This is a genomic window from Micromonospora sp. NPDC005194, assembly GCF_040608335.1.
Lineage (GTDB): Bacteria > Actinomycetota > Actinomycetes > Mycobacteriales > Micromonosporaceae > Micromonospora.
In genome coordinates, this window is record NZ_JBEXIA010000007.1 from 167,171 (window position 1) to 220,747 (window position 53,577).

Below are 53,577 nucleotides of genomic sequence, written 5' to 3' on the forward strand. Positions count from 1 at the left end.
GGTGCGCAGCGACACCACCAGGTGGTTCGCGAACGCGTCGACCGCCTCCAGGCGGGTGCCGGGGGTGTGCTCGATCAGCGGCACCCAGTCGCCCGGGGCGTCCGCCGAGGTGAACGCCAGCGCGAAGTCCTCCGCGCCGTCGTTGTGCAGGATCAGGAAGCGGTGGCCGTGGTGCTCCACGGCGTACTCGACGCCCTGCCGGCGGGGCGCGATCACGGCCGGCGCCCCGGTGGGGTTGCCGGCCGGGATCACCAGCACCTCGCTGGTGATCTTGCTGTGGATGTCGACGAGGATGAACTTCTCCGACCGGGTCAGCTCGACGCCCACCCAGAACCGCTCGTCGTCCTCCTGGTGGACCACCACGTCGTCGGCGGCCGCGGCGCCGACGGTGTGCCGCCAGACCCGGTTCGGCCGCCAGGCGTCGTCGACCGTCACGTAGAACAGCACCGACGCGTCGGCCGACCAGGCGGTGCCGTAGAACGTGTCGGGCACCTCGTCCGGCAGCAGCTCGCCGGTGCTCAGGTCCTTGACGCGCAGGGTGAACCGTTCGTCACCCGAGAAGTCGGTCGAGTACGCCAGCCAGCGCCCGTCCGGGCTGACGTCGAACGCGCCCAGCGAGAAGAAGTCGCGCCCCTCGGCCAGCAGGTTGCCGTCGAGCAGCACCTCCTCGCCGTCGAGCGGGGCGCCGTCCGCGCTGACCGGCGGGTCGGTCTCGCCGTCGCGGACCGCGCGCCGGCAGTGCACCCCGTACTGCTGGCCCTCGATCGTCCGGGTGTAGTACCAGTGGCCGCCCTTGCGGGTGGGCACGGACAGGTCCGTCTCCCGGGTCCGCTGGCGGGTCTCCTCGAACAGCTCCGCGCGCAGGGCGGCCAGGTGCGCGGTGCGCTCCTCGGTGAACGCGTTCTCGGCGGTCAGGTAGGCGATCGTCTCCGGGTCGTCCTTGGCGGCGAGCCAGGCGTACTCGTCGACGACGGTGTCGCCGTGGTGGGTGCGCTCGGTGGGCACCCGCTTCGCCGCGGGCGGGGCAGTCTCGGTGGTCACGGCGGCCACGTTACCGGCCGGCTCACCCCGCGCGCCGGACCAGCGGCATCCCGAAGGCCATCACCACGGCTTTCGAACACATGTACGATAGCCGGCATGGCGGCAGCAGCGAGTTCCCTCGGCCGGTCCGGAGCCCTCGAGATCACCCGGCGACTGACGGCGATCTGCGGTCCGCCGTTCGCCCGACTCGCCGGCCCGGCCGACGAGGTCGCCGGGCGTCCGGCCCGCTGGGTGGCGGTGCCCGGTGGCCCGCACGCCGCGGCCGAGGTGCTGCGGCTGGCCGCCGTGCACGATCTGGCGGTGGTGCCCCGGGGCGCCGGCACGAAGATCGACTGGGGTGCCACCCCCACGCAGGTCGACATCATGCTCGACACCGGCCGGCTGGCGGGGATCGGCCACGAGCCGGTCGGCGCGCCGGTGGCCGAGGTGGGTGCGGGCACCCCGCTGCGGGCGGTGCAGGCCACTCTGGAGCGCACCGGGCAGCGGCTCGCGATGGATGCCCCGTCGCCCGGCGCGACGCTGGGCGGGGTGCTCGCCGCCGGGGAGGCCGGGCCGCTCCGGCACCGCCACGGCAGCCCGTGCGACCAGCTCCTCGGCGTCCGCTACCTGGGCGCAGACGGTGAGCTGGTCAGCGCCGGCGGTGGCGTACCCGGGCTCGACCTGGCCCGGCTGCTCTGCGGCTCGCAGGGCGCCCTCGGCGTGCTGGTCTCGGCGAGCCTGCGGGTGCAGCCGGTGCCGGCCAGTCGGCTCTGGGTGTCCCGTCCGGTGTGGACGCCGCTGGAGGTCCACGACCTGGTCCGCGCGATTCTCGCCGCCCGACTGGAGCCGGCGGCCATCGAGCTGGACCTGCCGGGCGGGCCGCCCAGGCCGCGCACCGCCTACCCGCCCGGCCACCCCGCCGCCACCGCCCGCGAGCGCCACCCGTCGATGTCCGGCCGGTCCAGCGCCCCGTCCCGGGCGGGCAGCCTGGTCGTGCTGCTGGAGGGTGGCCCGGCCGAGGTCACCGAGCGCGCTGAGCGGCTGGTCGGGCTGCTGCACGGTGAGGCGACGGTCGCCCACTCCGCCCCGCCGTGGTGGCGGCGTTACCCGTTCGCGCCCGGCGACACCGCGCTACGCCTGGAGGTGCCGATCAGCGATCTCCACGCCGCCGTCTACGCGTTGCGGGACGCGGCCGGCGCTCCCGTGCCGGTGCGGGGCTCGGCCGGGCTGGGCGTGGTGCACGCAGCCCTACCCGGCGCGGTGGCACCCGACCGAGTGGCATCCATCCTGGCCGCGGTCCGTGGCGTGCTGCTGGCCCGACAGGGTCGCTGCGTGGTCGTCTCCGCCCCCGCGGCGGTGCGCCAGGCCGTGGACCTCTGGGGTGAGCTGGCCGGCCTGGCCCGGCTGCGGGCCGCCAAGGAGCACCTCGACCCGGAGCACCGCCTCGCCCCCGGCCGCCTCCCCGGCGGCCTCTGAGCCGGGATCGGGCGTGTCGGCGTCAGCCTGCGTCGTTGCGGAGCACCAGCACGGCGATGTCGTCCCGGGGCGGCTCGACCGAGAAGTTGATCGCGGCGGCGCGTAGGCGGGCGGCGACCACGTCCGCCGAGTAGCCGGCCAACGGCGCTGCCGCGTCCCGCAGCCGGTCGGTGCCGAACAGCTCCCGGCCGCGCCGCCGCTCGGTGACCCCATCGGTGTAGAAGATCAGCGAGTCACCCGGGGCGAGCGTGATCTCCGCCGTGGGCGAGGTGATCGTGTCGAGCAGGCCCAGCGCCGTGCCACCGGTGCCGACGAACCGGGCGCCGCCCCCACCGGCCAGCAGCACCGGCCGGTCGTGCCCCGCCAGGTGCAGGGAGACGTCCAGGCGGTCACCGTCACCCGGCCCGACCGCCGCCAGGGCCAGCGTGCAGTACCGGCCGCCACCCCGTTCGACAAGCGTCTCGTTGAGCCGGGCCAGCGCCTCCGGTAGCGGCTTGCCGTCGCCGACCAGCACCCGGATCACGTCGCGGACCAGCCCGGTGACCGCCGCTGCCTGGACGCCCTTGCCCGAGACGTCCCCGATCACCACCAGCCAGCGCCCGTCGGGCAGCGGCACCACGTCGTAGAAGTCGCCACCCACCTCGGCGTCGTCGCCGGTCGGCACGTACTCGGCGGCGAAGCCGATGCCGTCCACCACGGGCAGGACGGGCGGCAGCAGGGAGTGCTGGAGCGTCTGCGCGACCCGTCGGCGCTCGGCGTGGATGCGGGCGTTCTCGATCGCCAGCGCGGCCCGTCGGGCCACGTCCTCCAGAACGGCCACCTCGTCCGGGTCGTGCCGGTGCCGTTGGTGCCGGCCCACCGCCAGGGTGCCGAGCCGCTGGCCGCGGGCGATCAGCGGGACCGCGAAACCCTCCATCGGCCCGCCGAGCGGGATCTGCGCCGCGCTGCGGGACGCCTCGCGCAGCCGGGCCTGGATCGAGTCCGGGCCGGCCTCGGCCAGCACCTTGTGCAGTTGCGGCAGCATCGACTCGTCGGCGTGGCTGGCCGCCGCCAGCCGCAGCCGGCCCCACTCGTCGGTGGTGTGCACCGCGCACCACTGGCCGAGGCGGGGCACCACCAACTGCGGGATCAGCGCCATGGTCAGCTCGACGTCCAGCGACTGGGCCAGCAGCTCGCTCGCCTCGGCCAGGAACGTCAGCCACGCCTGCCGGCGTACGTCCGCCCGGCGCAGCCGGTCGTTCTCCAGGTGCAGCGACAGGCGCTCGGCGGTGAGCACCGCCAGCGGCCGGGCGTACGCCGACGGCGCGGCGTCCAGCTCCAGCTCCCCGGCGTACGGGCGGTGCACCGTCAAAGGCACCCGGAGCAGCTCGCTGTCGGGGCGGGGCTGCCGGCCGAAACGGGCCAACAACTGTCGGCCCTGACCGTCGCCCCGGTCCAGTCGGATGGCGCCGCCGGCCGCGCCGACCATCTCGGCGACCCGGCTGAGCAGGCTGGCGGCGAAGTCGGGCAGTGGGTCGTCCGCGTACACGTCGGGGGCGGTCTGCATGAGTTCGCTCATCGCGCCGGCGCTCGGAGCCGAGCTGTCGACGGCCCCGGTGTTGCCCGCCGTCGACGTGCCGCCGGCGCTGGCCCCGGCCGCCGGCTCGGCCCCGGGCCGGTCCAACCGGAACCAGACGCCCTTGCCGGTCGGAAGGTACGTGGTGCCCCAGCGGCTCGCGAAGTGATCGACGAGCAGCAGCCCGCGACCGCGTACGGAGACCTCGTTGATCTCGGTCGCGTCGTTGCGGGTGCCGACGGTCAGCTCGTCGTTGCCCGAGCTGGGCGCGAAGTCGGAAACGGTCACGGAGAGCCCGACGTCGTCCGCGACGACCTCGATGTCCAGTTCGGTGCCGGCGTGCTCGACGGCGTTGGTGGTCAGCTCGGTGGTGAGCAGCAGCGCCTCGTTGACCAGGTCGTCCAGGTGCGCCTCGGCGAGGACGGAGCGGACGACCGCGCGGGCGGCGGCGGGCGTACGGCGGTCGGCGGGCAGGCGGACACGCCGGACGGCCCCGCTCCCGGCCCCGGCCGTCGCGGCCCCCGCCTCGGCTGACACCCCCGTATCCTCCACCGTTCCCCCACCGGGTGCCAAGCCGATGCGCGATCGGCGGAACGGACGCCGGTCGGCGGAGTGCGGTGGGTCGCGTGGCGGCGGGCACGGCGGGAGCCCGGCCACGAGATGTCACGGTGAGCAGCGCCACTCGGCGAGGTCTGTGCCGGGTTGGGCGTCGCCGGGGGGATCGCGGAGGCCACCAGGGTCGCCCGGCGGGTCGCGCACCCTGGCACTACGGCGCGCGCGGGCACAATATGGGGTGCCGGTGTGTCCGTACGGGCACGGGCCCCCCGAGTTGAGCGAGGAATGATGACCACGGCGAAGCAGTCGGTCGCGGATCCGTCCGCGCCCGACCACGAGGCGCTCCTCGGTGAATTGACCGAGGCGCTGCGACGGATCGGTCGCGGCGACCTGAAGGTCCGGCTGCCCCGCCGTGCCGGCAAGGCCGGCGAGGTGGCGGACGCCTTCAACGAGGTGGTCTCGCTCCAGGAGCGGCAGTACCTGGACCTGCGGCGGATCAGCCGGATCGTCGGCCGGGACGGTCGGCTCACCGAGCGACTCGACGACGAGGGGCTGGACGGCTCCTGGGCGGAGGGGCAGCGGGCGATCAACTCGCTGATCGACGACCTGGGCCGGCCCACCACCGAGATCGCCCGGGTCATCGTGGCGGTCGCGGACGGCGACCTGTCCCAGCACATGGCGTTGGAGATCGACGGTCGGCCGCTGCGCGGTGAGTACCTGCGCATCGGGCGCACCGTGAACACGATGGTCGACCAGCTCTCGTCGTTCTCCAACGAGGTGACCCGGGTGGCCCGTGAGGTGGGCACCGAGGGCAAGCTGGGCGGCCAGGCCGACGTCCGGGGCGTCGCCGGCACCTGGAAGGACCTCACCGACTCGGTGAACACCATGGCGTCGAACCTGACCGGCCAGGTGCGGTCGATCTCGCAGGTGGCGACGGCGGTGGCCAAGGGCGACCTGTCGCAGAAGATCACGGTCGGCGCGCGCGGTGAGGTCGCCGAGTTGGCCGCGACGATGAACTACCTCACCGACACGCTGCGGCTCTTCGCCGAGCAGGTGACCCGGGTGGCCCGCGAGGTGGGCACCGAGGGCAAGCTCGGCGGCCAGGCCGAGGTGCCGAACGTGGCCGGCACCTGGAAGGACCTGACCGACAGCGTCAACTCGATGGCGTCGAACCTGACCGCCCAGGTCCGCAACATCGCGCAGGTCTCCACGGCTGTCGCGCGCGGTGACCTCTCGCAGAAGATCACCGTGGCGGCGCAGGGCGAGATCCTGGAGCTGAAGGACACCGTCAACACGATGGTGGACCAGTTGTCGTCGTTCGCCGACGAGGTGACGCGGGTGGCCCGTGAGGTGGGCATTGAGGGCAAGCTCGGCGGTCAGGCGCAGGTGCGTGGCGTCTCCGGCACCTGGCGGGACCTCACCGAGAACGTCAACCAGCTCGCCGGCAACCTGACCAGCCAGGTCCGCAACATCTCCCAGGTCTCCACCGCCGTGGCGAAGGGTGACCTGTCGCAGAAGATCACCGTCGACGCCCAGGGCGAGATCCTGGAGCTGAAGAACACCGTCAACACGATGGTCGACCAGTTGTCGTCGTTCGCCGACGAGGTGACCCGGGTGGCCCGTGAGGTGGGCACCGAGGGCAACCTGGGCGGTCAGGCCCAGGTCAAGGGCGTCAGCGGTACGTGGCGGGACCTGACCGACAACGTGAACTCGATGGCGTCGAACCTGACCAGCCAGGTGCGGAACATCGCCTCGGTGACCACGGCGGTGGCCAAGGGTGACCTGTCGCAGAAGATCACGGTGGACGCGCGGGGCGAGATCCTGGAGCTGAAGTCGACTGTCAACACGATGGTGGACCAGTTGTCGTCGTTCGCCGACGAGGTGACCCGGGTGGCCCGTGAGGTGGGCACCGAGGGCAAGCTGGGCGGCCAGGCCCAGGTGCGCGGGGTCGCCGGCACCTGGCGGGACCTGACCGACAACGTCAACTCGATGGCCTCGAACCTGACCGCCCAGGTGCGCAACATCGCGCAGGTCTCCACGGCGGTGGCCAAGGGTGACCTGTCGCAGAAGATCACGGTGGACGCGCGGGGCGAGATCCTGGAGCTGAAGTCGACTGTCAACACGATGGTGGATCAGCTCTCGTCGTTCGCCGACGAGGTGACCCGGGTGGCCCGTGAGGTGGGCACCGAGGGCAAGCTCGGCGGCCAGGCGCAGGTGAAGGGCGTCAGCGGCACGTGGCGGGATCTGACCGACAACGTGAACTCGATGGCGTCGAACCTGACCAGCCAGGTCCGCAACATCGCCTCGGTGACCACCGCCGTGGCGAAGGGCGACCTGAGCCAGAAGATCACCGTGGACGCGCAGGGCGAGATCCTGGAGCTGAAGTCGACGGTCAACACGATGGTGGATCAGCTCTCGTCGTTCGCCGACGAGGTGACCCGGGTGGCCCGCGAGGTCGGTATCGAGGGCAAGCTGGGCGGTCAGGCGCAGGTCAAGGGCGTCTCCGGCACCTGGCGCGACCTCACCGAGAACGTCAACCAGCTCGCCTCGACGCTGACCACCCAGCTGCGGGCCATCGCCCAGGTGTCCACGTCGGTGACCCGGGGCGACCTGACCCAGCGGATCGCGGTCAAGGCGCAGGGCGAGGTCGCCGAGCTGAAGGACAACATCAACCAGATGATCGTCACCCTCCGGGAGACGACCAAGAAGAACGCCGAGCAGGGCTGGTTGGACTCGAACCTGGCCCGCATCGGCGGCCTGTTGCAGGGCCAGCGGGACCTGGTCGAGGTCTGCCGCATGATCATGACCGAGGTGACCCCGCTGGTCGACGCCCAGCTCGGCGCCTTCTTCCTGGCCGACGACACCGACGGCAGCATGCGGCTGCGCTTGACCTCGTCGTACGGGTATGTGGCACGCGGGCACGACGTCACCTTCGGGCCGGGTGAGGGGTTGGTCGGCCAGACCGCCCTTTCGCGCCGGACGATCCGGGTCAGCGCCTCCCCGAACAGCCGCCTCACGCTGCGCTCCGGCCTGGCGGAGACGCCCCCGTCCGACCTGGTGGTGCTCCCCGTGCTGTTCGAGGGGGAGCTGCTCGGGGTGATCGAGTTCGCCAGCGTGGCCGCCTTCTCCGAGCTGCACCTGTCGTTCCTGGAGCGGCTGGTGCTCACCATCGGCATCGCGGTCAACACCATCCAGGCCAACCGGCGTACGGAGGAGCTGCTGGCCCAGTCGCAGCGGCTCGCGCACGAGTTGCAGGAGCAGTCGGCGGAGTTGCAGCGCACCAACGCCGAGCTGGAGGAGAAGGCCACCCTGCTCTCCGAACAGAAGGGCAACATCGAGACCAAGAACCGGGAGATCGAGCTGGCCCGGCTCGGCCTGGAGGAGAAGGCGCAGCAGCTCACGCGGGCCTCGGCGTACAAGTCGGAGTTCCTGGCCAACATGAGCCACGAGCTGCGTACGCCGCTGAACTCGCTGCTGTTGCTGGCCCGGCTGCTGGCCGAGAACTCGGAGCAGAACCTCAACCCGAAGCAGATCGAGTTCGCCCGGACCATCCACAGTGCCGGCTCGGACCTGCTCTCACTGATCGACGACATCCTGGACCTGTCCAAGATCGAGGCCGGCCGGATGGACGTCGAGCCCACCGAGATCCGCTTCGCGGAGATCCGCGGCTACGTCGAGCAGGCGTTCGCGCCGCAGGCCGAGGAGAAGAACCTCGACTTCCAGGTACGGGTCAGCAAGGATCTGCCGCCGGCGTTGGTCACCGACGCGCAGCGGTTGCAGCAGATCCTGCGCAACCTGCTCTCGAACGCGGTGAAGTTCACCGACAACGGCGCGGTGACGTTGCGGATCGCCCCGGCGGCCGAGAACGCGGTCTTCGACGTGCCGGCGCTGACCAACGCCCAGCAGGTGATCGCCTTCACGGTGATCGACACCGGCATCGGCATCTCCGACGACAAGCTGTCGATCATCTTCGAGGCGTTCCAGCAGGCGGACGGCACGACCAGCCGCCGCTACGGCGGCACCGGCCTGGGGCTGTCGATCAGCCGTGACCTGGCCCGGCTGATCGGTGGCACCATCACGGTGTCGTCGGCGCCCGGGCAGGGTTCGACGTTCACGTTGTTCGTGCCGCAGGTCCTCGCTCCGGACGCGGTGGTCGCGCCCCAGCCGCCGTCACCGCAGCGTGCCGGCCTGCCGTCGTCGCTGTTGATGCCGCCGCTGGAGCTGCTGCCGGCGCGGCCGGAGGCGCCGGCCACCCGTCAGTTGGACGGCGCCACCGTGCTGATCGTGGACGACGACGTCCGCAACGTCTTCGCTCTGACCAGCGCGTTGGAGCTGCACGGCATGACCGTGCTGTACTCGGACAACGGGGCGGACGGCGTCCGCCTGCTGGCCGAGCACCCGGAGGTGGACATCGTGCTGATGGACGCCATGATGCCGGACCAGGACGGATACGAGACGACCCGCCAGATCCGCCGTAACCACCGGTTCGCCGACCTTCCGGTCGTCTTCCTGACCGCGAAGGCGATGCCGGGTGACCGCGAGTCCGCGCTCGCGGCCGGGGGAAGCGACTACATCACCAAGCCGGTCGACCTGGATGACCTGATCGAGTTGATGTCGTCCTGGATCAGCGGCGGCCGGACCGAGGAGACTTCGTGACCCAGATGGCCAAGGCGCTGCTCGTGGACGACCGCCGCGAGAATCTGATGGCGCTGGAGGCGATCCTCCAGGGCCTGCCGGTTCAGTCGGTGGCTGTGGAGAGCGGCGAGGCGGCGCTCAAGCAGCTGCTGGTGGACGACTTCGCGGTGATCCTGTTGGACGCGCAGATGCCGGACATGGACGGCTTCGAGACGGCCAGCCACATCAAGCGCCGGGAGCGGACCCGGCACGTGCCGATCATCTTCCTCACCGCCGCCGACCGGGACGCCCAGCTCGCGCTCCGCGGCTACCAGGTGGGTGCGGTGGACTACCTGACCAAGCCGTTCGACCCGTGGGTGCTGCGGGCCAAGGTGTCGGTCTTCGTCGAGCTGTGGGTGAAGACCCGGCAGTTGGCCGCCCAGTCGGACCTGGTTCGGGAGCGCGACACGCAGTGGCGGCGGCTCACCGACGCGGTCGACGAGGCGACCACGCTGCTCCGCTCCGACGACCAGGAGTCGCGGGGCCGTGCGGTGGAGCTGCTGGAGCAGGCCCGCTGGGGCAGCTCGGCCTGACCGGGCCGGTCAGCCGTCGCCGGGGCGCAGATGGCCGGTCTGGGCCCGGCGGATCCGCCAGCGCTCGCCCAGCGAGTCGATTTCCTCCTGCACGAAGATGAAGAAGTCGCGCATCTCGGCCACCCGTTCGCCGGCCGGCGTCTGCGGGCCGTTGAGGGCGTCCACCCCGGAGCTGGCCACGTCGATGAACGTCTTGTAGATCGCGGTCTTGGTGATGGTCCCCTCGTACCAGGGGTTGTCCGGCATCCGGTAGCGATCGCGGCGGGACCGGGGGACGGGTTCGCGGATCAGCATGCCGAACTGGGTGAGATAGCGGACCGCGCCGCTGACCGCCGCCGCGCTGACCCCGAGCCACTCGCCGATCTCGGCGGCCGTCAGGGGGTCGTCGGCGCTCATCACGGTGAACAACACCCGGGCGGCCATCCGCGGGAAGCCGACCTCGGCGAACGTGAGGGCCATCCGTTCGACGAAGAGGTGCACCGGGTCGTGGCCGTCGTCGGCTGCCATGGCGGTCCCTCCCTGCGCGGTTCGTGGGCACCGATGGTGCACCGACTCTCACTGTCTTCACAACTTTGTGAAACGAGTGTAGCTTCCGAGATATGGAAACTCCGATTGAGGTGTCCGGCCTGGTCAAGACCTTCGGCCGGACCCGGGCGCTGGACGGTCTCGATTTGACCGTCCGCGCCGGCGAGGTGCACGGCTTCCTCGGCCCGAACGGCGCCGGCAAGTCGACCGCCATCCGGGCCCTGCTCGGCCTGCTGCGGACGGACGCGGGGGACGTCCGACTGCTCGGCGGTGACCCGTGGCGCGACGCGGTGGCCCTGCACCGCCGGCTGGCGTACGTGCCAGGCGACGTGACGCTCTGGCCCAACCTCTCCGGCGGCGAGGTCATCGACCTGCTCGGCCGGATGCGCGGCGGCCTCGACCCGGCCCGCCGAGCCGAACTGCTCGACTCCTTCGAGTTGGACCCCCGCAAGAAGGGCCGGGCGTACTCCAAGGGCAACCGGCAGAAGGTCGGCCTGGTGGCCGCCCTCGCGTCGGACGTCGAACTGCTCATCCTGGACGAGCCGACCTCCGGCCTGGACCCGCTCATGGAGGAGGTCTTCCAGCACTGGGTGCGCCGGGCCAAGGCCGACGGTCGCACCGTGCTGCTCTCCAGCCACATCCTGGCCGAGGTGGAGGCGCTCTGTGACCGGGTGACGATCATCCGCAACGGGCGGGACGTGGAGACCGGCACCCTGAGCGAGCTTCGGCACCTGCGACGCACCTCGATCGAGGCCGAAGTGACCGGCCCGGTGGACGGGCTGGGTCAGCTCGGCGGGGTGCACGCCCTGCGGGTGGACGGGCAGCGGGTGCGCTTCGACGTGGAGAACGCGGCGCTGGACGCCGCGCTGCGTCGGCTCACCGAGATCGGCGTACGCAGCCTGACCAGCCAACCGCCGACGCTGGAGGAGCTGTTCCTGCGGCACTACCAGCCCGAGCAGGTGCGGTCATGACCGCCCTCACCGGCACCCGGCACCTGGTGCGGCTGATCCTGCGGCGGGACCGGGTCGTGCTGCCGATCTGGATCCTCCTGCTGGCCGTGCTGCCGGCCAGCTACGCCGGCACGTACGCCGAGCTGTACCAAACCGCCGCCGAGCGGGCCGCGTACGTGGCGAGCACGGCGAGCAACCCGTCGATCGTCGCGTTGCTCGGCCCGGTGTTCGGCGACAGCGTCGGCGCGCTCACCGTCCAGCGGGCCGGCCTGCTGATGTTGTTCGCCGCGTTGGCCAGTTTGCTGACGGTGGTGCGGCACACCCGCACCGAGGAGGAGGCCGGCCGGCGGGAGTTGCTCGGCGCGACGGTCCTCGGCCGGTACGCCGGTCTGACCGCGGCGCTGCTGGTGACGTACGCCGCGAATGTGCTGCTCGGCCTGCTCACCGCCGGCGGCCTGGTCGCCGCGGGTCTGCCCGGCGCGGGTTCGCTGCTCTTCGGTGCCGGCTTGGCGCTCACCGGCGTCGCCTTCGCCACGGTCGGCGGTCTGGCCGCGCAGCTCACCGAGAGCGCCGGCGGCGCGCGCGGCATCGCTCTGGGTGTGCTCGGGTTGGCCTTCGTGCTGCGGCTGGCGGGCGACGCCGGAGGGTCCGGCGGCGCCGGTGGAAAGACCGAATGGCTGAGCTGGGTCTCGCCGCTGGGCTGGGCGCCCCGGGGGCGGGCCTTCGCCGGTGAGCGCTGGTGGGTGCTGCTGCTTCCGGTGCTGTTCGCCGCGGTGGTCGCGCTCGTCGCGTACCCCGTCTCGGTGCGCCGGGACCTCGGCGCGGGGGTGCTGCCGCCGCGGCTCGGCCCGGCCACCGCCGGTCCGCGGCTGGCCGGCCCGTTCGGGCTGGCCTGGCGACTGCACCGGGGCCCGTTGCTCGGCTGGACGGTCGGCTTCGGGCTGCTCGGTCTGGTGCTGGGCGGCGCGGCGGACGCGGCCGGCGACGCGGTGCAGGGCAACCAGCAGTTCGCCGAGATCCTGGCCCGTCTGGGCGGCACCTCGGCCCTGGCCGAGGCGTACCTCGGGAGCTCGTTGAGCCTGACCGCGCTGGCCGCCGCCGGGTACGGCATCCAGGCGGCGCTGCGGGCGCGGGCCGAGGAGACCGCCGGGCGGGCCGAACCGCTGCTCGCCACGGCGGTGAGCCGGTCCCGCTGGCTGGCGGCGCACCTGCTCTTCGCGCTGCTCGGCCCGGTGGTGGTGCTGGCCGTGGCGGGGCTCGCGACCGGGCTGTCGTACGGCCTCAGCGTGGGCGACGTCGGTGGTGAGCTGCCCCGGCTGCTCGGCGCGGGGCTGGCCCAGGTGCCGGCGGTGTGGGTGCTCGCCGGGCTCGCCGCGCTGCTGGTGGGCTGGCTGCCCCGGTTCTCCGCGGCGGCCTGGGCCGTTCTCGCCGGCTGCCTGCTGCTCGGTCAGATCGGCGCGGTGCTGAAGCTGAGCCAGTGGGCGCTGGACGTCTCCCCGTTCACGCACACCCCCCAGGTCCTGGGCGACAACTGGACGGCCACCCCCCTGGCGGCCCTGACGGTGATCACGGCAGCCCTCCTGGCCCTGGCCCTACGCACCTTCCAAACCCGCGACATCCCCACCCAGTAACGCCCCGCCCCCGGCCCCCCGTCGAACCGCGTTGATCATGAAGTTATTGCCGACAAATGGGACAGAATTTGGCAATAACTTCATGATCAACCCCGGAGGCGGCCGGGACCCAGGCCGGGGGTGGGGTGGGGTGGGGTGGGGTGGGGGTCAGCCTGTGGGTTGGTCGTTGCGGATCATCAGGGCGCTGCGCAGGCCGGTGATGTCCAGGACGCGAATCAGGAACTCGCCGACGTGGGTGAGCATCAGCAGGCTCTGCGCGTGACTGGCCTTGCGGCTGAGCACCACGAGCGTGCCCAGGCCCTGCGAGTCGCAGAAGGTGACGCCGCCGAGGTCGAGCACGATCCGCGGAGGCGGGTCGGCCAGCACCTCGTTGACGACGGTGCTGAGCTGGGCGGCCGTGAGCATGTCGATCTCACCGGCCAGGCGCAGCACTGCTTCGTCGCCCGTCCGGTGTAGCGTGATGGACAGTTCGGCACGATCCACCCGGTCAGCCTAGCGCGATCCGGCCGACCCGGCCTGTTGAGGCCGAGAGCCGCTGGCCGGCCTGTGTCGGGGCTGGTGACGGGTGCCGGCAGCGGGTGAGCCTGGTAACCCCGGCCCGGGGTGGCTGCTGGTTGACCGTCCGTCGCTGACACAATGGCGGCATCGTGACCGACATCGTTTCCGCCGGATCTGGCCGTTACCCGGCCGACGCGCCGGCTTCCGAGGCCCTGTTCGACCGCGCCCGCGCCATCGTGCCGGGCGGGGTGAACTCCCCCGTGCGCGCCTTCCAGGCGGTCGGCGGCACCCCGCGTTTCATGGTCCGTGGCGAGGGCCCGTGGCTGTACGACGCCGACGGTCGCCGCTACGTCGACCTGGTCTGCTCCTGGGGTCCGCTGATCCTCGGGCACGCCCACCCGGAGGTGGTGGAGGCCGTGCAGGCCGCCGCCGCTCGGGGCACCAGCTTCGGCACGCCCACCCCGGGTGAGGTGGAGCTGGCCGCCGAGATCGTCGACCGGACGCCGGTGGAGCAGGTACGCCTGGTCAACTCCGGCACCGAGGCCACCATGTCGGCGATCCGGCTGGCTCGCGGCTTCACCGGCCGTTCCAAGATCGTCAAGTTCGCCGGTTGCTACCACGGCCATGTCGACGCGCTGCTCGCCTCCGCCGGCTCCGGCGTGGCGACCCTCGGCCTGCCCGACTCGCCCGGTGTCACCGGCGCGGCGGCCAGCGAGACGATCGTCCTGCCGTACAACGACATCCGGGCCGTCGAGGAGGCGTTCGCCGCCGAGGGCCCGCACATCGCCGCGGTGATCACCGAGGCCGCCGCCGGCAACATGGGCGTGGTGGCCCCCCGCGACGGCTTCAACTCCCAGCTTGCCCGGATCGCGCACGCACACGGGGCGCTGCTCGTGGTCGACGAGGTGATGACCGGGTTCCGGGTCTCCCGCGCCGGGTGGCACGGCCTCGATGCCTCCGACGCCGACCTGTGGACGTACGGCAAGGTCATGGGTGGTGGGCTGCCCGCGGCGGCCTTCGGCGGGCGCGCGGACATCATGGCGCGTCTCGCGCCGGCCGGCCCGGTCTACCAGGCCGGCACGCTCTCCGGTAACCCGCTGGCCTGCGCCGCCGGCCTGGCCACGCTGCGGCTGGCCGACGACGCGCTGTATCGCAAGCTCGACGACACGGCCGCCGTCGTGGGCAAGCTCGCGTCCGACGCGCTGGCCGCCGCCGGGGTCCCGCACCGTTTGTCGTACGCGGGCAGCATGTTCTCGATCTTCTTCACCGATGCCGATGTCGTCGACTACGACAGTGCCCGCACCCAGCAGGTGCCGGCGTTCAAGGCGTTCTTCCACGCGATGCTCGCCGCCGGCGTCTACCTGCCGCCGAGCGCGTTCGAGTCGTGGTTCGTGTCGGCGGCGCTCGACGACGCCGCTCTGGAGCACATCGCCGCAGCGCTGCCGACGGCGGCGAACGCGGCGGCGGCGGCTGGTCACGGGGGGTCGTAAACGGTGAGCAAGACGGTGGTCCACGTGCTCCGGCACGGTGAGGTGCACAATCCCGACCAGATCCTGTACGGGCGGCTGCCCGGTTTCCGCCTGTCCGAGCTGGGCGTGCAGATGGCCAAGGCCGCCGCGCAGGGGCTGGCCGATCGGGAGGTCGTGCACGTGGTGGCCAGTCCGCTGGAGCGCGCCCAGCAGACCGCCGAGCCGATCGCCGCCCAGTTCGGGCTGCCGGTCGGGGTGGACGAGCGGCTGATCGAGAGCGCCAACTGGTTCGAGGGCAAGAAGGTCTCCCCGGGTGACGGGTCGTTCCGCGACCCGCGCAACTGGTGGGTGCTACGCGACCCGGTGACGCCGTCCTGGGGTGAGGCGTACCGGGTGATCGCCGAGCGGATGTTCGCCGCCGTGCACGCCGCCCGCGTTGCCGCCGAGGGCCGCGAGGCGGTGCTGGTGTCCCACCAGCTCCCGATCTGGACGCTGCGCCGCTACGTCGAGCGCAAGCGGCTCTGGCACGACCCGCGCAAGCGGCAGTGCGGGCTGGCGAGCCTCACCTCGTTCCACTTCGACGGCGCGAAGGTGGTGGGCATCGGCTACAGCGAGCCGGCCGCGCACCTCATCGCCCTCTCCGCGACAGCCCGGACGGCCAAGGGGGCCTGATGACCGCCCGGAGGTGGACCGCCGGTCTGCTCGCCGCCGTCACCACGGTGGCGCTGGTCGGCTGCACGTCGTCGAAGGGGCAGGAGAAGACCTGCTCGACCACCTCCGACGGCATCATCGAGTGCGCACCGGACCAGCGTTCGGCCCCTCCGAAGCTCGCCGGTGAGCTGCTCACCGGCGGCACCTACGACGTGAGTGCGGCCCGCGGGCAGGTCGTGGTGGTCAACTTCTGGGGCTCCTGGTGCGCGCCGTGCCGCGCCGAGGCCGACGACCTGGAAGCCACCTACCAGGCCACCAAGGGCTCCGGGGTGGGCTTTCTCGGCATCAACGTGCAAGACCAGCGGGACAAGGCCAAGGCGTTCGAGGAGGGCCGGGTCACCTATCCGAGCCTGTTCGACCCGTCCAGCCGTCTGGCGCTCGACCTGGACATCCCGCCGAACACCGTCCCGGCGACCGTGGTGCTCGACCGGGAGGGCAGGGTCGCGGTGGTGATCCGCGCCGCCGTCAAGCAGGAGGGCCTGCAACCGATCGTCGAGCGGGTCGCGGCCGAGAAGCCGGCGCCGAACTGATGGGTGAGACCTTCAAGGAGTTGGCCCAGAGCGGGCCGCTGGTGCTCGCCATCGGCGCGGCGGCGCTCGCCGGCCTGGTCAGCTTCCTCTCCCCGTGCGTGCTCCCGCTGGTCCCCGGCTACCTGTCGTACGTCACCGGTCTGGCCGGCGCAGACCTGGAGGGCCGCCGCCCGGCGACGGCCCCCGCGCCCGCCGAGACCACCGGCGGGGGTGTCGCGGTCCGGGAGCGGACGGCACCGTCGGCGGCGGTCAAGGGGCGGGTGCTCGCCGGCACCCTGCTCTTCATCGCCGGCTTCACTGTCGTCTTCGTCGCCACCGCGATCCTGTTCGCCGGCATCGGTCGGGTCTTCTTCGACTACAAGCGCGAACTGCAGATCGGCATCGGCGCGCTGATCATCGTGCTCGGCCTGGGCTACCTCGGCATGATTCCCGCCCTGCAACGTGAGTTCCGGATCTCCCGGCTGCCGTCGGCCGGCCTGCTCGGCGCACCCGTGTTCGGCGCGGTCTTCGCGCTCAGTTGGGTGCCGTGCACCGGTCCGACCCTCGGCGCGGTGATGGGCATGGCCGCCAGCAGCGGTCAGAGCGACCGCGCCGTGGTGCTCGCCGTGGCGTACTGCCTCGGGTTGGGGATACCGTTCGTCGTCTTCGGGCTGGGCTTCCAGCGCCTGCTCGGGGTCTTCCGCGCCATCCGGCGCAACAGCCGCTGGGTCACCCGGGTCGGCGGCGCCCTGCTCATCCTGATCGGCCTGGCGCTGGTCACCGGCGGATGGCAGAGCTTCGTGATCTGGTTGCAGACCACCGTCGGGGTGGGCGAGGTGAGCATCTGATGACGGTCGTCGACGACCGACCGGAGACCGTGGCTCCGGCGCCCCGGCGCCGGCCCAATCGGCTGCTGGCCCTGCTGCGCAACTCGTGGCGGCAGCTCACCAGCATGCGTACGGCGCTGATCCTGCTCTTCCTGCTGGCCATCGCCGCGATCCCGGGTTCGGTGCTGCCGCAGCGGGGGATCAGCCCGGAGAAGGTCAACCAGTACTTCACCGACCACCCGGACTGGGCCCCCCGACTGGACCGGATCGGCGCGTTCGAGGTCTTCGGTTCGGTCTGGTTCTCCGCGATCTACCTGCTGCTGTTCACGTCGCTGATCGGCTGCATCACGCCCCGGCTGCGCGACCACGTCCGGGCGCTGCGGTCCCGGCCACCGGCCGCGCCGAAGCAGCTGGCGCGGCTGCCGCAGCACGCCGTACTGCCCGCCCCGGCCGGTGGCGCGGCCGCCGTCGCCGAGGTGCTGCGCAAGCGACGCTGGCGGGTCGAGGTTCGCGGCGACGAGATCTCCGCCGAGAAGGGCTACCTCAAGGAGACCGGCAACCTGCTGTTCCACACGTCGCTGATCGCGGTGCTGATCGGTGTCGCGCTCGGCTCGTGGTACGGCTGGAGCGGCAACCGCCTGCTCGTGGCGGGCGCGGACAACGCGTTCTGCAACACCCGCCAGCAGTACGCCGAGGCCAAGCTCGGCCCCCGCGTCGACAGCGCGGACCTGCCCCGCTTCTGCCTGCGGCTGGACGACTTCCAGGCCCGGTTCCTGCCGTCCGGCCAGCCGGAGTTCTTCAACGCCCGGGTGACCGTCGACGGCCCGGACGAGCCGACCCGCAGCGCGGACTTCTCGGTGAACTCACCGCTGCGACTCGCCGACGCGAGCGTCTACCTGCTCGGCCACGGGTACGCCCCGGTGATCCGCTACACCGACCGGTTCGGCAACAGCCAGGTCAGTGACGAGCCGTTCCTGACCACCGGCGACATGGGCCTGACCAGCGAGGGGCTGGCTGCCTTCCCGGACGCGAACGTCGACCCGGCCACCGGCAAGCGGACACCGGGTGAGCAGATGGCGTTCACCGGCATCTACCTGCCCACCGCGCCGCAGCAGGCCCCGTTCGTCCGCTCCGAGTACCCGACCGAGCGCAACCCGGCGCTGAACCTGGTCGCCTACCGGGGCAACCTCGGCCTGGACGCCGGCATCCCCGGCTCGGTCTACCAGCTCGACCAGCGGCAGGTGCGCAACGGCAAGGTCAAGGAGATCGGCAGCAAGCTGCTCCGCAAGGGCGAGAAGTGGACGCTTGACGACGGCACGACCGTCGAGTTCCTGGGCACCGAGCGGTACGTGACGCTCTCCGTCCGGCACGACCCCGGCTCGACGCCGCTGCTGGTGAGCTGTGGCGCCCTGCTGGTCGGGCTGATGGGCTCGCTGTTCGGTCGCCGCCGCCGGGTGTTCTTCCGGGTGGCACCGGCCGACCCGGCGGATGGATCTCCGACGGGCGGTAGTAGCTTGATGGAGGCCGGTGGGTTGCCGCGCACCGACTATCCAGGGTTCGCCGACGAGTTCGCCCAGCTCGTCACCGCCGTGAGCGGTGCCGACGGGGCTGCCGAGCGGGCCGGCACCGACGCTGACTCCAGCGACCGGGCCGGTGTGCGAGAAGGGACCGAGTGATGTCCGCGCTCTCCGACAATCTGGTGACCTTCGCGATCCTGACGTACCTGATCGCGATGATCAGTCACGCCGTCGAGTACGCGCTGGGCAACGCGCGTACCCGGGTCGCCGTGGCGTCGCCCGCCCGCGAGCTGGTGGGGGCGGGGGTCGGCGGTGGCGGTGGCGTCATCCCGGAGCCGCCCGCGCCGGTCCCGCCGACGGCCGACGGCGCGGCGCGTCGGGCCCGGATCGCCGGCCTGGTCGCGGTGGGGGCCACCGCGTTGGCCGCCGTGCTGCACCTCGCGGCGCTTGTCACGCGGGGTCTGGCCGCTGACCGGATGCCCTGGGGCAACATGTACGAGTTCGTGCTCACGGTGACGTTCATCGGGGTCGCGGCCTGGCTCGTGGTGCTCTGGAAGCGGCCGGCGCTACGCAAGCTCGGGCTGTTCCTGACCCTGGTGATGGTGCTGCTCGTGGCCACCGCCGAGCTGGTCCTGTACGTGCCGATCGTGCCGCTGGTGCCGGCCCTGAACTCGTACTGGTTCGTCATCCACGTCTCGACCATCGTCTTCGCGTCCGGCATCTTCCTGCTCGGCGCGGTGCCGGCGGTCGGCTTCCTGATGCGCAACGGGTACGAGCAGGGCAAGCGGAGCTTCCCGTACACCCTCGCGAAGCGGCTGCCCGGCGCGGTCAGCCTGGAGCGGCTGACCTTCGCGCTGCACGCGTTCGCGTTCCCGATCTTCACGTTCGCGGTCATCGCCGGCGCGATCTGGGCCGAGGCGGCCTGGGGCCGGCCGTGGGGCTGGGACCCGAAGGAGACCTGGGCGTTCATCTCCTGGGTCGTCTACGCCGGCTACCTGCACGCTCGCGCCACGCCCAGCGTGAAGCGCAACGTGGCCACCTGGATCGCGGTGATCGGCTTCCTCACCATGCTGATGAACCTGTTCGGCGTGAACATCTTCTTCACCGGCCTGCACTCGTACGGCGGGCTGAACTGACCCTGGTCGACGACGCGCGGGCCGGCCACGGAATCGTCCGTGACCGGCCCGCCGTCTTTCGCTGCCCTGGTCAGCTCACGGTCACCGGGGCGATGTCGTTGCTCGGGTCGTCGTCAACCCGGGGGTAGCGGCCGTACGGCTGCACCTCGCCGGCGGCTCCGGTGAGGCTGTCGATGCGCAGGTCGAAGGTGACCGTGTGGCTCGTCCCGGCCGGGAACACGGCCCCCGGCCCGTTGCAGTACCAGGTCGTCGGGGCGTCTCCGGCGGTCTCATCGTCGCCGTTGAGCCAGCAGCCCGACGGGTTGGCGAGCACTGTGGTGCCGGCCGGCGGCACGAAGAGGAAGGCGCCGACGCCGTCACCGGAGTTGGTGGCGTCCGGGACACCGGGGCCCTCGTTGCGGAGGCCCACCGTGACCCGGACGGTGTCACCGACGGCCCCGGTGACGGTTGCGCCCTCGGCGACGATGTCGAAGGCGCCCTGGAGGTTCCGCAGGTAGGTCTGCCCGCCAGCGCCGGTCACCTCGACCGGGATCACGCCGAGCGGCCGCCCGACCGCGCGCAGCCGCAGTGCCTGGTCGGCCTCGCGGCGCGCGAGTTTCACACCACTGGGCAGCGGCCCGGCGCTGGCCAGCGGCTCCACGATCTGCGTGATCCGCTTGTCGCCGAGGGTGGCCGGGCCGACCGTGGTGGCGAGCCCGCCGCGCAGCTCGTGCCGCTGGCCGGGCGCGAAGGTGCCCCGCACGGTGCAGACGGCCACGGTGGCGAGCACCTGGTCGGTGCCGTACCGGCAGTTGCGGTAGCTCGCCGGGACCAGGCCCACCGGGAAGCGCATGGTGAGCCGCAGGTCCACGGTCGGCTGGTCACCGGCGTTGACCACGGCCACCGGGACGGGGCGCGTGTCGCCCACCTCGACGCCGGAGACGTACTCGTCGACCATGTCGAGCAGGTCGGGCCCGGACCGCACGGTGATCGTCGCCTGCTGGGTGTACGCCTCGGTCTGCTCGCCGAACGCCGTGTAGTCGAGCGTGCCGGTCACGCCGTCGGCGGCACCGGGAGCGGCCCGGAACACCACCGGCACGGTTCCGGTGAGCGTGCCGAAGTCGTCGACGGCGTTCGGTGGCATCGGGCAGGTGACCGAGGTGGCCTCGGTGACGCACCAGTCGGGGAAGCTGGCGGTGGCCACGCCGGCCAGGCCGGCCAGGTCGATGGTCACCCGGGGCTGGGTGGCCCCGGTGCTGGTCAGGGTGAGCGGCACCGTCCGGGCGGGAGCACCGGGGCCGCCGACCGTCAGGTCCCCCAGCCAGCCGCTGACCCAACCGGGGTCGTCAGCGGCCGCAGCGGGACCGGCCACCACGCCGACCGCCGTGGTGGCCACGACCAGCGCGCTCAGACCGCGCAGGAGCCTGCCACGCGTAACGTGCACAGATCTCATCGATCTCCTTGGTGAGGGATGAGCCGGTCGGTAGAAGCCGGGGCTGCTGCGACCCGACCCGACCGGCACCCCTGATCCTAGAGATCGCCTGTGACAGTTCTCGATCAGTCGATCGGAGCCTGAACACCGTCGGAACGGGCCTCGCCGCGTGGCGGCGGCCCGGGTCGCCAGCGGCGCAACGCCCGCTCGACCTGGATGGTGACCTGATAGGACACCTCGGGCAGGTCGGCCAGCCCGATCCGCTCGCCCCGCAGCGCCACCTGCGCGTGCAGCTCCCGGGCGATGGTGTCGCGCAGCTCGACCAGCAGCGGCGACAACCCGTCCGGGTCGCCGTCGACGTACGCGTCCGACATGCCCCCAGCCTGCGCCGGGGTCCGGCCGTTCGGCCAGGACCGGTGAGATGTGTCCGCAGGGCTTGACCCACGCCGATGGGGTGGCGTCCTGCGCCCCGCAGGGCACCACGTCGGCGATCCGGTGTGGAGCAGGGTCAGCCGCCGAACCAGCCCGGCACGTCGAGGCGGAACCAGTTAGCCGAGGCCATCGTGCGCAGGTCGTCCTCCAGGGCGGCGACGCGTTCCTCGCCCAGGGCCTCGGCCCACTGCTCGCGCAGCCGGTCGAAGGTCTCCGCCGAGCGGCGTAGCCCGTCGGCGCCGTGTTCCGTCACCCGGACCAGCCGGCGGCGGGCGTCGGACGGATCGTCGACCCGTTCCAGGTAGCCGACGGCGACCAGCCGGTCGACAGTCTTGCCGGCCGCCTGCTTGGAGATGCCCAGTCGTTGGCCCAGCTCGGTGGCGGTGGTGCCGTGCACCCCGACGGCCTGCAACACGAAGCCGTGCAACGGGCGCAGCTCGGGATGCCCCTGCCGGGCCAGTTCGGCGTGCAGGTCGTCGATCAGGGTGCGGAAGCCGGCCAGCAGCAACAGCGGGAGTTGGAAGCCGGGCCGGGCGGGATCAGCGGTTGCCATGTTCGACAACCACGTTTACTATTTGGTCAACCACGTTGACCATCTTACGGCGTACGCCGTGGAAGCAGGTAACCATGTCCGTCTTTCCCGTCCACACCGCCGAGACCGCACCCACCGCCGCCCGCCGGACCGTCGAGGGCGTACGCGGCCGGTTCGGCTGGCTGCCCACCCCGGTGGCGCTGATGGCCGAGTCGCCACAGCTGCTCAGCGGCTTCCTCACCGCCAGCGCGGGCTTCGAACAGACCAGCCTCGCGCCGGTGGAGCGGGAGGTGGTCATCCTGACCGTCTCCACCTCGCACGAATGCCACGTCTGCGTGGCCCTGCACACCGGCAAGCTCACCGAGATCGGCGCGAGCACCGCGCTGATCACCGCGCTGCGCGCCGGCACGAAGCTGCCCGAGCCGGGACTGGAGGCGCTGCGCCAGTTCACGCTGGCCGTGCTCAGGCACCGGGGCGCGGTGCCCGACGAGGAGTTGGAAGCCTTCCTGGCGGCCGGCTACCAGCCCCGGCAGGCGCTGGAGGTGGTGCTCGGCGTCGGGGCGTACACGATGTCCGCCTTCGCCAACCGGCTCACCCGCGCGCCGCTCGACCCGCCGCTGGCCGCCCACGCCTGGGCGCCCGCCGCCTGACCGCCGCATCGCCCGCCGCCCGCAGGGCTGACCAGCGGCTGCGGCCCTCAGCCCGCACCGAGGAAGTCGCGCAGCAGGGCCAGCATCTCGTCCGGGCGTTCCTCGTACAGCCAGTGTCCGCAGTCGTCGATCACCTCGCCGCGGACCGTGTCGGCGTACCGGCGGACCTGCTCGGCGACCTGTCCACCGAGGCTGGCCGACGCGCCGACGGCCAGCACCGGCATCGTCAGCTTCGTGGCCCGGTACGCCGCGTTGTCGACGATGTCCTGATCGAACGCCCGGAAGTAGGCGAAGCTGGCCGTCAGGTGCGCCGGGTCGCGCAGGTGGCGGGCGAACTCCTCGATGTCGGGCGCGGCCATGCTGCCCTTGCGCACCATCAGGGCATCGGTGAACCGGTCCACCCAGAGCGACTCCCGCCCGCGGACCAGCTCCTCCGCGAGCCCGTTGCCGATCGAGAAGAAGCCGAAGTTCCACACCCCCGGCCCGGCCGCGGTGAGCGCGGGGAACGTGTAGATGCTCTCGTCGGGAATCGGCGCCTCGGTGAGCGCCAGCCGGCTCACCCGCTCCGGATGGGCGGCGGCGTACGCGTACGCCACCATCGTTCCCAGGTCGTGCCCGACCACTCGCAGGTCGGCGGTCAGGCCGAGCTGGTCGAGCAGTGCGTGCAGGTCAGCGGCCACCGTCTTCTTGTCGTACCCGCCAGCGGGGGCGTCGCTGTCCCCGAACCCGCGCAGGTCGGGCGCGACCACGTCGTAGGAGCGTCCCAGCTCGGGCAGCAGGTGCCGCCACATGTGCGAACACTGCGGATAGCCGTGCAGCAGCACCAGTGGCGGGCCGCTGCCGCCCCGGACGTAGTTCATGGTGATCTCGCCGATCCGCGCCTGTTGCTCAGTGAACCCCGCCGGCATCCGCTCCGCCCCCATCGCTGCCTCCGTCCGCCCGCTTTGAGACTCGCGATACCCCGATATGGCCGTTGGATGCTGACTCAGGGTCGCGAGTTCGCTACCTTGCGGCAGGCGGATCGATGTGGTCCTTCATTCACGGCGGGAGGCGGGCGAATGGCCCCAGTGGTGTCGACGGTGGCGATGATCCGGGACCAGCTCCGCCGGTCGCGGCTCGCGGCCGGCATGAGTCAGGAGGAGTACGGCAAGCGGGCGCACTACTCGCCCTCCATGGTGTCGGCGGTCGAGTTGGGCCAGACCGTGCCCAACCTGGCGTACCTGACCCGGGCCGACGAGGTGCTCGACACCGGTGGGCTGCTGGTCTCGCTGCGCGAGCTGGGCCGGCGAGACGGTGAGCCGGTCTGGTTCCGGCCCTGGTTGGAGGTCGAGCGGGTCGCCACCCAGTTGCGCTGCTTCGAGTCGACGATGATCCCCGGCCTGTTGCAGACCGCCGACTACGCCCGCGCGGTGTTCCGGCTCGACCTGGGGCTCACCGCCGAGCGGGTGGAGGAGTTGGTGGCCGCCCGGCTGGAGCGGCAGGTGATCCTCGACCGGGAGCATCCGCCACAGCTCACCGCCGTGATCGACGAGGCCGCGTTGCAGCGCTTCGCCGAGGGCTGCGCCGGGGTGTTGGCCGATCAGCTCCGGCACCTGGTGGCGTGCGCCCGTCGGCCGCACATCCGGGTGCACGTGCTGCCGCAGGCGGTCGGGCTGCACGCCGGCCTGTTCGGGCCGTTCATCCTCGGTCGCACCGCCGACGGCAGTTGGCTCGGCTTCCTCGACAACCAGACCGGCGGCACCGCCGTCGACGAGAACAACGAGGTGGCGACCCTGCTCGGAAGGTGGGAGAGTCTGCGCAGTGACGCGCTGCCCCGGCAGCAGTCCATCGACCTGCTCGAGGAGATCGTGAAGCCATGGATCTGACCGGAGCCCGCTGGCACAAGTCCACCCGGAGCGGCAACAACAGCGGCGCCTGCGTCGAGGTCGCCGACAACCTGCCCGACCGGGTGCACGTCCGCGATTCCAAGGACCGCGACGGCGGCGTGCTGACCTTCAGCCCGGCCGCGTGGCGCGCCTTCGTCGAGCTGGCCCGCACCGACTGACCGCGCCGAACGACCGCGCCGCCGGTCCAGGAGCTGTCACTGGGCGGTGGCCCGCGCCGGCCTGCCCCGGTGGCCGCGCCGCGCCCGCCGGACCCGCGGACGGCCGTCGACCCCGGGCCGTCGCGGGTGTCACAGCACCCGCTGTGGGCCACCCCGGACCCGGTGCGGGAGACTGGGCGTCATGGCGGCTCGTGGCTTCCCGTACACCGATCTCAAGGACTTTCTCGCGGCGCTGGAGCGCGCGGGGGAGCTGCGTCGGGTCGACGTCCCCGTCGACCCGACCCTGGAGATCAGCGAGGTGGTCACCCGCACGGTGCGCGCCGGTGGGCCGGCGCTGCTCTTCGAGCACCCCACCCGGGGCGAGATGCCGGTGGCGATCAACCTGTTCGGCACCGAGAAGCGGATGGCGATGGCCCTCGGCGTCGACTCGCTGGACGAGGTCGGCGCCCGGATCGGCGCGTTGATCAAGCCGGAGCTGCCGGTCGGCTGGTCCGGCATCCGCGAGGGCCTCGGCAAGGTCATGCAGCTCAAGTCGGTGCCGCCGCGCAAGGTCAAGACCGCGCCCTGCCAGGAGGTCGTCTACTCCGGCGACGACGTCGACCTGGGCCGGCTGCCGGGGTTGCAGGTCTGGCCCGGCGACGGTGGGATCTTCCACAACTACGGGCTGACCCACACCAAGCACCCGGAGACCGGCAAGCGCAACCTGGGCCTCTACCGGCTCCAGCAGCACGGCCGGAACACGCTGGGCATGCACTGGCAGATCCACAAGGATTCGACCGCGCACCACGCGGTCGCCGAGCGGCTCGGCCAGCGCCTGCCGGTCGCCATCGCGATCGGTTGCGACCCGGTCGTCTCGTACGCGGCCAGCGCGCCGCTTCCCGGCGACATCGACGAATATCTGTTCGCCGGGTTCCTGCGCGGCGAGCGGGTGGAGATGGTCGACTGCCTCACCGTCCCGTTGCAGGTGCCGGCGCACGCGCAGATCGTCCTGGAGGGCTACCTGGAGCCCGGCGAGCGGCTGCCCGAGGGGCCGTTCGGCGACCACACCGGCTACTACACGCCGGTCGAGCCGTTCCCGGTGCTGCACATCGAGACGATGACCACGCAGCGCGATCCGGTCTACCACTCGATCGTCACGTCGAAGCCGCCGCAGGAGGACCACGGCCTCGGCAAGGCCACCGAGCGGATCTTCCAGCCGCTGCTCAAGCTGATGATCCCGGACATCGTCGACTACGACCTGCCGGCCGCCGGGGTGTTCCACAACTGCGCGATCGTCTCCATTCGCAAGCGCTACCCGAAGCACGCGCAGAAGGTGATGAACGCGATCTGGGGCGCGCACCTCATGTCGCTCACCAAGCTGATCGTGATCGTTGACGAGGACTGCGACGTACACGACTACAACGAGGTCGCCTTCCGCGCGTTCGGCAACGTCGACTACGCCCGTGACCTGCTGCTGACCGAGGGTCCGGTGGACCACCTCGACCACTCGTCGTACCAGCAGTTCTGGGGCGGCAAGGCCGGCGTCGACGCGACCCGCAAGCTGCCCACCGAGGGCTACACCCGCGGTTGGCCGGAGGAGATGACCATGGCCCCGGAAGTCGCGGCCCTGGTCGACAAGCGCTGGAAGGAGTACGGGATCTGATGGCCGTCCTCGACGCACCGGTGGAGAAGCCGGGCCGGGTCAAGTCCTTCCTCAAGCTCGTCGCGATCGAGCACTCGGTGTTCGCGCTGCCGTTCGCGTACCTGTCGGCGCTGACCGCCATGCAGGTCAACGGCGGGCACGTGCGGTGGCTCGACCTGCTGCTGATCACCGTGGCGATGGTCGGCGCGCGGACGTTCGCGATGGCCGCCAACCGGATCCTCGACCGGCGCATCGACGCCCGGAACCCGCGTACCGCCGGACGGGAACTGGTCACCGGGGCCGTGAGCGTGCGGACGGCCTGGACCGGCGCGGCCGTCGCGCTTGTGGTGTTCCTCGCCGCCGCCGCGCTGCTCAACCCCCTCTGCCTGGTACTGGCGCCGCTCGCCGTGGTGCCGCTGGTCGTCTACCCGTACGGCAAGCGGTTCACCAACTGGCCGCACGCCATCCTCGCGATCGCCCAGGCGGTCGGCCCGGTCGGCGCCTGGCTCGCGGTCACCGGCACCCTGGACGGCTCCTGGCCGGCCTGGCTGCTCGGCGCGGCGGTCGGCCTGTGGATCGGCGGCTTCGACCTGATCTACGCCTGCCAGGACTCCGAGATCGACCAGGAGATCGGCGTGCGCAGCGTGCCCGCCCGGTACGGCCGGCGCTTCGCCCTGCACGCCTCCACCGTCGCGCACGTGGTGACGTTCGCGCTGTTCATCTGGTTCGGCGCGCTGGTCGGCTTCGGTTGGCTCTGGTGGATCGGGCTGGCGTTGACCGCTGTCGCGTTCGGCTACCAGCACCTGGTGGTCAGCCCGACCGACCTCAGCAAGGTCAACCGGGCGTTCTTCACCGCCAACGGCTTCGTCGGCATCGCGCTGTTCGTGTTCGCCCTGCTCGACCTGGTGATCCGCCTCGACCTGCGTTCCTAGGCGTTGGTCGGGTAGCGGGCGCTCTCCAGCGTCCAGTCGATGGTGCCGCGCACCGCGTACGCGACCCCGTCGAGATGGTCGGTGACCGCCTCGTCCAACGCCGGCCCGAACGACGGCACGGCGGCGCGGAGCGCCACGAACTGTCGCATCGACTCCCGCCAGCGCTCGGCCACCCGGTCGACCGCCTCCGCCGCCGACACGCCCTGCTCGGCCTGCGTGGCCAGGACCAGGTTGTGCCCGCCCGAGGTGGCCCGGTCCCGGTCCAGCGAGGCCACGTCGTTGTACCAGGAGAGCAGGTCGTTGCCGGTGCGCGCGACCTGCCGCAGCAGCGGGTGATGGTAGACCGCATCGGGCAGCGGTCGGCCGCTGACGAACTCCACCAGCGGGTACGACACCTCCGCCGCCGAGGTTTCCCGCCGCAACTCGACGTACTCGCCGACGCTGGGACGGCGGCCGGCCTCCTTGTTGACCGCCTCCCGCCAGGTGCCGTCGAGGTGCCGGGCCACCGCGTCGGCGAAGCGCTGCCGCCACCGGGCCGGCATCCGGCGGCGCGGCTCCCGCCAGGCCAGCACCAGCAGCCGCCGCAGCGGACCGGTCAGGCCGCCGTGCCGGAGCCGGGGGCCGTCGTGCAGCAGTGCCAGCGTCCCGTCGCGCAGCGCCCGGATCTGCGCCGGATCGAGCCGGTTCGGCCCGTCGCACGCGTCGTCGACGAGGAAGAACCAGGTGAAGAGGGCGGTCAGCACCCGCAGGTCGGCTTCGCTGGCGTCCGGGTAGAGCCGCCCCGCGTACCGGGCGAAGCCGCCCCGGGCCAGCCGGTGCAGCGCGGCGTCGTCCAGCGGCAGACCCAGCTCGGGCAGCAGACCGAGCAGCCACTGCTGGACCCGGTCCGCGTGCGGCGAAGACCGGGCCGGAATCGGGCATTCGGCGCGCAGCGCCCAGAGGACCTCGCCGGTCGTCACCGATGCCTCCCGCGCGATCTGCTCCCGGTGCGAATCGCCACCGGCAGCATGTCAGGTCGGCGGGACGAGCAGAGACCCGCCCGGACATCTCGGACGGCTCGCGTCGACCGGATCGCGGGGGTGCCCACCGGCGTGCGACGCCGACCAGGCAGGCTGAGGGTATGCGGGAACCATGGGTGGTCGGGGTCTCCGGAGCCTCCGGCACGCCGTACGCGGCGGCCGTCGTCGGCGGGCTCCTCGACGCGGGCGAGTCGGTCGACCTCATCGTGTCCCGGGCGGCACGGCTCACCGTGCTCGACGAGACCGGCCGGTCGTTCCGCGACGCGCACTGGGCCGAGGACCTCGCCGCCTGGCTCGGCCGGGACCTGACCGACGCGGACGTACGGCACTGGCCGGCGGGTGACCTGGCCGCCGGGCCCAGCAGCGGCTCCTACCGGGTACGCGGAATGGCCGTGGTGCCCGCGAGCACGGCGGCCTGCGCGGGCATCGCGATCGGGCTCTCCAAGGACCTGCTGCAACGCGCCGCCGAGGTCAACCTCAAGGAGCGCCGACCGGTGGTGGTGGTGCCCCGGGAGACGCCGGTGACCCGCAGTCACCTGGAGCATCTCCTCGCGTTGCACGACGCCGGGGCGGTGGTGCTGCCGGCCAGCCCCGGCTTCTACGGCGCGGGCGCGGCGGCCAGCGCGCAGCAACTGGTCGACTTCGTGGCCGGCAAGGTGCTGGACGCGCTCGGCGTGCCACACACCCTGTTCCGCCGCTGGTCCGGCCAGCTCGGCGCGGCCCGGGGCTGAGCCGTCGGCTCAGCCCGTTCGGCCGGGACGCCCGGCCGGTTGTCGCAGCGGGACGCGGACCGGACTGGTGTCCGGTCCGCCTGACGTTGTCCGCACCAGTTCAGTACATGCCGGCGTTGGCCGGACCCGGCCCGGTGGAGGCAGCCGGACCCACGTTGCGTGGCTTTCCGACCTCGTCCACCTCGTCCAGCATGCCCTCCCCCTCAAGCAGGGCCCGCACCTCGGATTCCCGAAACCGGCGATGCCCGCCTGGAGTCCGGATGCTTCCTATCCGGCCGGCCGCCGCCCATCTCGTCACAGTTTTCGGGTCCACCCGAAACAGCGCGGCGACCTCACCCGGTGTCAGCAGGCGATCTCCAGTGTCCACAGCCCCCTCCTCGCGTCGACGAAGCCCCTGGCTGAACACACTGCCCCCGGCTGGTGCGAGCCCAGAGCCGTCATGAGGGACGTATGGCAATTACAGCACCAGGGACCTGGCCTGTCCGCCAAACGCGAAAAATGCACTGACTGGGAAGTTAGTAAATGGTACTGGTGCAACCCCTACCTAGACGGTCAGTTTATGAACGGTTACTCACTGTTCTGACCAACGGATGCCGAAGGCGTCGCGTTACGCCCAACACGTTAAGGTCACTCTCCGTGGACGCTATCGACCTGAGCCTCGTCGACCTGCTGCGGGGCAACGCCCGCCTCTCGTACGCCGAGCTTGCCCGGCAGGTGGGCCTCTCCGCCCCCGCCGTGCACGAACGCGTCGGCAAGCTGGAGAGCAGTGGCGTGGTCCGGGGCTACCGCGCGGACGTGGAACCCGAGGCGATCGGGCTGGGTGTCACGGCGCTCATCGGCATCGTCGAGGACTCCGGCGCGGACTCCGACGACATGCTGGAGTCGCTGCGGGTGCTGCCCGAGATCGAATCCTGCTACTTCATGGCCGGCGTCGAGTCGTTCCTGCTCAAAGCCCGGGTCGGCACGATCGCCGAGCTGGAGCAGCTCATCGTGCGGCTGAACCGGACCCCCGGGGTCGCCTCGACGCGCACCGCCATCGCCCTCTCCACCAAGTGGGAGAACCGCCCCCAGCCGCTCGGCCCGCCGCCCGCCTGACCCTGCTGCGCCGCGTACCCCTGGTGTCGTCCGGCGCGCGGCGGTAGCGTGCGCCGATGACCTCGCCGGGACGCGGAGCGGCCGTGGTGACCGGGGCCGCCGGCGGCCTGGGCCGCGCCGTCGCCGCCGCGCTGCACGCCGACGGCTGGTCGGTGCTGCTCACCGACCTCGACCCGGACGCGGCAGCGGCCGCCGCTGTGCCGTTCGGCGGCTGGTCGGCCGCACTGGACGTCCGCGACGAGGCCGCGTGCGCCGAGATCGCGGCGACCGCCGCGAGTCGAGGCGGCCTCGGCCTCTGGGTCAACAACGCCGGCATCCTGGTCACCGGCCCCTCCTGGGAGCACGACGGGCCGACCCGCCGCCGGGTGCTCGACGTCAACGCGCTCGGTGCCATGAACGGCACACTCGCCGCGCTGGCGGTCATGCGCGACCAGGGCCACGGCCACGTCCTGAACATCGTCTCGCTGGCCGGGCTCATCGCCGCACCTGGCGAGACGGTGTACGCCGCCAGCAAGCACGCACTGCTGGCCTTCAGCCTCGGCACCCTCTCTGACCTGCGGATGGCCGGGTACCGGCGGGTGCACGTCTCCTGCCTCTGCCCGGACGGCATCTGGACCCCGATGCTGCACGACCGGCTGGACGACCCGGGCGCGCTGGCCTCGTTCACCGGGTCGATGCTGACCCCGCAGCGGGTGGCCGCCCGGGCGGCCCGGCTGGCCCGCCGGCCCCGCCCGGTGGTCAGCCTGCCCCGCTGGCGAGGCGCCCAGGTCCGGCTGCTGGACGCCCTGCCCCGACTCGCCGTCGGACTGAGCCCTCTCGTCCAGGCCGTCGGCCGGGCCGGGCAACGCCGACAGTCACGCCGCTCGACGCCTCCGGACCGCGGCTGAGCGCCGCTGGCCTGCTTGCTAGGTTTCCCGCGTGACTCATCTCGACCGGTGCGACGAGGCCAGCCGCAGCTGGGTGACCGAGGCGATCGCCGCCGTCGAGGCGGACGCGAACCGCTCGGCCGACACCCACCTGCTGCCGTTCCCACTGCCCCGGGCCTGGGGAATCGACCTCTACCTCAAGGACGAGTCGTCACACCCGACCGGCTCGCTCAAGCACCGGCTGGCCCGTTCGCTGTTCCTCTACGGCCTCTGCAACGGCTGGATCGGGCCGCGCACCACGATCGTCGAGGCGTCCTCGGGCTCCACGGCGGTCTCCGAGGCGTACTTCGCCCGGATGCTCGGGCTGCCGTTCATCGCCGTGATGCCCGCCTCCACCTCGCCCGAGAAGATCACGCAGATCGAGTTCCAGGGCGGCCGTTGCCATCTGGTGGACGACCCGGCGGGCGTCGTGGTCGAGGCCCGCTGGCTGGCCGAGGACTCCGGCGGCCACTTCATGGACCAGTTCACGTACGCCGAGCGGGCCACCGACTGGCGGGGCAACAACAACATCGCCGAGTCGATCTACGCGCAGTTGGGGCTGGAACGCCACCCGATCCCGGCGTGGGTCGTCGTGGGCGCCGGCACCGGGGGCACCAGCGCCACCATCGGCCGGTACGCCCGCTACCGCCGCCTGGCCACCAAGCTCTGCGTCGTCGACCCGGAGAACTCCGCCTTCTATCCGGCCTGGCTGGCCGCCGACTGGTCGGTGCGCACCGGCAGGGGCTCCCGCATCGAGGGGATCGGTCGGCCCACGGTCGAGGCGTCCTTCCTGCCGTCGGTCGTGGACCGGATGGTCCAGGTGCCGGACGCCGCCTCGCTGGCCGCGATGCGCGCCGGCTCAGCGGTGCTCGGCCGCCGGGTGGGCGGCTCCACCGGCACCAACCTGTGGGGCGCGTTCGGCCTGATCGCCGAGATGCTCGCCGAGGGCCGGACCGGCTCGGTGGTCAGCCTGATCTGTGACGCCGGTGACCGGTACGCCGACACGTACTACTCCGACGACTGGGTGGCCGCCCAGGGCCTCGATCTGGCGCCCCATGCCGCCACCATCGAGCGCTTCCTGACCAGCGGCGCCTGGCCCGCCTGAGCAGCGCGTTCCCGGCCCGCAGGTCTCGCGGGCTCCGGCCTCCGGTGCGGGGCCGGCTTCGCGCGTCGGCGTGTCGGATCGGCTCGGTCACCGCGGGTCGATGCGCTCCGCCAGGCCGGGGTAGCGCACCACGTAGCCGTCGGCGTCCAGGTCGATGTCGGCCGTGAAGGTGCCGCTGGCGAACCGGACCCGGCCCGGCCCGAGCCCGGTGTAGATCTGCTCGGCCGGCACCACCTCCAGGCCGGGCAGCAGCACCCACGCGACGGTGATCCGGCGCGGCATGTCGGCCGGCCCGCTGGTCAGCCCGAGCCGGCGCACCGGGACGGCATTGAACAGCGGCGAGCCGCTCAGGTCGACGTCGAGCGCCTCGGCCAGGCGATCCGGGTCGTCGGTGCCCGGCAGGCCGGACCGGGGATGCCCGGCCCTGGTCAGCGCCGCGTCCAGGTCGCCCTGCTCGGCGGTGGTCACCCGCCACCGGGACGCGGCCCGCTCCAACGTCACCCGGCGCAGCCAGCCCGACCCCTCGGCCTCGACCTCGACGCGGGCGGTGCTCCAGTCGGGCGCCGTGGTCAGCCGGTAGCGGGCGGTGAACGGAATCGGGTCCACGGCGAGCAGCGTGCCCCGCGCCGCCAACCCGTCGCCGTCGGTGAACAGAGCCTGCTCACTGCCGGCGGTGTCCGTCCGGGACCAGAAGATCGACTTCGCCATGGTCGCCATGAGCCGGACGTTACGCGACCAGACCGACATCGGCCACGGCATGCGCGAACGCCGCCGCGAAGCGTGCGCTCCGCGACGGCGTTCCGGTGGATCAGTGGGATCAGTGGGTACGCGCCGCCGGCCGGCCGCCGAAACCGCGACGGTCGTCGCGCGGCCGGTCGTCCCGACCGCGACCCTCGGAGCGGTAACCACCCCGGGTGTCCCGGTCGGCGAAACGCCGCTCACCGGCCGGCCGGTCACCCCGGTCACCCCGGTCAGCCTGCGGCCGGTCGCCGAAGCGCCGCTCGCCGGTGGGCCGGTCGCCGTACTGCCGGTCGCCGGTCGGACGGTCGCCCGTCGGACGGTCGCCGTAGCGGCGCTCACCCTGCGGTCGGTCGCCGTACTGCCGGTCGCTGGTCGGACGATCGCCGAAGCGCCGCTCGCCGGTGGGCCGGTCGCCGTACTGCCGGTCGCCGGTCGGGCGGTCGCCATAGCGGCGCTCGCCCTGCGGTCGGTCGCCGAAGCGCCGCTCGCCGGTCGGTCGGTCGCCCCGGCCGTCCCGGTCGCCGAACTGCGGGCGGTCGCCGTAGCGCCGTTCGCCGGTGGGTCGGTCGCCGTAACCCCGGCTGTCCCGATCGGCGTAGCGGCGGTCGCCCTGCGGGCGGTCGCCGTACTGCCGGTCGCCGGTCGGGCGGTCGCCGTAGCGGCGCTCACCCTGCGGGCGGTCGCCGTAGCGGCGCTCGCCGGTCGGCCGGTCACCGAAGCGGCGCGGACCCCCGGAACGGTCGTCGAAGCGGCGTGCGCCGCCGGAGCGGTCGCCGAAGCCGCGAGGCTCCGCTTCCACGCGAACCGGGACGCCACTGGGCTCGCGGGCGCCGATCAGCTCGGCCAGCACCGGGTCGCCGACCCGGACGCGGGTCTCGGCCGGCGTCACGCCGGCCTTCTCCAGCATGGCGAGGGTGGTACGACGCTGCTTGGGCAGTACCAGCGTGGCGACCGCGCCGGACTCGCCGGCCCGGGCGGTGCGGCCGGCGCGGTGCAGGTAGTCCTTCGGGTCCTTCGGGGGGTCGACGTGCAGCACCAGGGTGACCCCGTCGACGTGGATGCCCCGGGCCGCCACATCCGTGGCGACCAGGACGTTCATCCGGCCCTCACGGAACTCGGCCAGGGTCTTGGTCCGCATCCGCTGGGTCTTGCCGCCGTGCAGCCCCCCGGCCCGTACGCCGACCGCCGCGAGCTGCTCGACGAGCCGGTCCACACCCAGCTGGGTGCGGGCGAAGACCATGGTCCGCCCGTCCCGGGCGGCGATCGACGCGGCCACCGGGAACTTCTCGTGCGGCGGGATCAGGAGCATGTGGTGATCCATGGTGGACACCGACGCGGTGGACGGCGCGGTGGAGTGGGTCACCGGGTCGTTCATGAACCGCCTGACCAGCGCGTCGACGTCACCGTCGAGGGTGGCCGAGAAGAGCAGCCGCTGACCGTTGGCCGGCGTCTTCGCCAGCAGTTCGGTCACCTCGGGCAGGAAGCCCATGTCGGCCATCTGGTCAGCCTCGTCGAGCACCGTCACCTCGACGTCGTCGAGCTGGCAGATGCCCCGCTCGATCAGGTCGCCGAGCCGGCCCGGGGTCGCCACGATGACCTCCACGCCGCGCCGGAGCGCGTCGATCTGGCGGTCGTACGGAACGCCGCCGACGGCGGTCTTCAAGAAGATGCCGACGGACTTGCCCAGCGGCACCAGCGCATCGTTGACCTGCATGGCCAGCTCACGGGTGGGAACCAGGACCAGGGCGCGCGGCCGCATCGGCCGGGCCCGGTTGCGGGTGGCGAGCCGAGCGATCATCGGCAGGCCGAAGGCGAGCGTCTTGCCCGACCCGGTCTGCCCACGGCCCAGCACGTCCCGGCCGGCGAGGGCGTCCGGAACGGTGGCCCGCTGGATCTCGAACGGAGCGGTGATGCCCTGGCGGGCCAGGGCACGAACCAGCGGCTCGGGCAGACCCAGGCCGGCGAAGTCGATCGGCTCGGCGGTCTCGGACAGAGTGTTCTCGGTCGAGACCGGCTCGGCCGCGACGACGCTGGACGTCTCCGGGGCTGCGTCGATCGCCACCGGGGTGGAATCGAAAACGGACGAAACGGTGCTGGAGTCAGCAGAGGTGGTCAACAAATGCCTTTCGAGCGGGGCGCATCTTCGCGATGGCCTGCCGCGGCTGTGCCGCCGGATCGCCCGCAAGATCGCCCAAGGGCGCACACCACGCGCGCCGGGTCAGTGATCTCGACTAGTGTACGGCGCTTCGGCGAAGCCGCCAGCCGGTTGACCGACGGTAGTGGGCGGACTCACGGACCCGCGAACCCGCCCGGTCGCCGGATCAGCCGTTGAGCACGCTGCCCACCAGGCCGTCCAGGGCATCGTTGGCGAGCAGCACGACCAGCACGCTGATCCCCACCAGCAGCCCCAACGCGGCGATCAGGACGATCACCACCCGGGTGTTTCGCGATCGCTCGGCCGGCGTGTCCGACCAGCCCTGGGCGAGGATGTGCCCGGTCAGCGACCCGGAATTCTCCACCGCCGCGTTGGCCGGCAGGGCGATCGTGGCGAACCCCGGCCCCTCACCGCCGCCGTAGACGGTGCCCGCCAGGTCGGTGCCGCCGTCGCGCCTTCCGGCGTGGGGGCCGGCCGGCGCGTCCCGCCGGGCGGGGCCTCCCGGCGGCGTGGTCGTCCGGTAGCCCGTACCACCGGTCGCTGGCGTGCCGGCGGTGGACGGTGGCCAGCTCGGCAGCGCGGGCGCCGGCACCACCGGTGGGGCCGAGACAGGAGCCTCGGCCCGTGCGCCGCTCGGGGCCGACGTTGCGGCATCCGATGTCCGTGCGCTGCTCGGGGCCGACGTCGCGGCACCCGACGCCCATGCGTTGCTCGGGGCCGACGATGCGGCATCCGATGTCCGTGCGTTGCTCGGGGCCGACCAGGCGGCATCCGACGTCTGTGCGCCGCTCGGGGCCGGCGGTGCGGCATCCCGGCTCGGCTGTGCCCCGGTCGGGGCGACGTGCGAGGCGTTGACGGTTCGGGGTGCCGCGTCGGTCACGGACGGCCACGCGGCCGGCGGCGCGGAGACCGACGCGGTGGCCCGTACGCCCGGCGTGCCGATCGTCGCCGGGGGCGGCGGGAACGGTGGCGCTGGCATCGGACCGGGCGGCGGCGGTGGCGCGGGCACCGGCGGGCCGGGCGGCGGCATCGGCGGCCCGGGAACCGGTGGTGTCGGCGGGCCCGGCATGGGCGGCAGCGGCGAGGGCGGCGGCACGGGTGGCCCTGGCACGGGCGGCACCGGGGCCGGCGGCGGCGTGGGGGAGGGGCCCGGCGTCGGCGACGGACCGGGCGGGTACGGACCCGGACTCGGCGCGGGCTCCGGGTCACCCGGCCCGGGAGGCGTCGGTTCCGGGGTCGGCGGCTCGGGAGGCTGCACCGGCTCCGGAGGCTGCGCCGGCTCCGGCGGCTCGGGATTCACCGGCCCCGACCGGTAGACGGCGGACGTGCTGGCCCGGGAGTCCGGCGTGCCCTCGCTGCCGGCCGCGACCCGGCTGCTGCCCGGCACCGTGGCGCTGGCCCGCGCGGGAGCGGTCGAGGTGGCTCGCTGGCCGGGCAACGGGACGCCGACCGGGCTGGCCGAGCCGGTCGCCCGGTAGGTGGTCGCGCTGGCCGGGGCGCTCGCCGGGAGATCACCGGGCAGCGCTCCGACGGTCGCGACGCTCGCGCGGGCCCGCACCGGGGCCGCGGCGGTCGGGGCAGGGGCAGCGTCATCCGGCGCCGGCTGCTCGACGTCCGCCTCGCGGGGCTGAGCGATGGCAGCGTTCTCGGCGCGAGCGTCGTCGGTGCCAGCGTCGTTCGCGGCGTCGTCCTCGGGCGCGGCGGCGTTCACGTCGGGCGTGGCGGCCTTCGCGTCGTCCGTGGCAGCCTTCGCGTCGTCGGCGGCCTCCGTGGGGGCCTGCCCGTCGAGCGTGGCGGCGGCTTCGCCGTCGAGCGGGTCGGCCTCCGTCAGCGCGGAGTCGACACTCTCCGCCGGATCTCTCTGCTCGGCCATCTCCGCCCTCCGCGCCACGCTCGCACCCGGCCCGTGACATCGGACCGGATGTGCCTGGTTGTCACCGTGCCACAGATCGCCCCGGGCGGACAGCCGGAGCCCGTGTGGCGGCTCAGCGGGCGGTGCTCGGGCTGTTCGTCGGGCTGTCGCTGGACGTCCCGCTCCGGGTGGTGGACGGTGTGGCGGTCGCGGAGGCTGATGCGCTGGTCGGTGCCGTGGTGGGTGGCGGCGGCGGGGTCGACGGCGTGTTCGTCGGGCTGCCCGTCGGGGTCGGCGTGCTGCTGCCGGTCGGCTTCGGGGTCGGGGTGGCGGTGGGCTTGGGGGTGGCCGATCCGGTCGGCTTGGGCGTCGGCTTGGTGGTCGGCGTCGGCTTCGCGGTGGGGGTCGGCTTGGTGGGCGGGGTCGGCGTGGTGGTGGGGGGCGGCGGAAGGGGCACGGTCGGAGTCGGCACCGCCCCGATCACCCGGGTCGCGGCGTAGAGCCGGGACCAGCCGACCACCGAGATCTTGACCACGTCGCCGGTCGTGGGCGCCTGCACCATCTTGCCGTTACCGATGTACATGCCGACGTGGTGGATCGTGGTCCAGCTGCTGCCGGAGGCGAAGAAGAGCAGGTCGCCGGGGAGCAGTGCGCTCTGCGGCACGGTGCGGGAACGGGTGGCCGCGTACTGGTCGCGGGAGACCCGGGGCAGGTCGAAGTAGTCGGCGCCCGGGGACCGGTACGCCGCCCACATCAGACCGGAGCAGTCGAACTCGTCCGGCCCCTCCTCCGACCACTTGTACGGGTCGCCGAGCTGGGCGAGCGCGTACCGGACGGCGGCAAGCGCCCGCGGGTGCGCGGACATCCCGCTGCTGCTCTGGCCGACGACGTAGCCCGCGCCCAGCTGCTGCTCGGCGGCCTCCTGCTGACGCTCGAGCTCGATCAGCTGCGTGGCGTTGTCCTTGCGCAGTTTGAGCAGGCTGGCCTCGGCGGTGCGCAGCGCCTTCTCGCCGGTGGCGAACTCGGCCTCGGCGGCGTCGACGGCGGTCTTGGCCGTGGCGTGCGCCTGGTAGGCGGCCTGCTCGTTGGCGCGAGCCCGGGACAGCTCGCCGGCCACGGCGGTGGTGGCGCCCTCGACCTTCTCGCCACGGTTGATCCGCTGGAGCCGGCTCAACCCCTGGATGTCGTTGGCGAAGTCACCGGGCGGCAGGGCGGCGGCTGCCTTGACCGCGTCCGAGGCGGCCGCGTCGGCTGCCTGCTGGGCGCGCAGGAGGGCGTCCTGCGTGGTCGCCAGCACCTTGCCGGCGGCGGCGAGCTGGGCCTGCGCGTCGGTGCGTTTCTGCCGGGTCAACAGGAGTTGGTCGCCGAGCAGGCCGACCTGGCTCTCGGCGGCGGCGATCTGGGCGGCCAGCGGGCCGGCGCCGACGTTGACCACCGGCGGGGCGGGGATGCCGGCGACGGGCGGGCTGCCGGGCACCTGCGGCGCGCCGATCGACGGCGGGCGGGCGCCGGTGTCCGGCACCGTCGTGGGCACGGCGGGCTCGGCGTACGCGGGAGTGGCCAGCACGGCGGCGGCGATCGCGCCGAGCAGGGCTGCCCAGAGCTTCGGTCGCAGCACCGGCGAGATCACCGGGCTCCGTCGTCGCTGCCGTCGCCCGCGCCCGCTGTCGACCATTCCACTCCCCGTCCGGTGCTCGGCGCCGCGCTCGGTGGGCACGGCCGTCGGGACGGTACCAGTGTGTGAGTTCCGCCCCACCTTGTCTTACCGCACGACGGCAGTGATGTCGATGCATCGGTGGGTTACGGGAGGCTGAGAGTCCGGTGAAGTGGATCGCTGCCGCCGACCGTGCCGCCGGGGCCACCGGAACGCCGACGTACCCTCGGGAGGGACCGCAGGTGGAAGGGACGTGCCATGGACGCCGGACTCAAGCGTGAGCTCGAAGCGAAGGTGTACGCCGGTGAGCGGCTGAGCCGCGAGGACGGCATCGCCCTCTACGACAGCGACGACCTGACCTGGTTGGGGCGGCTGGCGCACCACAAGCGCACCGAGCTCAACGGCGAACGGGTGATGTTCAACGTCAACCGTCACCTCAACCTCACCAACGTGTGCTCGGCGTCGTGTGCGTACTGCTCGTTCCAGCGCAAGCCGGGCGAGAAGGACGCGTACACGATGCGCATCGACGAGGCGGTCCGCAAGGCCAAGGAGATGGAGGACGAGCAGCTCACCGAGCTGCACATCGTCAACGGCCTGCACCCGACGCTGCCGTGGCGCTACTACCCGAAGGTGCTGCGCGAGCTGAAGGCGGCGCTGCCGAACGTCAAGCTCAAGTGCTTCACGGCGACCGAGGTCCAGTGGTTCGAGAAGATCAGCGGCCTGAGCGCCGACGAGATCCTCGACGAGCTGATGGACGCCGGCCTGGAGTCGCTGACCGGCGGTGGCGCGGAGATCTTCGACTGGGAGGTCCGGCAGCACATCGTCGACCACGCCTGCCACTGGGAGGACTGGTCGCGCATCCACGCCCTGGCGCACCGCAAGGGCATGAAGACCCCGGCAACCATGCTGTACGGCCACATCGAGGAGCCCCGGCACCGCGTCGACCACGTGCTGCGGCTGCGCGAGTTGCAGGACGAGACCGGCGGCTTCGCGGTCTTCATCCCGCTGCGCTACCAGCACGACTTCGTGGACTCGGCGGACGGCAAGATCCGTAACCGGATCCAGGCGCGCACCACGATGGCCTCGCCGGCCGAGTCGCTGAAGACGTTCGCCGTGTCCCGGCTGCTCTTCGACAACGTGCCGCACCTGAAGAACTTCTGGGTGATGCACGGTCTCTCGGTGGCCCAGCTCTCGCTGAACTTCGGTGTGGACGACCTGGACGGCTCGGTGGTCGAATACAAGATCACGCACGACGCCGACTCGTACGGCACCCCGAACACCATGCACCGCGACGACCTGCTGCACCTGATCTGGGATGCCGGGTTCCAGCCGGTCGAGCGGGACACCCGCTACAACGTGGTCCGGGAGTACGACAAGGCGCCGTCGCTGGCCGAGCGCCGCGCCGAGCCGCAGCAGGTCTGGGCCTGAGGCACCACGTACCCTCGCAGTCGATGACCGAGCAGCGCGGAGCCGAGCAGCAGGGCGGGTTTCCCCGGCGGGACGCCGAGGGACGCGTGCGTACCCTGGGCGATCTGCTCGGGGTGTGCCTGGCCGGCGTGGTCATCGGCGTGCTGGCGCTCGTGCTGTTCGAGTGGGCGTTCGCCTCGTTCGGCGCCGGCGACTTCGGCCACACCAACGGTTGGCTGGCGGTGATCCTGCCGGCCTGGCTGTTCTGGGACGATTTCCGGGCCTGGGATTTCGGCGCGGCCCGGGTGGTGGCGGCGTTCGTCGCGCTGGCGGTCGCGGTGCTCGTGGGGCTGCTGGTCGCCGGGCTGGCCGCCGGGTTCCCGCCGCTGCTGTCCGGCGCGTTGGGGGCACTGGCGTTCACCGTGGCGTACGCGCTTGTCTGGTTCCGCGGCGTCCGTTGGCTGGCCCGCCGGACCGGCTGACCCCGACCAGGTTGACTCTTCCGCCGGCACCGGCGGCTGACGGAGAGAACGGAAGTGGTGCAGGTGAGCGCGGCGGTCAAGTACACGCTGGGCCGGATCGGGCTGTTCGTCGCCGTGCTGGCGGGTCTCTGGCTGGTCGACATGAACGTGTTCCTGAAGCTGATGCTGGCGCTGGTCTTCTCCGCCGCGCTCTCCTTCTTCCTGTTGCGCGGCTGGCGCGACGAGATGGCCGAGGAGATGGCCAGCGCCGCCGAGCGCCGCCGCACCGAGAAGGAACGCCTCCGCGCGGCCCTGGCCGGCGACGACGACCACCCCGACGAGCCTGAGCGGAAGCCGTAGGGCCGGAACGCCGCTCCACCGCCGTGATCAAGAGGTTTGCGTCACCAGGACGGCTTCCGGTGACGCAAACCTCTTGATCAACGGCGTTCGGCGCAACCGGCGTTGGGCGCAACCGGCGCTGGGCCTACCAGTTGGTGGAGCCGGGGACCTTGGGCCAGGGCTTCGAGGTGGGCTTGATGAGGTACGCGATGCCGCCCGAGCCGCCGGAGACTCCGCCGCTGGCGTTGGTGCGCTTGGTCCGCAGCCAGATCTGCTCGAACTGCGCCCGCTTGTAGACGTTGCGCACGACGTCGTTGCTGGACGACGCGGGGTCGTTGACGATGACGTCGCCGTCGGCGGTGAAGCCGACCACCACGAACAGGTGCCCGGAGGTGCCGTAGTTCGCCCCGTCCAGCTCGCTGGCGAGGAAGGACTGGCTGGTCACCACGGGGATGCCGGCGGCGATGAAGCGCTCCAGCTCGTCCAGCGAGTGCAGCCGGGTCACCCGCCCCTCCAGCCCGGGGAAGCTGGCTGCGTACGCGGTGTTGAACGGCCAGTTGCCGGCGCCGTCGTACGCGTAGTCGTAGGTCATCCGGGCGGCGTGGTTGACCGTCGGGTCGGGATAGGTCGGGTCCACCCAGGAGGTGTCGGCCTCCGACGGCTTGCGCCCCCAGTACTCGACGACCATCTCCGTGGAGGTGGGCGAGCACCACGCCTCGCCGCCGCCGTCGTACTCCGGGTAGTGCCCGGCGTGCACGTTCTGCGAGTAGCGCGGCACCGGCAGCTCGACACCCCAGGCGATGTGCCCGGCGCTCGGCGGCACGGTGAACCGGTCCGGCACGGTGGAGCTCATCGCGCCGAGCATCCGCACCACCGGCGCGGCGGTCTGCCCCGGGGCCCGGTAGAGGGTCAGCCGCAGCTGGTACGACCGCAGCAGCACTCCGGCGTCGGCGTCGTCGATGCTGAAGGTGTCCGTCCAGATCGTCGACCAGGGGTCACCCTGCTTGTTGACGCTGGTCCGCTTGATGTCGGTGTCGCCGGAGGCCCAGCGGCCCATGACGTACCACGGGGTCTGGTCGCCGCTGGTGTAGCTGCCCTGCATCTCCACCTGGATCCAGGTGCCGGCGGGGGTCTCCGCGTTCCAGGAGGTGATCAGCTCGGTCGCGTCGAAGCCGATCCGGGTCACCGGCGAGGTCCAGGTGCCGTACTCCCAGGTGCGGGTGGTGCCGGTGTGCGGGTCGGCGTACTCGATGGTGCCGGCCGGGCGGGCCAGGGTGACGCCCGCTCGCGCGCCGGGCACGACGCGGGTGCCGTCCCGGCTGCCCCGGTGCCAGTCGGCGGGGCCGGACCAGTCCTGGAAGGTGATCTGCTCGTCGTGGGTGGGGGCCGGCGGCCGGGCCGCCGTCGCGGGGGCTGCGGTGGCGAGCAGGGTGAGCGCGCTGACGCCGGCGAGGGCGGCCGCGTGCAGGCGGGAGGAGGCCATGGGTGCTCCGCGGTGTCGAGTGGGGGCATCGTCGCTGGTCAGTGTTCCGCTTGGAGGGAAGTTTCGCCAGATGTTCGACGGCAGAAAATCTTTGCCGCAGCGATGGTCAACCTGGGATGCACAAGGCAGCGATCGATATTGATATGACCATGTGACTGATGGTGAAGTGTGCTTCACCGAGCGGGACATCCCGCCCTCCGAGGAGGTAGTCCATGACCCTGGGCAGACCCCACCCTCTCCGTCGTCTCCTGGTGCTCGCCGTCGTCACCGGGCTGGGAATCGTCACCGTCGCCGCCGGACCGGTCGCCGCCCAACCGGCACCGGACCGCACCGCCGAGCCGGCCGCCGCCGGCTACCGGGTGCTCGGGCCCCGGACCCTCGCCGACCGCAACGCGGTGGCCCGCACCGGGGCCGCCATCGACTACTCCGAACACGGCGTCCTGCACGTCTCGGCCACCGCCGGCGAGGCCGCCGCCATCGGCAGGCTCGGCTTCCGGCTGGAGCCGCTCGCCCCGCCACCGAACGCCGAACGCGGCGCCGGCGAGGTGGGCACGCTGGCCTTCCCGCCCGCCGACTCCAACTACCACGACTACGCGGAACTGACCGCCGTCGTGAACCAGACCGTCGCCGACCACCCGGCCATCGCCCGCAAGATCAGCATTGGTACGTCGTACGAGGGTCGCGACCTGATGGCCGTGAAGATCTCCGACAACGTCGGCACCGACGAGAACGAGCCGGAGATCCTGTTCAACTCCCAACAGCACGCCCGCGAGCACCTGACCGTCGAGATGGCGATCTACCTGCTCAACCTCTTCACCGACAGCTACGGCAGCGACTCCCGGATCACCAACATCGTCAACAGCCGGGAGATCTGGATCGTGCCGACGGTCAACCCGGACGGCAGCGAGTACGACATCGCCACCGGGTCGTACCGGTCCTGGCGCAAGAACCGCCAGCCCAACAGCGGCTCGTCAAACGTCGGCACCGACCTCAACCGCAACTGGGGCTACAACTGGGGCTGCTGCGGCGGCTCCTCCGGGTCGACGTCGTCGGAGACCTACCGCGGCCCGTCCGCGTTCTCCGCCCCCGAGACGCAGGCGCTGCGCAATTTCGTCAACAGTCGTGTCGTCGGCGGCACCCAGCAGATCAAGGCCAACATCGACTTCCACACCTACTCGGAGCTGGTGCTCTGGCCGTACGGCTACACGACCGCGAACACCGCCACCGGGATGAGCGCCGACCAGTACAACACGTTCGCCACCATCGGCCAGCAGATGGCGGCCACCAACAACTACACCCCGGAGCAGTCCAGCGACCTCTACATCACCGACGGCGACAGCCTCGACTGGATGTGGGCCACCCACAACATCTGGGCGTACACCTTCGAGATGTACCCCGGCTCGTCCGGCGGCGGCGGCTTCTACCCGCCCGACGAGGTGATCACCGCGCAGACCACGCGCAACCGGGAGGCGGTGCTGCTGCTCAGCGAGTACGCCGACTGCCCGTACCGGGCCATCGGCAAGCAGTCGCAGTACTGCGGCGGTGGCGGCGGCACCACGGTCTGGTCGGACACCTTCGAGACCGCCACCGGCTGGACCACCAACCCCGCCGGCACCGACACCGCCACCCTCGGGGCCTGGGAACGGGGTGCCGCCCAGGCCACCACGTCCTCCGGCGCCAAGCAGCTCACCCCGTACGCCGGATCCAACGACCTGGTCACCGGCCAGCTCGCCGGCTCGGCGGCGGGTGACTACGACGTCGACGGCGGCGTGACCAGCGCCCGGTCCCCGGCGGTGACCCTGCCGTCGTCCGGCACGCTGACCCTCTCGCTGGCCTGGTACCTGGCGCACGGCTCGAACGCCTCGTCGGCCGACTACCTGCGGGTGAGCGTGGTGCACAACGGCGGCACCACGGCCCTGCTCACCGAGGCCGGCGCGGCCGCCAACCGCAACGGGACCTGGGCGGTGGCGAACCTCAACCTCACCCCGTACGCCGGCCAGTCGGTCCGCATCCTCGTCGAGGCGGCGGACGCCTCCGGAGCCAGCCTGGTGGAGGCGGCTGTGGACAACGTCACCATCATGTCCTCCTGATCGGGTGGGGCCCCGCTCCGCCCCCGGCGGGGCCCCACCACCCGCTCCCGAGACTCCCGATCCGGGACATATGCCGCCCCCGTGACCACGATCCCGATCGACGAGTGTTGATCAACACTTGATCGATCCGGCACGTCCCGGCGGTGCGCTACCGTCTTATCGACCACTCCGCAGCGAAGCCGGTGCGAAACCGGCGCTGTCCCGCAACTGTGATGCCCCGCCCGACGGCGGGGACGAGCCAGGTCGCCTGCGGATGGGTCGCGACACGCGCTCTCGAGGAAGGGCGCCTCGTGGGCGGGCGTACGAATCCTGTCGGCGAAGCACCACACTCCTCGACCGACAGGAGGCCCCCATGTTCAGACGTACCCCTCGGCTCTTCGCCGCGACCCTCGCGGTCGCCGCGCTCGCCCTCGGCGCCTGCGCCGAGAAGACCGACGACAAGCCGAGCGCGGGCACCGCCGCCGCCAACTACCCGGTGACGGTCGGCGCGCTCACCCTCGACAAGCGTCCCGAGAAGATCGTGTCGCTCTCGGCCAGCGCCACCGAGATGCTCTTCGCGATCGGCGCGGGCCCGCAGGTGAGTGCGGTCGACGACCAGTCCAACTACCCGGCCGACGCGCCCAAGACCGACCTGTCCGGCTTCCAGCCCAACGCCGAGGCGATCGCCGGCAAGAACCCCGACCTGGTGGTGCTCTCCAACGACATCAACAAGATCGTCGACCAGCTCGGCAAGCTGAAGATCCCGGTGTACCTGACCCCGGCCGCCACCACGCTGGACGACTCGTACCGGCAGATCACCGAGCTGGGCACCCTGACCGGGCACGCCGACCAGGCCGCCGACGTCGCCACCGGGATGAAGGACGACATCGCCAAGCTGGTCAAGGACCTGCCGCAGCGTGCCGAGAAGCTCACCTACTACCACGAGCTGGGCCCCGAGCTGTACAGCGCGACCAGCAAGACCTTCATCGGCTCGCTCTACAGCCAGGTCGGCCTCGTCAACATCGCCGATGCGGCTGACGCCGACGGCAAGAGCGGCGGCTACCCGCAGCTCTCCCAGGAGTTCATCGTCAAGGCCGACCCGGACTTCGTCTTCCTGGCCGACTCCAAGTGCTGCCAGCAGAACGGCGACTCGGTCAAGGCCCGCAGCGGCTGGGCCGGCCTCACCGCCGTGAAGAACAACCAGGTGGTCACGCTTGACGACGACATCGCCTCCCGCTGGGGCCCGCGGATCGTGGACCTGCTCCGGGTGATCATCGACGCGGTCGCCAAGGTGCCCGCGTGATGACGACCCGTCGGTGACCGGGACGCCGATGGCCGCCCCGCCACCCACCACCCCGCCGGCCGGGACGCCCTCCACGTCCCGGCCCGGCGGGCTGCCGTCCGTCGCTGGGCTGCCGTCTTCTGGCCAGCCCGGGGGGCTGCCGTCCGTCGCTGGGCTGCCATCGGCCGGCGGGCTGCCGTCCGGCGCCCGGCGCGCGGGGTTGCCCTCCGCCGGGGTGCGGCCCGCCGAGGTGCGCAAACGCTGGTTGGTCGCCGGCGTCCTCGCGGTGCTCGTCGCGCTCCTCGCCGGGGTGTCGCTCGGGCCGGTCAGCCTGCCGCCGGGCAGCGTCGCCGCCGAGTTGCTCAACCTGATCCCCGGGGTGCACCTCGACAGCGGGCTGACCGAGCGGGAAATCGCCATCGTCACCGAACTGCGGCTGCCCCGGGTCGTGCTGGGCCTCCTCGTCGGCGGTCTGCTCGCCCTGGCCGGCGGCTGCTACCAGGGTGTGTTCCGCAATCCGCTGGCCGACCCGTACCTGCTCGGCGTGGCCGCCGGCGCGGGCCTCGCGGTCACCGCGGTGATCGCCCTCGGCGGCGTCGGTCGGCAGGGCGCGATCTCCGGGCTGCCGTTGACCATCCCACTGGCCGCGTTCGCCGGCTCGCTACTCGCCGTGACGATGACCTACCTGCTCGGCGCGGCCGGCGGGCGGAGCAGGTCTCCGGCGATGCTGATCCTGGCCGGGGTCGCGGTCTCCGCGTTCCTCTCCGCCGGGCAGACGTACCTGCTCCAGCGGCACTCCGACAGCATCCAGCCGGTCTACTCCTGGCTGCTCGGCCGGCTGGCCACCGCAGGTTGGCACGACGTGCTGCTGGTGCTGCCGTACGCCGCCCTGACCACCGTGGTGGTGCTGCTGCACCGCCGCGAGCTGGACGTCCTCGCGGTCGGCGACGACGAGGCGAGGAGCCTCGGCCTGCACCCGCAGCGCACCCGCTACCTGCTGATCGCCGCCGCGTCGCTGGGCACCGCCGCGGCGGTCTCCGCGACGGGGCTCATCGGCTTCGTCGGCATCATCGTGCCGCACACCGTCCGGCTGCTCGCCGGGTCGAGCTACCGGGTGATCCTGCCGCTGTCACTGCTGTTCGGGGGCGCTTTCCTGGCCCTGACCGACGTGGTGGCCCGGACCGCCGCCGCCCCGGCCGAGGTGCCCATCGGCGTGGTCACCGCACTGCTCGGCGGCCCGTTCTTCGTCCTCGTGCTGCGGACCGCCCGACGGGTGCTCACGTGAGCCCCGAGCCCGGACCGGCGGGCGTGTCCGCTCCCCGGCAGGTCGAAGCGCCGGCCGTCGAGGTGCGGGGGTTGCACGTCAGTCTGGGCGGCACGCCGATCCTCACCGGCGTCGACCTCACGGTCGCGGCCGGCGAGTGGGTCACCGTGATCGGCCCGAACGGCGCCGGCAAATCCACCCTGCTGCGCGCCGTCGGCGGCCTGCTGCCCGCGCCGGAGGCCATCACCCTGTTCGGTACGCCGAGCACCGCACTGCGCCGCCGCGACCGCGCCCGGGTGGTGGCGACGGTGACGCAGTCCCCGGTGGTGCCGCCCGGCATGTCGGTGCTGGACTACGTGCTGCTCGGCCGCACCCCCTACATCCCGCCGCTGGGTCGGGAGTCGACCGCGGACGTCGCCGCGGTGCACGAGGTGCTGGACCGCCTGGACCTCACCGGCTTTCACCGCCGCGAGCTGGCGACCCTCTCCGGGGGCGAACGACAACGTGTCTTCCTCGCCCGCGCGCTCGCCCAGGGCGCGACGCTGCTGCTGCTCGACGAGCCGACCAGCGCGCTGGACATCGGTCACCAGCAGGAGGTTCTGGAGCTGGTCGACCAGTTGCGTCGCGCGCACGGCCTGACGGTGCTCGCCACCATGCACGATCTCTCGCTGGCCGGGGAGTACGCGGACCGGATGGTGATGCTGGCCGACGGCCAGGTGGTGGCGACCGGGACGCCGCACGAGGTGCTTACCGAACACCTCCTCGCCATCCACTACCGGGCCAGCGTCCGGGTGGTCCCCGGCACCAACGGCCCTCTGGTGGTCCCCATCCGCCCCCGCCCGGCCTGACCCTCGCCGTCACCCGAGGTCGATGACCGAGAAGAGTGCTCCCTGGGGGTCGCGGAGGGAGGCGAACCGGCCGGTCGGGATGTCGCGGGGTGGCACGAGGATCGTTCCGCCCAGTTCGGCGGCGCGGGCGGCGGCGGCGTCCGCGTCGGTCACCGCGAAGTACACCGTCCAGTACGCCGGGAGGTCGGCCGGGTAGCCCTCGCCCAGCGGCGGCATCATGCCGGCGACGATCCGCGCGCCGAGCCGCCATGCCGTGTACGTCATCGCCCCGACCTGCTGCTCGTCCGGCTGCCAGCCGAACACCAGCTCGTAGAAGACCTTCGCGCCCTCCGGGTCGGGGGTGACCAGTTCGTTCCAGCTCATCGCGCCGGGCACGTTGAACACCTCGGCACCGGGCATCGTCAGCGGCTGCCAGACGCTGAACGTGGCGCCCGCCGGGTCGGCGAACACCGCCATCCGGCCCCGGTCGAAGACCTCGAACGGCGGCACCACGACCTGCCCGCCGGCCCGTTCGACCCGGCCGGCGACCAGTTCCGCGTCGTCGGTGGCGACGTACGTCGACCAGATCGGCACCTGGTCGGGGATGGCCGGCGGGCCGGCACCGGCCACCGGCCGGCCGTCGAGCAGGAAGACTGTGTAACCGCCCGCCTCGGGTTCCGGTGTCACCCGTCCGGTCCAGCCGAACAGTTCGGGGTAGAAGCGCCGCGCGTCGGTCAGGTCCGGGGTGGCCAGGTCGGCCCAGCACGGCGTACCCGGCGGGACGGTGCTCACGTCAAGACCCCTCTCGGCCGGCGGCCACGGGCGGCCCCCCTGCCGGAATCCTGGCACCGTCCCGCTGTGGCACGGGGCAAAAACGTGCGAATCGTCAGCTGAACCGGCGACCCTCGTCCCGTCGGTACGCCCAGGCAGCGAGGGAGGCGAGCAGCACGACCCAGACGCCGAGCATGATCAGCGCCAGCGGCTCGACCGGGTAGTCGCCGACCGCCGACCACATGAGTTCGGCCGCGCCCCGGGTGGGCAGGAACGGCGCGATCGTCTCGATGAACCCGGGCGCGTCTCCCGGGGCGGAGAGCAGCCCGCCGCCGAACGCGAGCGGCAGGAAGACGACCTGCGCCACCACGATCGCCGCCTTGCTGGGCAGCGAGTAGCCGATGGCGAGCCCCATCAGCGTGAACGGCACCGAGATGACGGCCACCGTGACGGCGGTCAGCAGGAACGCCAGCGGGGTGACCCGGGCCGGGGTCAGCGTCGCGCCGATCACCACGACCGGGATCAGCGAGAGGTAGGTCAGCGCGAGGCCGGCCAGCACCCGGCCCGCGAAGCGGGGCGCGGGTCCGGCCGGCAGGGTCCGGGTGTACGGGTTCCACGGCTGGTCGCGGTCCTCGGCGACGCCGACGCCGTACTGGAAGATGTTGGCGCTCATCACCGAGAAGGTGACCATCGACGCGGTGGCGAAGGTGGCGCCGACCGCGTCGTCACCGGTGAACGGCACCACGAAGAAGATCATGGCGGCGGCGGGGAAGAAGGCGCTGCCGAAGACGGCCACCGGGATCCGGATGATCTCCAGAAGTTGGTAGCGGGCGTGGACCAGGGCGAGCTGCACGGTGCGCCTCCTCAGACGGTGGTGGGTCGGCCGCCGGCAGCGGCGGTGGTGGCGGGGTCGTCGGGGGTGGACTGCGCGGCGACGTGGGCCTGCTCCTGGCTGCCCGTCCCGCTGGTGATGGCGAGGAACGCCTCCTCCAGCGAGGTGGGCCGCACCTCCAGGTCGGTGAACGCCGCTCGGGAGCCGACCAGCGCCCGGACCAGTTCGTCGGCGTCGGTGGTGAGCAGGTGCAGGCGTCCGTCGATCCGTTCGGCGCGTACGACGCCGGGCAGTTCGGGCAGCTCGTCGGCGACCAGGCTGACCCGGCGTACGCCGACGATGCCGCGGACGGCCTCGACGGTGTCGTCGGCGAGCACCCGACCCTGCCCGATCACCACCACGCGGTGGGCGAGCGCCTCCACCTCCTCCAGGTAGTGGCTGCTCAGCAGGACGGTTCCGCCGTCGGTGTGGAACGCGCGGATCGCGTCCCACAGGGTGTGCCGGGCCTCGACGTCCAGACCGGTGGTCGGTTCGTCGAGCAACACGAGCCGGGGCCGGCCGACGAACGCCAGCGCCACGGCCAGCCGGCGACGCTGGCCGCCGGAGAGCCCGCCGGTCTGCCGCCGGGCGAGGTCGCCCAGGCCGAAGCGGTCGAGCAGCTCATCCCGGGGCACCGGGTCGGGGTAGTGCGCGGAGACGAAGTCGACGACCTCGCCGACGCGCAGCGTGCCAGGCAGGCCGGTCTCCTGCGGGGTGACGCCGATCTGCCGTCGGGACGCCGGGTCGCGGGGGTCGCGGCCGAACAACTCGACCCGGCCCGAACTGGGTCGACGCAGACCGACCAGCAGGTTCATCAGGGTGCTCTTGCCGGCGCCGTTGGGACCGAGCAGGCCGACGAGCTCGCCGGCCCGGACCTCCAGGTCGACGCGGTCGAGGGCGAGGACGTCGCCGTACCGGCGGCTGGCCTGGTCGGCGCGGGCGAGGGTCATGACTGCTCCTTCGACGGGGTGGGGCCGAGCTGGGCGGGATCGAGCAGGGTGCGGATGGCTTCGGTGTACTCCTCGAACGCCAGCCGGCCCCGCCGGCTGAGCCGGATCAGGGTGGCCGGGGTGCGTCCACGATGGGTCTTGCTGATCTCGACGTACCCGGCGTCCTCCAGCTTGCGCAGGTGGACGGAGAGGTTGCCGGCGGTCATCGCGAGCAGTTCCTGGAGTCGTGGAAACGTGATCCGGTCCCCGTCGCCGAGCGCGGAGAGCGCGGCGACGACCCGCAGCCGCGCCTGGGCGTGGATGACCGGGTCGAGGTCGGTCATGACCGCCGTCGCTGGCGCAGGCGGGCGATGGCTCCGGCGATCAGGATCCCGACCCCGCCGGCCACCGAGACGACAAGCGCGTGCCAACCCGGCCCGGCGCTCACGCCGACCACGTTGATCACGCTGATCCAGACGCCCAGCCGGAACAGGTCCCGGTCCAGCCAGATCGCGCCGCCCGCCATGTGCAACGCCCCCGTCAGCCCCACGGCGGCAGCGGACCAGAGCAGCGCCGCCAGATCGTGCGGCAGGTGATCCGAGACCCGGCCGACCGCCGCGTACACGCTCATCGAGCCCAGGGCCCAGGCCCACCCGTACCAGCGGCCGCGCCGGGCCGAGTCCCCGGTCACCTGGCCGTACGCCCGCGCGCCGGCCACGGCCTGGATCGCGCCGGCGGCCACCAGCAGGACGAAGAGCGCGGTCAGGGGCAGCCAGTCGGGCAACCGGACCAGCACCCGGCCACCCGGGGAGTAGCGCAGGAAGAACAGCCCGAAGCCGACCAGCCAGGCCACGCCCCACGGCCAGTAGAGCAGCCGGGCGTCGGGTTCCAGCCGGGAGACCGTGGCCGCCCGCTGGTCACGGATCAGTTGGAGTGCCGTAGCGGCGTCGGCGGGGGGTCGATCATCGTCCTGTTCCACGCAAACAACTTTACGGCGCAAAGCTGAAGTCGTGTGCCCCGCTCCGGTGGCGGGTACCCGACAGCGACGCTTGGCGCCTACGGTGGGACTCGTCAGTGGCTGATCCGTCGCACCGGACACAGTGGCACAGGACACAGAGGAGGGCCGGCATCAGTTACCAGTCGCGGCTGACCAACCTCGTCGAGCCGGACGAACTGCGGGCCGCCGCCGAAACCCGGATCGTCTGGTCCGTGCCCCGGCCGGCGGTGGCCGACGCCCGGGTGGGTTGGCACCGGCTCAACCCGAAGCGGCTCCGGATCGAGTTCATCGACGGCTCGTGGCTGGCGTTCACGGTGCCGATCGCCGAGCCCGGCACGCCACTTCGCGAGATCGCCGCCGCACTCACCGGCCGCTGACCCGCTCGACCCGCCGCGAGCACCGGCGAGCTGGCCGTGGTCTGCGGCATCGCCGCCGGGGACAGCGCGGCCTACAGCGGTGCCGACTCCAGTGGTGCGGCCTGCGACGGTGTCTGCGGCGGCGCGGGCAGCAGTGGCGCGGGCAGCGGTTCGCGGTGCAGCACCGAGAGGCGGGACACCGCGCGGGTGAGCACCACGTACAGCCGGTGCAGCCCGCGTGGTTCGGCCGCGACGATCGCGGCCGGCTCGACCACCACCACGTGGTCGTACTCCAGACCCTTGACCAGCGTCGCGGGCACCACGGTGACCCGCTCCGCGGCGGCGGCGACGTCGTCGGCGGTCGCGGTGGCGACGCCGGCGGCGGCCAGCGCCGCGCGCAGCTCGTCGACCGCGTCGTCCGCGGCGATCACACCGACCGAACCGTCGTGCGAGAGCGCCGCCTGTACCTCGGCCACCGTCGCGGCGGTCAGATCGGTCACGGTACGCACATCCAGGCCGCCGTCGTGACGCAGCGACTCGGCCGGCGGTACGTCCACCGCCAGCGCCGGCAGCAGCAGGTTGGCGAACGCGACCACCGCGGCGGGCACCCGGAAACCGATTGTCAGCGGAACCACCACGGCGTCCGGCTTGCCGAGGTGGGTCAGGGACTCCCGCCAGTCGGTCGCCGCCCACGGCGCGGTGCCCTGCGCGAGGTCACCGAGCAAGGTGACGGAGCCGTGCTCACTGCGGCGGGCGATGGCCCGACACTGCATGGGAGAGAGATCCTGAGCCTCGTCCACCACCACGTGCCCGAATCCGGAGGGGCGCTCCAGCAGCCCGGCAGCCTCGTCGACCAGCACCGCGTCGGCGGCGGTCCAGCGGGCGGCCTTCGGCGTACGGGCCGGCTTCGCCCAGACCAGCAGCGCCTGCTCGGCGTCGCTGAGCAACCCGTCCGCCGCGGCGGCGAGTCGGGCCGGGTCGGAGAGCAGGCCGTGCACCAGCCCTTCCGGGGTGAGCGCCGGCCAGACCGCGTCCAGGAAGTCCACCACCGGCCGGCATCGGCTCATCCGGCGCAGCCACGCGTCGCTGGGCGACTCCGCTCGCCGCGCCTCGGCCTGCCGTTGCAGCAGACTCACCACGCGTGCCCGGACCCGCTCCCGGCCGGTGCCGTACGGCAGCCCCTCCCGACGGGTCTCCTCGACGATCCGGTGCAGCGGCTCCAGCCCGATCCGCCATCGGAACGAACCGTCCGACACGGTGATCGAGTCGGCCGGCGTACCGATCTGTGTCTGCACCGCGCGCCGCAGGACGCTCGCCATCCGCGCATCGTGCTTCAGCGCGGCCACGGTCGGCGCCTCCACCGCCCGCACCGGTACCCGTGAGATCAGCTCCTCCACGGTGGCCTGCTCGACCTCGACCTCACCGAGCGCCGGCAGCACCGCCGCGATGTACGACAGGAACGCCCTGTTCGGGCCCACGATCAGCACACCCGCCCGCCGCAGCCGCTCGCGGTGCAGATAGAGCAGGTACGCGGCCCGATGCAGGCCGACCGCCGTCTTGCCGGTGCCCGGCGCCCCCTGCACGCAGATTGAGTCGGCCAGGTCGGCCCGAACCAGCTCGTCCTGCTCCGGCTGGATCGTGGCGACGATGTCGCGCATCGGCCCGACGCGCGGTCGCTCGATCTCGGAGGTGAGAATCCGACTGGACGTGCCCAGTTCCTCGCCCCGGTCCAGCCGCTCATCCTCGAAACTGGTCAAGACCCCGTTGCTGAACCCGAACCGCCGCCGGACCGCCACACCCTGCGGATCCCGCGCGCTGGCCCGGTAGAACGACCGGGAGACCGGCGCCCGCCAGTCCAGCACCAGCGGCTCGCCGTGCTCGTCGGTCACATGCCGCCGCCCCACGTGATACCGCCGACCGTCATGGTCACCGCCGCCGCCGCCGCCGCCGCCGCCGCTGCCGCCGCCCCACCCCGGCCCCGCACACCCCCCCCCCCCCCCCCCCCCACCCCCCCCCCCCCCCCCGCCCCCCCCCCCCCCCCCCCCCCCCCCCCCCC

The 53,577-nt window shown here is 72.5% G+C and carries 48 protein-coding genes, 1 pseudogene and 1 riboswitch (1 of these 50 running past the window's edge); of the genes and pseudogenes, 28 read left to right on the forward strand and 21 right to left on the reverse strand.

From position 1 onward, the window contains the following. On the reverse strand, positions 1-1,041 hold the start of the coding sequence (locus tag ABZU53_RS08670; RefSeq protein ID WP_355064733.1) for a S9 family peptidase. The gene continues 1,056 nt to the left of window position 1, outside the view; only the first 1,041 of its 2,097 coding nucleotides appear in the window; it begins with the start codon at positions 1,039-1,041; its stop codon lies off the left edge, out of view. A gap of 96 nt (positions 1,042-1,137) precedes the next feature. On the opposite strand from ABZU53_RS08670, the gene ABZU53_RS08675 reads away from it, so the two are divergent. Next, complete coding sequence (locus tag ABZU53_RS08675) at positions 1,138-2,496, forward strand: FAD-binding oxidoreductase (RefSeq protein WP_355064735.1); 1,359 nt, start codon at positions 1,138-1,140, stop codon at positions 2,494-2,496. Positions 2,497-2,518: 22 nt separating this feature from the next. Here ABZU53_RS08675 and ABZU53_RS08680 read toward each other — a convergent pair whose 3' ends face one another. Further along, positions 2,519-4,588, reverse strand: coding sequence for a SpoIIE family protein phosphatase (locus ABZU53_RS08680; RefSeq protein ID WP_355064737.1), 2,070 nt, complete (start codon positions 4,586-4,588; stop codon positions 2,519-2,521). A gap of 306 nt (positions 4,589-4,894) precedes the next feature. Here ABZU53_RS08680 and ABZU53_RS08685 point away from each other — a divergent pair, with 306 nt between their 5' ends. Together ABZU53_RS08685 and ABZU53_RS08690 are read left to right on the forward strand one after the other, a co-directional pair. Further along, a complete protein-coding gene (locus ABZU53_RS08685) occupies positions 4,895-9,262 on the forward strand; it encodes a HAMP domain-containing protein (protein ID WP_354853749.1) in 4,368 nt (1,455 codons plus the stop codon). Then, a complete protein-coding gene (locus tag ABZU53_RS08690; protein WP_354853752.1) occupies positions 9,259-9,813 on the forward strand; it encodes a response regulator in 555 nt (184 codons plus the stop codon). The genes ABZU53_RS08685 and ABZU53_RS08690 overlap by 4 nt, the downstream gene beginning before the upstream one ends. Positions 9,814-9,822: 9 nt before the next feature. On the opposite strand, the gene ABZU53_RS08695 is transcribed toward ABZU53_RS08690, so the two are convergent. Further along, positions 9,823-10,320, reverse strand: coding sequence for a MarR family transcriptional regulator (locus tag ABZU53_RS08695; RefSeq protein ID WP_355064739.1), 498 nt, complete (start codon positions 10,318-10,320; stop codon positions 9,823-9,825). A gap of 92 nt (positions 10,321-10,412) precedes the next feature. Between ABZU53_RS08695 and ABZU53_RS08700 the strand changes: the two genes are divergently transcribed. Next, positions 10,413-11,309, forward strand: a complete 897-nt coding sequence (locus ABZU53_RS08700) for an ABC transporter ATP-binding protein (protein WP_355064741.1) — start codon at positions 10,413-10,415, stop codon at positions 11,307-11,309. After that, positions 11,306-12,919 (forward strand): ABC transporter permease, encoded by a 1,614-nt coding sequence (locus ABZU53_RS08705; RefSeq protein WP_355064743.1) that lies wholly within the window; start codon positions 11,306-11,308, stop codon positions 12,917-12,919. The genes ABZU53_RS08700 and ABZU53_RS08705 overlap by 4 nt, the downstream gene beginning before the upstream one ends. Positions 12,920-13,066: 147 nt before the next feature. On the opposite strand, the gene ABZU53_RS08710 is transcribed toward ABZU53_RS08705, so the two are convergent. Beyond that, positions 13,067-13,402: an STAS domain-containing protein gene (locus ABZU53_RS08710; protein WP_272614785.1), complete on the reverse strand. Its 336-nt coding sequence runs from the start codon at positions 13,400-13,402 to the stop codon at positions 13,067-13,069. Positions 13,403-13,566: 164 nt separating this feature from the next. On the opposite strand from ABZU53_RS08710, the gene hemL reads away from it, so the two are divergent. Genes hemL through ccsB form a run of 6 tightly spaced genes read left to right on the forward strand, consistent with a single transcriptional unit; the run spans position 13,567 to position 19,586 of the window. Continuing rightward, entirely contained in the window at positions 13,567-14,907 is a 1,341-nt protein-coding gene (gene hemL / locus ABZU53_RS08715) for a glutamate-1-semialdehyde 2,1-aminomutase (protein WP_355064745.1), read from the forward strand. A 3-nt stretch (positions 14,908-14,910) separates the two neighbouring features. Further along, entirely contained in the window at positions 14,911-15,558 is a 648-nt protein-coding gene (locus ABZU53_RS08720; RefSeq protein ID WP_355064747.1) for a histidine phosphatase family protein, read from the forward strand. Next, on the forward strand, positions 15,558-16,127 hold the full coding sequence (locus ABZU53_RS08725) for a TlpA disulfide reductase family protein (RefSeq protein ID WP_354853769.1): 570 nt from the start codon (positions 15,558-15,560) through the stop codon (positions 16,125-16,127). Before ABZU53_RS08720 ends, ABZU53_RS08725 begins: the two co-directional genes overlap by 1 nt. Next, complete coding sequence (locus tag ABZU53_RS08730) at positions 16,127-16,954, forward strand: cytochrome c biogenesis protein CcdA (protein WP_354853772.1); 828 nt, start codon at positions 16,127-16,129, stop codon at positions 16,952-16,954. The genes ABZU53_RS08725 and ABZU53_RS08730 overlap by 1 nt, the downstream gene beginning before the upstream one ends. Further along, entirely contained in the window at positions 16,954-18,609 is a 1,656-nt protein-coding gene (locus ABZU53_RS08735; RefSeq protein ID WP_355064749.1) for a cytochrome c biogenesis protein ResB, read from the forward strand. Before ABZU53_RS08730 ends, ABZU53_RS08735 begins: the two co-directional genes overlap by 1 nt. Further along, positions 18,609-19,586 carry a c-type cytochrome biogenesis protein CcsB gene (ccsB, locus tag ABZU53_RS08740; RefSeq protein ID WP_355064750.1) on the forward strand — a complete coding sequence of 326 codons (978 nt, stop codon included), beginning with the start codon at positions 18,609-18,611 and terminating at the stop codon, positions 19,584-19,586. The genes ABZU53_RS08735 and ccsB overlap by 1 nt, the downstream gene beginning before the upstream one ends. Positions 19,587-19,656: 70 nt before the next feature. On the opposite strand, the gene ABZU53_RS08745 is transcribed toward ccsB, so the two are convergent. The 3 genes from ABZU53_RS08745 to ABZU53_RS08755 form a co-directional block, all read right to left on the reverse strand. Then, a complete protein-coding gene (locus ABZU53_RS08745) occupies positions 19,657-21,018 on the reverse strand; it encodes a hypothetical protein (protein ID WP_355064752.1) in 1,362 nt (453 codons plus the stop codon). Positions 21,019-21,122: 104 nt separating this feature from the next. Continuing rightward, positions 21,123-21,371: a hypothetical protein gene (locus ABZU53_RS08750; RefSeq protein ID WP_355064754.1), complete on the reverse strand. Its 249-nt coding sequence runs from the start codon at positions 21,369-21,371 to the stop codon at positions 21,123-21,125. 134 nt (positions 21,372-21,505) lie between these two features. Beyond that, the gene (locus ABZU53_RS08755; protein WP_139587112.1) at positions 21,506-21,982 is read right to left on the reverse strand and encodes a MarR family winged helix-turn-helix transcriptional regulator; all 477 of its coding nucleotides are present in this window, start codon (positions 21,980-21,982) and stop codon (positions 21,506-21,508) included. Positions 21,983-22,056: 74 nt separating this feature from the next. Here ABZU53_RS08755 and ABZU53_RS08760 point away from each other — a divergent pair, with 74 nt between their 5' ends. Beyond that, positions 22,057-22,611: a carboxymuconolactone decarboxylase family protein gene (locus ABZU53_RS08760; RefSeq protein ID WP_355064756.1), complete on the forward strand. Its 555-nt coding sequence runs from the start codon at positions 22,057-22,059 to the stop codon at positions 22,609-22,611. Positions 22,612-22,658: 47 nt separating this feature from the next. Here ABZU53_RS08760 and ABZU53_RS08765 read toward each other — a convergent pair whose 3' ends face one another. Continuing rightward, complete coding sequence (locus ABZU53_RS08765) at positions 22,659-23,534, reverse strand: alpha/beta hydrolase (RefSeq protein WP_355064758.1); 876 nt, start codon at positions 23,532-23,534, stop codon at positions 22,659-22,661. Positions 23,535-23,669: 135 nt separating this feature from the next. Between ABZU53_RS08765 and ABZU53_RS08770 the strand changes: the two genes are divergently transcribed. The 4 genes from ABZU53_RS08770 (at position 23,670) to mqnP (ending at position 27,208) form a co-directional block, all read left to right on the forward strand. Next, positions 23,670-24,476: a helix-turn-helix transcriptional regulator gene (locus ABZU53_RS08770; RefSeq protein ID WP_355064760.1), complete on the forward strand. Its 807-nt coding sequence runs from the start codon at positions 23,670-23,672 to the stop codon at positions 24,474-24,476. Beyond that, positions 24,473-24,655: a DUF397 domain-containing protein gene (locus tag ABZU53_RS08775; protein WP_355064799.1), complete on the forward strand. Its 183-nt coding sequence runs from the start codon at positions 24,473-24,475 to the stop codon at positions 24,653-24,655. Before ABZU53_RS08770 ends, ABZU53_RS08775 begins: the two co-directional genes overlap by 4 nt. A 181-nt stretch (positions 24,656-24,836) precedes the next feature. Then, on the forward strand, positions 24,837-26,297 hold the full coding sequence (locus ABZU53_RS08780) for a menaquinone biosynthesis decarboxylase (RefSeq protein ID WP_355064762.1): 1,461 nt from the start codon (positions 24,837-24,839) through the stop codon (positions 26,295-26,297). Then, on the forward strand, positions 26,297-27,208 hold the full coding sequence (gene mqnP, locus ABZU53_RS08785) for a menaquinone biosynthesis prenyltransferase MqnP (RefSeq protein WP_354853795.1): 912 nt from the start codon (positions 26,297-26,299) through the stop codon (positions 27,206-27,208). The genes ABZU53_RS08780 and mqnP overlap by 1 nt, the downstream gene beginning before the upstream one ends. On the opposite strand, the gene ABZU53_RS08790 is transcribed toward mqnP, so the two are convergent. Then, positions 27,205-28,167: a terpene synthase gene (locus tag ABZU53_RS08790; RefSeq protein WP_354853798.1), complete on the reverse strand. Its 963-nt coding sequence runs from the start codon at positions 28,165-28,167 to the stop codon at positions 27,205-27,207. The genes mqnP and ABZU53_RS08790 overlap by 4 nt on opposite strands. Positions 28,168-28,328: 161 nt before the next feature. Between ABZU53_RS08790 and ABZU53_RS08795 the strand changes: the two genes are divergently transcribed. Further along, a complete protein-coding gene (locus tag ABZU53_RS08795) occupies positions 28,329-28,958 on the forward strand; it encodes a UbiX family flavin prenyltransferase (protein WP_355064764.1) in 630 nt (209 codons plus the stop codon). Positions 28,959-29,058: 100 nt separating this feature from the next. Here ABZU53_RS08795 and ABZU53_RS08800 read toward each other — a convergent pair whose 3' ends face one another. After that, complete coding sequence (locus ABZU53_RS08800; RefSeq protein WP_007454516.1) at positions 29,059-29,325, reverse strand: BldC family transcriptional regulator; 267 nt, start codon at positions 29,323-29,325, stop codon at positions 29,059-29,061. A gap of 269 nt (positions 29,326-29,594) precedes the next feature. On the opposite strand from ABZU53_RS08800, the gene ABZU53_RS08805 reads away from it, so the two are divergent. The 3 genes from ABZU53_RS08805 to ABZU53_RS08815 are packed head-to-tail and all read left to right on the forward strand — an operon-like array spanning position 29,595 to position 32,063. Next, positions 29,595-30,053, forward strand: coding sequence for an Lrp/AsnC family transcriptional regulator (locus ABZU53_RS08805; protein ID WP_354853802.1), 459 nt, complete (start codon positions 29,595-29,597; stop codon positions 30,051-30,053). A 56-nt stretch (positions 30,054-30,109) separates the two neighbouring features. Then, positions 30,110-30,940, forward strand: coding sequence for an SDR family oxidoreductase (locus ABZU53_RS08810; protein ID WP_354853805.1), 831 nt, complete (start codon positions 30,110-30,112; stop codon positions 30,938-30,940). A gap of 31 nt (positions 30,941-30,971) precedes the next feature. Further along, on the forward strand, positions 30,972-32,063 hold the full coding sequence (locus ABZU53_RS08815) for a PLP-dependent cysteine synthase family protein (protein WP_355064766.1): 1,092 nt from the start codon (positions 30,972-30,974) through the stop codon (positions 32,061-32,063). Positions 32,064-32,150: 87 nt separating this feature from the next. On the opposite strand, the gene ABZU53_RS08820 is transcribed toward ABZU53_RS08815, so the two are convergent. From ABZU53_RS08820 to ABZU53_RS08835, 4 genes are all read right to left on the reverse strand, one after another. Next, the gene (locus tag ABZU53_RS08820) at positions 32,151-32,771 is read right to left on the reverse strand and encodes a putative glycolipid-binding domain-containing protein (RefSeq protein ID WP_355064801.1); all 621 of its coding nucleotides are present in this window, start codon (positions 32,769-32,771) and stop codon (positions 32,151-32,153) included. A 109-nt stretch (positions 32,772-32,880) separates the two neighbouring features. Beyond that, a complete protein-coding gene (locus ABZU53_RS08825) occupies positions 32,881-34,866 on the reverse strand; it encodes a DEAD/DEAH box helicase (RefSeq protein ID WP_355064768.1) in 1,986 nt (661 codons plus the stop codon). A gap of 259 nt (positions 34,867-35,125) precedes the next feature. Further along, positions 35,126-36,832 (reverse strand): hypothetical protein, encoded by a 1,707-nt coding sequence (locus ABZU53_RS08830; RefSeq protein ID WP_355064770.1) that lies wholly within the window; start codon positions 36,830-36,832, stop codon positions 35,126-35,128. A gap of 112 nt (positions 36,833-36,944) precedes the next feature. Then, positions 36,945-38,486 carry a C40 family peptidase gene (locus ABZU53_RS08835; protein WP_355064803.1) on the reverse strand — a complete coding sequence of 514 codons (1,542 nt, stop codon included), beginning with the start codon at positions 38,484-38,486 and terminating at the stop codon, positions 36,945-36,947. Positions 38,487-38,723: 237 nt separating this feature from the next. Between ABZU53_RS08835 and mqnE the strand changes: the two genes are divergently transcribed. The 3 genes from mqnE to ABZU53_RS08850 all read left to right on the forward strand — a co-directional run bounded on the left by mqnE (position 38,724) and on the right by ABZU53_RS08850 (position 40,693). Then, complete coding sequence (gene mqnE / locus ABZU53_RS08840; RefSeq protein WP_354853815.1) at positions 38,724-39,893, forward strand: aminofutalosine synthase MqnE; 1,170 nt, start codon at positions 38,724-38,726, stop codon at positions 39,891-39,893. Positions 39,894-39,916: 23 nt separating this feature from the next. Continuing rightward, positions 39,917-40,354, forward strand: coding sequence for a hypothetical protein (locus tag ABZU53_RS08845; protein WP_354853818.1), 438 nt, complete (start codon positions 39,917-39,919; stop codon positions 40,352-40,354). Between the two features lie 63 nt (positions 40,355-40,417). Beyond that, the gene (locus ABZU53_RS08850; protein ID WP_354853821.1) at positions 40,418-40,693 is read left to right on the forward strand and encodes a DUF4229 domain-containing protein; all 276 of its coding nucleotides are present in this window, start codon (positions 40,418-40,420) and stop codon (positions 40,691-40,693) included. Positions 40,694-40,817: 124 nt separating this feature from the next. On the opposite strand, the gene ABZU53_RS08855 is transcribed toward ABZU53_RS08850, so the two are convergent. Then, positions 40,818-42,155 (reverse strand): C39 family peptidase, encoded by a 1,338-nt coding sequence (locus tag ABZU53_RS08855; protein ID WP_355064772.1) that lies wholly within the window; start codon positions 42,153-42,155, stop codon positions 40,818-40,820. A gap of 212 nt (positions 42,156-42,367) precedes the next feature. Between ABZU53_RS08855 and ABZU53_RS08860 the strand changes: the two genes are divergently transcribed. The 4 genes from ABZU53_RS08860 to ABZU53_RS08875 all read left to right on the forward strand — a co-directional run bounded on the left by ABZU53_RS08860 (position 42,368) and on the right by ABZU53_RS08875 (position 47,618). Beyond that, positions 42,368-44,245, forward strand: coding sequence for a M14 family zinc carboxypeptidase (locus ABZU53_RS08860; RefSeq protein ID WP_355064774.1), 1,878 nt, complete (start codon positions 42,368-42,370; stop codon positions 44,243-44,245). A gap of 178 nt (positions 44,246-44,423) precedes the next feature. Then, a riboswitch (cobalamin riboswitch) is annotated at positions 44,424-44,488 on the forward strand. A gap of 109 nt (positions 44,489-44,597) precedes the next feature. Then, positions 44,598-45,527: an ABC transporter substrate-binding protein gene (locus ABZU53_RS08865; protein WP_354853830.1), complete on the forward strand. Its 930-nt coding sequence runs from the start codon at positions 44,598-44,600 to the stop codon at positions 45,525-45,527. 229 nt (positions 45,528-45,756) lie between these two features. After that, a complete protein-coding gene (locus tag ABZU53_RS08870; RefSeq protein WP_355064805.1) occupies positions 45,757-46,791 on the forward strand; it encodes an iron ABC transporter permease in 1,035 nt (344 codons plus the stop codon). A 23-nt stretch (positions 46,792-46,814) separates the two neighbouring features. Further along, complete coding sequence (locus ABZU53_RS08875; protein WP_354853939.1) at positions 46,815-47,618, forward strand: ABC transporter ATP-binding protein; 804 nt, start codon at positions 46,815-46,817, stop codon at positions 47,616-47,618. 9 nt (positions 47,619-47,627) lie between these two features. On the opposite strand, the gene ABZU53_RS08880 is transcribed toward ABZU53_RS08875, so the two are convergent. From ABZU53_RS08880 to ABZU53_RS08900, 5 genes are all read right to left on the reverse strand, one after another. After that, positions 47,628-48,389, reverse strand: coding sequence for a VOC family protein (locus ABZU53_RS08880; RefSeq protein ID WP_354853833.1), 762 nt, complete (start codon positions 48,387-48,389; stop codon positions 47,628-47,630). Positions 48,390-48,483: 94 nt separating this feature from the next. Next, entirely contained in the window at positions 48,484-49,221 is a 738-nt protein-coding gene (locus ABZU53_RS08885; RefSeq protein WP_355064776.1) for an ABC transporter permease, read from the reverse strand. 11 nt (positions 49,222-49,232) lie between these two features. Further along, entirely contained in the window at positions 49,233-50,189 is a 957-nt protein-coding gene (locus ABZU53_RS08890) for an ABC transporter ATP-binding protein (protein WP_354853839.1), read from the reverse strand. After that, the gene (locus tag ABZU53_RS08895) at positions 50,186-50,512 is read right to left on the reverse strand and encodes a transcriptional regulator (protein WP_355064779.1); all 327 of its coding nucleotides are present in this window, start codon (positions 50,510-50,512) and stop codon (positions 50,186-50,188) included. Before ABZU53_RS08895 ends, ABZU53_RS08890 begins: the two co-directional genes overlap by 4 nt. Then, a complete protein-coding gene (locus ABZU53_RS08900) occupies positions 50,509-51,147 on the reverse strand; it encodes a transporter (RefSeq protein ID WP_355064781.1) in 639 nt (212 codons plus the stop codon). Before ABZU53_RS08900 ends, ABZU53_RS08895 begins: the two co-directional genes overlap by 4 nt. Positions 51,148-51,242: 95 nt before the next feature. Here ABZU53_RS08900 and ABZU53_RS08905 point away from each other — a divergent pair, with 95 nt between their 5' ends. Then, positions 51,243-51,542, forward strand: coding sequence for a hypothetical protein (locus ABZU53_RS08905; RefSeq protein ID WP_355064783.1), 300 nt, complete (start codon positions 51,243-51,245; stop codon positions 51,540-51,542). Between the two features lie 71 nt (positions 51,543-51,613). Here ABZU53_RS08905 and ABZU53_RS08910 read toward each other — a convergent pair. Then, positions 51,614-53,434 (reverse strand): annotated as a pseudogene (locus tag ABZU53_RS08910) (AAA family ATPase); the annotation flags it as partial. Positions 53,435-53,577: the final 143 nt, after the last annotated feature.

Coding starts and splice junctions, on each gene's coding strand:
- ABZU53_RS08675 (WP_355064735.1), top strand. CDS start 1,138: ATGGCGGCAGCAGCGAGTTCCCTCGGCCGGTCCGGAGCCCTCGAGATC.
- ABZU53_RS08685 (WP_354853749.1), top strand. CDS start 4,895: ATGACCACGGCGAAGCAGTCGGTCGCGGATCCGTCCGCGCCCGACCAC.
- ABZU53_RS08695 (WP_355064739.1), bottom strand. CDS start 10,320: ATGGCAGCCGACGACGGCCACGACCCGGTGCACCTCTTCGTCGAACGG.
- ABZU53_RS08700 (WP_355064741.1), top strand. CDS start 10,413: ATGGAAACTCCGATTGAGGTGTCCGGCCTGGTCAAGACCTTCGGCCGG.
- ABZU53_RS08705 (WP_355064743.1), top strand. CDS start 11,306: ATGACCGCCCTCACCGGCACCCGGCACCTGGTGCGGCTGATCCTGCGG.
- ABZU53_RS08725 (WP_354853769.1), top strand. CDS start 15,558: ATGACCGCCCGGAGGTGGACCGCCGGTCTGCTCGCCGCCGTCACCACG.
- ABZU53_RS08730 (WP_354853772.1), top strand. CDS start 16,127: ATGGGTGAGACCTTCAAGGAGTTGGCCCAGAGCGGGCCGCTGGTGCTC.
- ABZU53_RS08735 (WP_355064749.1), top strand. CDS start 16,954: ATGACGGTCGTCGACGACCGACCGGAGACCGTGGCTCCGGCGCCCCGG.
- ccsB (WP_355064750.1), top strand. CDS start 18,609: ATGTCCGCGCTCTCCGACAATCTGGTGACCTTCGCGATCCTGACGTAC.
- ABZU53_RS08745 (WP_355064752.1), bottom strand. CDS start 21,018: ATGAGATCTGTGCACGTTACGCGTGGCAGGCTCCTGCGCGGTCTGAGC.
- ABZU53_RS08750 (WP_355064754.1), bottom strand. CDS start 21,371: ATGTCGGACGCGTACGTCGACGGCGACCCGGACGGGTTGTCGCCGCTG.
- ABZU53_RS08755 (WP_139587112.1), bottom strand. CDS start 21,982: ATGGCAACCGCTGATCCCGCCCGGCCCGGCTTCCAACTCCCGCTGTTG.
- ABZU53_RS08760 (WP_355064756.1), top strand. CDS start 22,057: ATGTCCGTCTTTCCCGTCCACACCGCCGAGACCGCACCCACCGCCGCC.
- ABZU53_RS08765 (WP_355064758.1), bottom strand. CDS start 23,534: ATGGGGGCGGAGCGGATGCCGGCGGGGTTCACTGAGCAACAGGCGCGG.
- ABZU53_RS08770 (WP_355064760.1), top strand. CDS start 23,670: ATGGCCCCAGTGGTGTCGACGGTGGCGATGATCCGGGACCAGCTCCGC.
- ABZU53_RS08780 (WP_355064762.1), top strand. CDS start 24,837: ATGGCGGCTCGTGGCTTCCCGTACACCGATCTCAAGGACTTTCTCGCG.
- mqnP (WP_354853795.1), top strand. CDS start 26,297: ATGGCCGTCCTCGACGCACCGGTGGAGAAGCCGGGCCGGGTCAAGTCC.
- ABZU53_RS08795 (WP_355064764.1), top strand. CDS start 28,329: ATGCGGGAACCATGGGTGGTCGGGGTCTCCGGAGCCTCCGGCACGCCG.
- ABZU53_RS08810 (WP_354853805.1), top strand. CDS start 30,110: ATGACCTCGCCGGGACGCGGAGCGGCCGTGGTGACCGGGGCCGCCGGC.
- ABZU53_RS08820 (WP_355064801.1), bottom strand. CDS start 32,771: ATGGCGAAGTCGATCTTCTGGTCCCGGACGGACACCGCCGGCAGTGAG.
- ABZU53_RS08830 (WP_355064770.1), bottom strand. CDS start 36,832: ATGGCCGAGCAGAGAGATCCGGCGGAGAGTGTCGACTCCGCGCTGACG.
- ABZU53_RS08835 (WP_355064803.1), bottom strand. CDS start 38,486: ATGGTCGACAGCGGGCGCGGGCGACGGCAGCGACGACGGAGCCCGGTG.
- mqnE (WP_354853815.1), top strand. CDS start 38,724: ATGGACGCCGGACTCAAGCGTGAGCTCGAAGCGAAGGTGTACGCCGGT.
- ABZU53_RS08845 (WP_354853818.1), top strand. CDS start 39,917: ATGACCGAGCAGCGCGGAGCCGAGCAGCAGGGCGGGTTTCCCCGGCGG.
- ABZU53_RS08855 (WP_355064772.1), bottom strand. CDS start 42,155: ATGGCCTCCTCCCGCCTGCACGCGGCCGCCCTCGCCGGCGTCAGCGCG.
- ABZU53_RS08860 (WP_355064774.1), top strand. CDS start 42,368: ATGACCCTGGGCAGACCCCACCCTCTCCGTCGTCTCCTGGTGCTCGCC.
- ABZU53_RS08865 (WP_354853830.1), top strand. CDS start 44,598: ATGTTCAGACGTACCCCTCGGCTCTTCGCCGCGACCCTCGCGGTCGCC.
- ABZU53_RS08890 (WP_354853839.1), bottom strand. CDS start 50,189: ATGACCCTCGCCCGCGCCGACCAGGCCAGCCGCCGGTACGGCGACGTC.
- ABZU53_RS08895 (WP_355064779.1), bottom strand. CDS start 50,512: ATGACCGACCTCGACCCGGTCATCCACGCCCAGGCGCGGCTGCGGGTC.